50 protein-coding genes (2 of these 50 cut by a window edge) are annotated in these 57671 nt (G+C 46.5%); 23 read left to right on the top strand and 27 right to left on the bottom strand.

Annotated features, from left to right (window positions below):
• The 3 genes in view from ORJ00_RS07400 to ORJ00_RS07390 are tightly spaced (at most 10 nt apart) and all read right to left on the bottom strand, a layout consistent with a single transcriptional unit that may run on beyond the window.
• A protein-coding gene (locus tag ORJ00_RS07400) for an efflux transporter outer membrane subunit (RefSeq protein WP_306139421.1) crosses the window boundary here: on the bottom strand, positions 1-232 show its 5' end (the start). It extends 1154 nt beyond the left edge of the window; only the first 232 of its 1386 coding nucleotides appear in the window; its start codon is at positions 230-232; its stop codon lies off the left edge, out of view.
• Positions 225-3401, bottom strand: coding sequence for an efflux RND transporter permease subunit (locus tag ORJ00_RS07395; RefSeq protein ID WP_306139420.1), 3177 nt, complete (start codon positions 3399-3401; stop codon positions 225-227). The genes ORJ00_RS07400 and ORJ00_RS07395 overlap by 8 nt, the downstream gene beginning before the upstream one ends.
• 10 nt (positions 3402-3411) lie before the next feature.
• Positions 3412-4680, bottom strand: a complete 1269-nt coding sequence (locus ORJ00_RS07390) for an efflux RND transporter periplasmic adaptor subunit (protein ID WP_306139419.1) — start codon at positions 4678-4680, stop codon at positions 3412-3414.
• A 465-nt stretch (positions 4681-5145) separates the two neighbouring features.
• Here ORJ00_RS07390 and ORJ00_RS07385 point away from each other — a divergent pair, with 465 nt between their 5' ends.
• The 3 genes from ORJ00_RS07385 (at position 5146) to ORJ00_RS07375 (ending at position 7779) form a co-directional block, all read left to right on the top strand.
• Positions 5146-5754: a TetR/AcrR family transcriptional regulator gene (locus tag ORJ00_RS07385; RefSeq protein ID WP_027669877.1), complete on the top strand. Its 609-nt coding sequence runs from the start codon at positions 5146-5148 to the stop codon at positions 5752-5754.
• Between the two features lie 116 nt (positions 5755-5870).
• Positions 5871-6770 (top strand): AraC family transcriptional regulator, encoded by a 900-nt coding sequence (locus ORJ00_RS07380; protein ID WP_027669878.1) that lies wholly within the window; start codon positions 5871-5873, stop codon positions 6768-6770.
• 91 nt (positions 6771-6861) lie between these two features.
• On the top strand, positions 6862-7779 hold the full coding sequence (locus ORJ00_RS07375) for a DMT family transporter (protein WP_027669879.1): 918 nt from the start codon (positions 6862-6864) through the stop codon (positions 7777-7779).
• A gap of 72 nt (positions 7780-7851) precedes the next feature.
• Here ORJ00_RS07375 and ORJ00_RS07370 read toward each other — a convergent pair whose 3' ends face one another.
• Positions 7852-9639 (bottom strand): hypothetical protein, encoded by a 1788-nt coding sequence (locus tag ORJ00_RS07370; protein WP_306139418.1) that lies wholly within the window; start codon positions 9637-9639, stop codon positions 7852-7854.
• Between the two features lie 341 nt (positions 9640-9980).
• Between ORJ00_RS07370 and ORJ00_RS07365 the strand changes: the two genes are divergently transcribed.
• The gene (locus ORJ00_RS07365; protein WP_306139417.1) at positions 9981-12098 is read left to right on the top strand and encodes a tetratricopeptide repeat-containing diguanylate cyclase; all 2118 of its coding nucleotides are present in this window, start codon (positions 9981-9983) and stop codon (positions 12096-12098) included.
• 23 nt (positions 12099-12121) lie between these two features.
• Here the strand turns inward: ORJ00_RS07365 and ORJ00_RS07360 are convergent, their stop codons facing one another.
• The 4 genes from ORJ00_RS07360 to ORJ00_RS07345 all read right to left on the bottom strand — a co-directional run bounded on the left by ORJ00_RS07360 (position 12122) and on the right by ORJ00_RS07345 (position 16065).
• A complete protein-coding gene (locus ORJ00_RS07360; protein WP_306139416.1) occupies positions 12122-13372 on the bottom strand; it encodes a serine hydrolase domain-containing protein in 1251 nt (416 codons plus the stop codon).
• 52 nt (positions 13373-13424) lie between these two features.
• Positions 13425-14258, bottom strand: coding sequence for a DNA ligase (locus ORJ00_RS07355; protein ID WP_306139415.1), 834 nt, complete (start codon positions 14256-14258; stop codon positions 13425-13427).
• A gap of 70 nt (positions 14259-14328) precedes the next feature.
• Positions 14329-15018 (bottom strand): monofunctional biosynthetic peptidoglycan transglycosylase, encoded by a 690-nt coding sequence (mtgA, locus tag ORJ00_RS07350; protein WP_306139414.1) that lies wholly within the window; start codon positions 15016-15018, stop codon positions 14329-14331.
• 108 nt (positions 15019-15126) lie between these two features.
• Positions 15127-16065, bottom strand: coding sequence for a YihY/virulence factor BrkB family protein (locus tag ORJ00_RS07345; protein ID WP_306139412.1), 939 nt, complete (start codon positions 16063-16065; stop codon positions 15127-15129).
• Between the two features lie 169 nt (positions 16066-16234).
• Between ORJ00_RS07345 and ORJ00_RS07340 the strand changes: the two genes are divergently transcribed.
• Positions 16235-16384, top strand: coding sequence for a hypothetical protein (locus tag ORJ00_RS07340; protein WP_306126250.1), 150 nt, complete (start codon positions 16235-16237; stop codon positions 16382-16384).
• 293 nt (positions 16385-16677) lie between these two features.
• Positions 16678-19725, top strand: a complete 3048-nt coding sequence (locus tag ORJ00_RS07335) for a M6 family metalloprotease domain-containing protein (RefSeq protein ID WP_306139411.1) — start codon at positions 16678-16680, stop codon at positions 19723-19725.
• Positions 19726-19783: 58 nt separating this feature from the next.
• Here the strand turns inward: ORJ00_RS07335 and ORJ00_RS07330 are convergent, their stop codons facing one another.
• The 10 genes from ORJ00_RS07330 to ORJ00_RS07285 all read right to left on the bottom strand — a co-directional run bounded on the left by ORJ00_RS07330 (position 19784) and on the right by ORJ00_RS07285 (position 29063).
• Complete coding sequence (locus tag ORJ00_RS07330) at positions 19784-20155, bottom strand: hypothetical protein (protein ID WP_306139410.1); 372 nt, start codon at positions 20153-20155, stop codon at positions 19784-19786.
• 380 nt (positions 20156-20535) lie between these two features.
• Positions 20536-21144 (bottom strand): hypothetical protein, encoded by a 609-nt coding sequence (locus ORJ00_RS07325; RefSeq protein WP_305977832.1) that lies wholly within the window; start codon positions 21142-21144, stop codon positions 20536-20538.
• A gap of 142 nt (positions 21145-21286) precedes the next feature.
• On the bottom strand, positions 21287-21712 hold the full coding sequence (locus tag ORJ00_RS07320; protein WP_305977831.1) for a hypothetical protein: 426 nt from the start codon (positions 21710-21712) through the stop codon (positions 21287-21289).
• A gap of 29 nt (positions 21713-21741) precedes the next feature.
• Positions 21742-23223, bottom strand: coding sequence for an amidohydrolase family protein (locus ORJ00_RS07315; RefSeq protein ID WP_306139409.1), 1482 nt, complete (start codon positions 23221-23223; stop codon positions 21742-21744).
• A 108-nt stretch (positions 23224-23331) separates the two neighbouring features.
• Positions 23332-23754 (bottom strand): GNAT family N-acetyltransferase, encoded by a 423-nt coding sequence (locus tag ORJ00_RS07310; protein ID WP_306139408.1) that lies wholly within the window; start codon positions 23752-23754, stop codon positions 23332-23334.
• 91 nt (positions 23755-23845) lie between these two features.
• Positions 23846-24604: a hypothetical protein gene (locus ORJ00_RS07305; protein WP_306139407.1), complete on the bottom strand. Its 759-nt coding sequence runs from the start codon at positions 24602-24604 to the stop codon at positions 23846-23848.
• Positions 24605-24633: 29 nt separating this feature from the next.
• Positions 24634-25098, bottom strand: a complete 465-nt coding sequence (locus tag ORJ00_RS07300; RefSeq protein ID WP_306136523.1) for a hypothetical protein — start codon at positions 25096-25098, stop codon at positions 24634-24636.
• A gap of 100 nt (positions 25099-25198) precedes the next feature.
• Entirely contained in the window at positions 25199-25579 is a 381-nt protein-coding gene (locus ORJ00_RS07295) for a hypothetical protein (RefSeq protein WP_306139405.1), read from the bottom strand.
• A gap of 258 nt (positions 25580-25837) precedes the next feature.
• On the bottom strand, positions 25838-28072 hold the full coding sequence (locus ORJ00_RS07290) for an exonuclease domain-containing protein (RefSeq protein WP_306139404.1): 2235 nt from the start codon (positions 28070-28072) through the stop codon (positions 25838-25840).
• Positions 28073-28091: 19 nt separating this feature from the next.
• Positions 28092-29063, bottom strand: coding sequence for a calcium/sodium antiporter (locus tag ORJ00_RS07285; RefSeq protein ID WP_305976579.1), 972 nt, complete (start codon positions 29061-29063; stop codon positions 28092-28094).
• 135 nt (positions 29064-29198) lie between these two features.
• On the opposite strand from ORJ00_RS07285, the gene ORJ00_RS07280 reads away from it, so the two are divergent.
• A complete protein-coding gene (locus tag ORJ00_RS07280) occupies positions 29199-29387 on the top strand; it encodes a hypothetical protein (protein WP_027669890.1) in 189 nt (62 codons plus the stop codon).
• Here ORJ00_RS07280 and ORJ00_RS07275 read toward each other — a convergent pair.
• Positions 29384-30205, bottom strand: coding sequence for a M90 family metallopeptidase (locus tag ORJ00_RS07275; protein ID WP_306126245.1), 822 nt, complete (start codon positions 30203-30205; stop codon positions 29384-29386). The two genes, ORJ00_RS07280 and ORJ00_RS07275, sit on opposite strands and share 4 nt — an antisense overlap.
• Before the next feature lie 175 nt (positions 30206-30380).
• Here ORJ00_RS07275 and ORJ00_RS07270 point away from each other — a divergent pair, with 175 nt between their 5' ends.
• Positions 30381-30842, top strand: a complete 462-nt coding sequence (locus ORJ00_RS07270) for a tellurite resistance TerB family protein (RefSeq protein WP_306139403.1) — start codon at positions 30381-30383, stop codon at positions 30840-30842.
• A gap of 57 nt (positions 30843-30899) precedes the next feature.
• Here the strand turns inward: ORJ00_RS07270 and ORJ00_RS07265 are convergent, their stop codons facing one another.
• The 3 genes from ORJ00_RS07265 to ORJ00_RS07255 all read right to left on the bottom strand — a co-directional run bounded on the left by ORJ00_RS07265 (position 30900) and on the right by ORJ00_RS07255 (position 33658).
• On the bottom strand, positions 30900-31205 hold the full coding sequence (locus tag ORJ00_RS07265; RefSeq protein WP_305976581.1) for a hypothetical protein: 306 nt from the start codon (positions 31203-31205) through the stop codon (positions 30900-30902).
• A gap of 348 nt (positions 31206-31553) precedes the next feature.
• Complete coding sequence (locus ORJ00_RS07260) at positions 31554-32732, bottom strand: ABC transporter permease (protein WP_306139402.1); 1179 nt, start codon at positions 32730-32732, stop codon at positions 31554-31556.
• Positions 32729-33658 (bottom strand): ABC transporter ATP-binding protein, encoded by a 930-nt coding sequence (locus tag ORJ00_RS07255; RefSeq protein ID WP_027669895.1) that lies wholly within the window; start codon positions 33656-33658, stop codon positions 32729-32731. Before ORJ00_RS07255 ends, ORJ00_RS07260 begins: the two co-directional genes overlap by 4 nt.
• Before the next feature lie 360 nt (positions 33659-34018).
• Between ORJ00_RS07255 and ORJ00_RS07250 the strand changes: the two genes are divergently transcribed.
• The 3 genes from ORJ00_RS07250 to ORJ00_RS07240 are packed head-to-tail and all read left to right on the top strand — an operon-like array spanning position 34019 to position 37595.
• Positions 34019-36355: a putative bifunctional diguanylate cyclase/phosphodiesterase gene (locus ORJ00_RS07250; protein WP_306139401.1), complete on the top strand. Its 2337-nt coding sequence runs from the start codon at positions 34019-34021 to the stop codon at positions 36353-36355.
• Positions 36352-37185, top strand: a complete 834-nt coding sequence (locus ORJ00_RS07245) for a DUF3034 family protein (protein WP_306139400.1) — start codon at positions 36352-36354, stop codon at positions 37183-37185. Before ORJ00_RS07250 ends, ORJ00_RS07245 begins: the two co-directional genes overlap by 4 nt.
• Entirely contained in the window at positions 37185-37595 is a 411-nt protein-coding gene (locus ORJ00_RS07240; RefSeq protein WP_306126239.1) for a group I truncated hemoglobin, read from the top strand. The genes ORJ00_RS07245 and ORJ00_RS07240 overlap by 1 nt, the downstream gene beginning before the upstream one ends.
• Before the next feature lie 10 nt (positions 37596-37605).
• Here ORJ00_RS07240 and ORJ00_RS07235 read toward each other — a convergent pair whose 3' ends face one another.
• Positions 37606-37830, bottom strand: coding sequence for a DUF2798 domain-containing protein (locus ORJ00_RS07235; RefSeq protein WP_027669898.1), 225 nt, complete (start codon positions 37828-37830; stop codon positions 37606-37608).
• 140 nt (positions 37831-37970) lie between these two features.
• Here ORJ00_RS07235 and ORJ00_RS07230 point away from each other — a divergent pair, with 140 nt between their 5' ends.
• Together ORJ00_RS07230 and ORJ00_RS07225 are read left to right on the top strand one after the other, a co-directional pair.
• Positions 37971-38933 (top strand): D-2-hydroxyacid dehydrogenase, encoded by a 963-nt coding sequence (locus ORJ00_RS07230; RefSeq protein ID WP_306139399.1) that lies wholly within the window; start codon positions 37971-37973, stop codon positions 38931-38933.
• A 103-nt stretch (positions 38934-39036) separates the two neighbouring features.
• A complete protein-coding gene (locus ORJ00_RS07225; protein ID WP_306139398.1) occupies positions 39037-41019 on the top strand; it encodes a tetratricopeptide repeat protein in 1983 nt (660 codons plus the stop codon).
• 1 nt (position 41020) lies between these two features.
• Here ORJ00_RS07225 and ORJ00_RS07220 read toward each other — a convergent pair whose 3' ends face one another.
• On the bottom strand, positions 41021-41866 hold the full coding sequence (locus tag ORJ00_RS07220; RefSeq protein WP_027669900.1) for an RluA family pseudouridine synthase: 846 nt from the start codon (positions 41864-41866) through the stop codon (positions 41021-41023).
• Between the two features lie 85 nt (positions 41867-41951).
• Here ORJ00_RS07220 and ORJ00_RS07215 point away from each other — a divergent pair, with 85 nt between their 5' ends.
• Together ORJ00_RS07215 and ORJ00_RS07210 are read left to right on the top strand one after the other, a co-directional pair.
• Positions 41952-42605, top strand: coding sequence for a choice-of-anchor H family protein (locus tag ORJ00_RS07215; protein ID WP_305976588.1), 654 nt, complete (start codon positions 41952-41954; stop codon positions 42603-42605).
• Positions 42602-43525 carry a hypothetical protein gene (locus ORJ00_RS07210; RefSeq protein WP_306139396.1) on the top strand — a complete coding sequence of 308 codons (924 nt, stop codon included), beginning with the start codon at positions 42602-42604 and terminating at the stop codon, positions 43523-43525. The genes ORJ00_RS07215 and ORJ00_RS07210 overlap by 4 nt, the downstream gene beginning before the upstream one ends.
• Here ORJ00_RS07210 and ORJ00_RS07205 read toward each other — a convergent pair.
• Together ORJ00_RS07205 and ORJ00_RS07200 are read right to left on the bottom strand one after the other, a co-directional pair.
• Positions 43517-44572 (bottom strand): cache domain-containing protein, encoded by a 1056-nt coding sequence (locus tag ORJ00_RS07205; RefSeq protein WP_306139395.1) that lies wholly within the window; start codon positions 44570-44572, stop codon positions 43517-43519. The two genes, ORJ00_RS07210 and ORJ00_RS07205, sit on opposite strands and share 9 nt — an antisense overlap.
• Positions 44573-44676: 104 nt before the next feature.
• Entirely contained in the window at positions 44677-46068 is a 1392-nt protein-coding gene (locus ORJ00_RS07200) for a PhoH family protein (protein ID WP_306126233.1), read from the bottom strand.
• Between the two features lie 242 nt (positions 46069-46310).
• Between ORJ00_RS07200 and rapA the strand changes: the two genes are divergently transcribed.
• The 5 genes from rapA to ORJ00_RS07175 all read left to right on the top strand — a co-directional run bounded on the left by rapA (position 46311) and on the right by ORJ00_RS07175 (position 52523).
• Positions 46311-49223 (top strand): RNA polymerase-associated protein RapA, encoded by a 2913-nt coding sequence (rapA, locus tag ORJ00_RS07195; protein WP_306126232.1) that lies wholly within the window; start codon positions 46311-46313, stop codon positions 49221-49223.
• 2 nt (positions 49224-49225) lie between these two features.
• The gene (locus ORJ00_RS07190) at positions 49226-49879 is read left to right on the top strand and encodes a pseudouridine synthase (RefSeq protein ID WP_306126231.1); all 654 of its coding nucleotides are present in this window, start codon (positions 49226-49228) and stop codon (positions 49877-49879) included.
• Positions 49880-50044: 165 nt separating this feature from the next.
• On the top strand, positions 50045-51133 hold the full coding sequence (locus ORJ00_RS07185) for an OmpA family protein (protein WP_306126230.1): 1089 nt from the start codon (positions 50045-50047) through the stop codon (positions 51131-51133).
• Between the two features lie 186 nt (positions 51134-51319).
• Positions 51320-51691 (top strand): hypothetical protein, encoded by a 372-nt coding sequence (locus ORJ00_RS07180; protein WP_306126229.1) that lies wholly within the window; start codon positions 51320-51322, stop codon positions 51689-51691.
• Positions 51692-51743: 52 nt separating this feature from the next.
• Complete coding sequence (locus ORJ00_RS07175) at positions 51744-52523, top strand: DUF3530 family protein (protein ID WP_305976593.1); 780 nt, start codon at positions 51744-51746, stop codon at positions 52521-52523.
• A gap of 1 nt (position 52524) precedes the next feature.
• Here the strand turns inward: ORJ00_RS07175 and djlA are convergent, their stop codons facing one another.
• On the bottom strand, positions 52525-53328 hold the full coding sequence (gene djlA / locus ORJ00_RS07170) for a co-chaperone DjlA (protein ID WP_306126228.1): 804 nt from the start codon (positions 53326-53328) through the stop codon (positions 52525-52527).
• A gap of 170 nt (positions 53329-53498) precedes the next feature.
• On the opposite strand from djlA, the gene ORJ00_RS07165 reads away from it, so the two are divergent.
• The 3 genes in view from ORJ00_RS07165 to pdxA are tightly spaced (at most 11 nt apart) and all read left to right on the top strand, a layout consistent with a single transcriptional unit that may run on beyond the window.
• Positions 53499-55760, top strand: a complete 2262-nt coding sequence (locus ORJ00_RS07165; protein ID WP_306139394.1) for an LPS-assembly protein LptD — start codon at positions 53499-53501, stop codon at positions 55758-55760.
• Positions 55761-55771: 11 nt separating this feature from the next.
• Positions 55772-57061, top strand: a complete 1290-nt coding sequence (surA, locus tag ORJ00_RS07160) for a peptidylprolyl isomerase SurA (protein WP_027669912.1) — start codon at positions 55772-55774, stop codon at positions 57059-57061.
• Positions 57062-57671 carry the 5' portion of a 4-hydroxythreonine-4-phosphate dehydrogenase PdxA gene (pdxA, locus tag ORJ00_RS07155; protein ID WP_027669913.1) on the top strand. The gene runs 386 nt beyond the window's last position, so the window shows 610 of its 996 coding nt (coding positions 1-610); it begins with the start codon at positions 57062-57064; the stop codon falls past the right edge of the window.

Raw genomic sequence — 57671 nt, 5'->3', positions numbered from 1 at the left:
GGGCCTGCGCCAGAGTGCGGTTTTCGGCCAATGCCCTACTTATAAGCTGGTTTAGCGTGGCATCGTCAAACGCCTGCCACCAGCTTTGTGCCTGCTGTGCCTGTTGGTACGGGCTGCTAAAGCTGATATCCGCCACGTTGGCCGGGGTTTGGTAATCCGGCCCGACGGCACAAGCACTTAATGACGCTGCTACTATTAACGCCAGCGCAGAATGGTTTAGCAATTTACGCATGATGTGCTCCTTTGGCTTCAGTATCGTGCTCGTCAGTTACTGCTTTGTGCTCACCACGCTTGGCCAGCATGTAATAAAACAGCGGGGTTAAAATTAAGCCGAAAATGGTTACGCCTATCATGCCGGCAAATACCGCCACCCCCATCGCCTGGCGCATTTCAGCACCGGCGCCGCTGGAGAACACCATTGGCACCACGCCCATAATAAAGGCGATAGACGTCATCAGGATTGGCCGTAAGCGCAGGCGGCCGGCTTCCAATATGGCGTCCAGTGCGCTCATGCCCTGGTCTTGCAGCTCTTTGGCAAACTCGACGATAAGAATGGCGTTCTTGGTTGCCAGCCCCACCAACACAATTAAACCAATTTGGGTGAAGATATTATTATCACCACCGTACAGCAGCACGCCACTCAGTGCTGATAACAGCGTCATCGGAATAATCAGAATAATCGCCAGCGGTAAGCTTAAGCTTTCGTACTGCGCGGCCAGTACCATAAACACCAGCAGAATAATCAACGGGTAGATAAATAACCCGGCATTACCGGCCAGAATTTGCTGGTAGGTCAGCTCAGTCCACTCGTACGTCATGCCGTTTGGCAGGGTTTCGGCCAGAATTTTCTCAATCGCCGCCTGGGCTTCACCGGTGCTGTACCCCGGTGCCGGGCCACCGTTAATTTCGGCGGTGGTAAAGCCGTTATAGTGCATTACGCGGTCTGGCCCGGCGCTATTGGTCACGTTAATAAAAGAACCCAACGGGATCATCTCGCCGCTGTTATTACGCACTTTTAACTGGCCAATTTGCTCGGGCGTTTGGCGAAACTGCTCGTCAGCCTGCATATTTACCTGATAGGTGCGGCCAAACTGGTTAAAGTCATTCACATACACCGAGCCCATATAAGCCTGCAGCGTTTGAAACACTTCATCCAGTGCCACCCCCTGCTGTTTGGCTTTGGTGCGGTCGATATCCAGATCCAGCTGCGGCACATTCACCTGGTAGCTGGAGAACACGCCCGCCAGCTGTGGCGTCTGCCAGGCTTTCATCATCACCTGCATAGTCACCTTGTACAGCTCGTCATAACCGTGGTTAGCGCGGTCCTGTATTTGCAGCCGGAAGCCACCTATAGTACCCAACCCCTGCACCGGTGGCGGTGGGAATATCGCGATAAAGGCATCTTCAATACCGGCAAATTTTTGGTTTAATGCCGCGGCTATTGCACCGGCAGACATCGACGGATCGGTGCGCTCGCTAAAGTCGGTAAGCGGCGTAAACACAATGCCGCTGTTCGGGCTATTGGTAAAACCGTTAATGCTCAGGCCCGGGAAAGCCACAGAGTTAGCCACGCCCGGTTGTTCCAGCGCGATACGCGACATTTCTTTAATTACCGCTTCGGTGCGTTCCAGTGACGCCGCATCCGGTAACTGCGCAAAGGCAACTAAATACTGCTTATCCTGGCCCGGTACATAGCCGGTTGGCGTAGTAGCAAACTGCAGACCGGTTAAGCCCACTAATACGACATACATTACGCCGACAATAGCGCCAAAACGGATCACCTTTTTTACCAGCCAGCCGTAACCGTTGGATAAGCGGGCAAAGAAGCGGTTAAACGGGCCAAATAACCAGCCACCAAACAGCTTATCCATGCCGCGGGTTAAGGCATCTTTTTTCTCACCATGGCCTTTTAACAGCAGTGCCGACAGCGCCGGGCTTAGCGTTAACGAGTTAATAGCTGAGATAAAGGTAGAAATGGTAATGGTTAAGGCAAACTGCTTATAAAACTGCCCGGTTAAGCCCGACATAAAGGCGGTAGGAATAAACACCGCGGCCAGCACCAGCGTAGTGGCGACAATGGGGCCTGTTACTTCTTTCATCGCCTTTTGCGTTGCGGCAACCGGCGATAAGCCTTCGCTGATGTTACGCTCTACGTTTTCTACTACGACGATGGCGTCATCCACTACGATACCGATAGCCAGTACCAGACCGAATAACGATAACGCGTTCAGCGAAAAGCCCAACAGCTGCATAAAGGCAAAGGTACCCACCAGAGACACCGGCACTGCCACCAACGGAATTATAGAGGCGCGCCAGGTTTGTAAAAACAGCACTACCACTAACACCACCAGCAACACCGCTTCAAGCAGGGTTTTTACTACCGCTTCAATTGAACCACGCACAAATACGGTTGGGTCGTACACGATGTCGTAGGCTAAACCATCCGGAAAGCCTTTTGACAATTCAGCCATTTTGGCCCGTACATCATCCGAGATTTGAATAGCGTTTGAACCTGATGCCTGAAATATCGGAATGGCCACGGCGTCTTTATTATCCAGCAAAGACCTTAGCGCGTAAGTAGAGGCGCCAAGCTCCAGCCGCGCGACATCTTTTAACCGGCTTATTTCACCATTAGCGCCCACCTTGATAATAATATCTGCAAACTCTTCTACTGCCGCTAAGCGGCCTTTAACGTTAATAAGCAGCTGAAATTCGGCATCACCACTAGGCTGTGCGCCCAAACTACCCGCGGCGGCCTGCTGGTTTTGCTCACGAATGGCAGCAGTAATTTGTGCCGGTGATAAACCCAGCGCCGCCACTTTATTCGGGTCTAACCAAATGCGCATGCTGTAGTCGCCAGCGCCAAACAAGCGCACTGCGCCAACACCTTCTATCCGTGCCAGCTCGTCTTTTACATTCAGCGCCGCATAGTTAGACAGATACAGCATGTCATAGCGGTTATCCGGTGAGGTTAAATGCACCACCATGGTTAAATCAGGTGATGATTTTTCAGTAACCACGCCTAAACGTTGTACTTCTTGCGGCAGCCGTGGCTTGGCGCGCTCTACCCGGCTTTGCACCTGGGTTTGCGCTAAATCAACGTTGGTACCGATAGCAAAAGTAACGGTTAATGTCATGCGGCCATCCGAGGTGGCCTGGGATGACATATACAGCATGTCTTCCACGCCGTTAATTTCCTGCTCCAATGGCGAGGCCACCGTTTCAGCAATCACCTTTGGGTTAGCGCCCGGATAGTTTGCGGTAACCACTACTGTTGGTGGCACCACTTCAGGATATTCAGTAATGGGCAACTGCCATACTGCTATCGCACCGGTAATAAAAAACAGCAGTGAGATAACAGCGGCGAATATCGGCCGGCGGATAAAAAATTGCGATAACATTTTTGGCTCCTTAGCCGCGATTTGCTGCAGTGTCAGTGTTTACTTTCTGGACACTGTTTACTTCAGCGGTTAGTGCGCTGCTGGTTTGGTCCAGCAGTTTTTGTGTATTACGAAGGGCGGCTAATTGCTCGTTGCTGGCCATTTCAACCAATTTAGGCGCTACTTGCATACTGGGGCGTACGCGCTGCAGGCCATTAACCACTATGCGGTCACCTGCGTTTAGCCCGCTACTGACAATACGCAGGCCATTAACTTTTTCACCCAAGGTAACAGCGCGGTATTCCAACTGATTACTGGCATTAACCAGCAGGACAAACTTGTTGTTTAAGTCGGTGCCTATAGCTTTTTCGTCAATTAGCACGCCATCATATGAATTACTGCCGACCAGTTTTATGCGGGCAAATAGTCCGGGTAACAAATCGTTTTCGCTATTGTTGAAACTGGCGCGAATACGGATAGTGCCGGTTTGCGGGTCAATGCGGTTATCGACAAAGTCGATGTTGCCAATATGGCCATAATCGGTATCTGACGCCAATGCCATGGTTACCGGATTCGCCGTTTCGTCGCGGGTGTCAGCGCGCTTACCGTCAGCCGACAACCTGGCGTATTTCAAATAGGTTTGTTCATCCACGTCAAAGTAGGCATACATTTTATCTACCGATACCAGGCTGGTAAGCTGGCTTTGTCCTGCATTAACATAGTTACCGGCCGTAACTTGAGCGTACGATACCCGCCCACTAATTGGCGCGCGCACGGTGGTATAGCTTAAGTCGAGCTCGGCCCTATCAAGCGCCGCCTTTACTGAGGCAACACTGGCCGCAGTTTGCTGCTTGCGCGCCTGGCGGCTGTCCAACACTTCGGCCGATATTGCGCGCTGGCTGCTAAGTTTTTCTGCCCTTGCGTAATCGTTCTGCGCTAATACGGCCGCGCTTTGTGCGCTTTGCCATTCGGCTTTTAAGCGCGCAACCTCTGCAGCAAACGGGCGCGGGTCAATTTGTACCAGTAAGTCGCCTTTCTTAACCAAGGCGCCTTCATTAAAATGGACTTGTTCAATATATCCTGACACGCGCGGCATCAGGTTTACCGTTTGCGGTGCCTGCAAGCGGCCAGTAAATTCATCCCATTCGGTGATACGCTCATACACCACTTGCGCCACGCTTACCTGCGGTGCAGCCGGTGCTTGAGGCTGGTTCGCCGCCTCCGGATTACCACAAGCAGCCAACACCAGGGCAGCAACGCTTGCTAACATAAAAGTTCTAATAGTGTTTTTCCTGCTCATGACGCTGTTCTCCACACTCTTGTTAACGGTTGCAAAAAATTGCATAAAATAAAACTTGTTAATTCTGTACTGGTCGGTAAATATATAGAACACATAAAAACTGTCAATATAATTTTGTACCAATCGGTAAATTAATTTAATTCTACGGTAAAAAAATTGGTTCTAAGGCTGAAACAGCACTATTGCAGTGCCGACGATTTCACTAAGCCAACGGAGGCTACTGTCAGGCTATGTCAGTATTGTAAGGCGCCACCATACCGGGTTTAATGCCGGATACCGGCGCATTATTGCCTGAAACTCCTGCGCTGCGGCGTGACCACAGCTTTACTGAACGATCGTAAGCGCCTGGGAGGCTTAGCTGATGTCAGTGGCAAGATATCTGTACTCAACGGTAAGTAACCCTTGCTGGACATGGGGTCTTTTGCTGTTTACTATATCAGCATGTTTTAATGTAGGAGCAGAGCCATGCCAGAAGTAAATTGCACGCCGCATGTCGGCCGGCCACGCGCCTTCGATACCAACACTGCGCTGGAAAAAGCGTTAGAAGTATTCTGGCGTAAAGGCTATGACGGCACGTCATTAACCGATCTGACTGACGCTATGGGCATAAATAAACCCAGCTTATATGCTGCTTTTGGCAACAAAGAACAGCTGTTTTTAAAAGCTATTGAGCTATACGAAAGCCGCCCTTGTTCGTTCTTTCTGCCAGCGCTGGAAAAAACCACTGCCTATGAAGTTGCAGAACATATGCTGTTTGGTGCTGCGATGAATATGGCTGATACCGGCAAACCGCAGGGCTGTGTGGTGGTACAAGGTGCACTGTCGTGCAGCGAAGCGGCAGCTACAGTAAAAGAAGCACTGATGAACCGCCGTGTAGAGGGCGAGCAAAAAATGCGCGAACGCTTTGAGCGCGCGAAGCAAGAAGGCGATTTACCCGCCAATGCCGATGCTGAAACCTTAGCCCGTTACCTGGGTACCGTATTACAAGGTATGGCTGTGCAGGCTAACAACGGCGCCAGCGCCGAGCAATTGCGCGAAGTTGCAAAACTAACACTAATGGCATTTCCGCGCTAATTCGCCTGCCTTAAACTCCACTGTTATTGCCTATTCCTGCAAACCGGCACTGCGGCAATAGGCAAAGCCCCGGCGGCTGCTTATACTGCGTTTATCAATACCGTGGAGAAGCCGCTATGACTGACGAACGTGAACGCTTGCGCCAGCAAATGCTTCAGCCGCTGTTGCAAACAATACAGTCCAACGGCCTGAGTGAAACCAACATCCCGGGCGTAAAGCTATACCATAGTGACGGCCCTACCTCTGCAACGCCAACTATTTACCAACCTGCGTTGTGTTTGCTGGTGCAAGGTTCAAAGCGGGTATGGTTGGGTGATGAACAACTGCAGTACCACGAACTGCAATATCTTATTGCGCCGGTAACCTTGCCGGTAAGCGGTAAAATTATTACCGCCAGCACCGACAGGCCCTACATTGCTCTTCTGATAAACCTGGATTTGCGTGAACTGACAGATCTGATAATTGATATAGCTCACAAGGTAACACCATCGGCTATGCCTGCCCGCGGTATTGCTGTTGGCGATGCGGACCTGTGTCTTTTGTCAGTATTTCAGCGTCTGACACAGTTGCTGCAATCACCACAAGATATTCCAATACTGTTGCCGTTGCTGAAGCGTGAAATGCTGTACCGCTTATTGCTTGGGCCGGTTGGCAGTCAACTGCGCGAATTCACGCAAATAGACAGTCAGGCACACCGCATCAGCAAAGTCATAGAAATGCTGAATCAGCGCTACAACCAGCCGCTGCGTATTAAAGAGCTGGCTGATGCTGCGCATTTAAGCGAATCAGCATTGTTTCAAAGCTTTAAAGCCGTGACCTCAATGTCGCCGCTGCAGTTTCAAAAACAGCTGCGTTTAAACGAAGCGCGGCGCATTATGCTTTATGAAGGCTTAGAGGCCGCGACAGCAAGCTACAAGGTGGGTTATGAAAGCCCGTCACAGTTTAGTCGCGAATACAGCCGCTTATTTGGTGCGCCACCGAAAGCCGATGTCGCGCGTTTTCGCCAAACGCTGTAAATTTTCTGCTGTGGCTACTGTTTAAACTGCACGCAAGGCTTTATGATCACCGCCTCTGTTGCTGCCAACTGCGCCCACTATGTCATCCACTATGAAAAACATGCTGTTGTACCTGGTTACTGTATTAATCTGGGGCTCTACCTGGTTTGCCATTGAGTTTCAGCTCGGTGAAGTGGCGATAGAGGTATCACTGGCGTATCGTTTTATTTTATCAGCCATTTTGATGTGGCTGTTTTGTGTATGGCGCCGCCTGCCAATGCGCTTTAGCGCCAAAGATCATGGCTTTATTGCGTTGTTGGCGCTGTTTAACTTTGCGCTGAATTACATTTTAATTTACCAGGCGCAGCAGTATTTAACCTCGGCCATGACCGCCATTGCCTTTACCACCATGTTGCTAATGAACATTGTTAATACCCGGCTGTTTTTCGGCAAACCGGTGGCCAAACGCATTTATTTTGGCGCCTTAATGGGCATTGCCGGCATAATAGTACTGTTTTATCCGGATTTAGACGGGTTGGATTTTACCAACGCCAGCTTAATAGGCTTAGTGCTGGTGCTGGGCAGTGCGCTTAGCGCATCGCTTGGCAACATGGCCAGTGTACGTAACTCGCGCGCCGGTTTACCTATTACTCAGGTTAACGCCTGGGGCATGCTCTATGGCGCCATCGGCCTGACAGCACTGGTGCTGTTCAGCGGCACACCGTTTACTTTCAGTACCTCGCCGGCCTTTATTATTTCGTTGCTGTACCTGGCGGTATTTGGCTCGGTAATCGCCTTTGCTACTTACTTTGCGCTGTTAAAAGGTATGGGGCCGGAAAAAGCCAGCTACACCATAGTGCTGTTTCCGCTGGTCGCCGTAGTGCTAAGCACCCTGTTTGAAGACTTTGCCTGGAGTGGCTACACCTTTGCCGGCTTTGCTTTGGTGCTGCTGGGTAATGCGCTGGTACTAACGCCGTTTGCCAAAATTAAGGCCTTATTGCTAACACGCCAACCGCAACTAGCCCCCTAAACAGCATACATCTTTAATACGGCATTTAAAGCAAACCAATTAGCTTTAAATGCCGCCGTTACATGGCTTAAGCTACTTTTTCTCAGTAACCACGGGTTGAGCATTTAAAAAGCCCCAGATAAAGTCAGCCTGCATTACTTCCATTTCTGGTGAAGAATTGTTGTCGCGGTAGTACCAGTCCGGATTAGGAATACCGTTATGACTACGGAAATAGCCAAAGTCAGACAAACTGGTTTCAAACACCGAAAGCGCTAAAAAATGTTTAAAGCTGCTGGCCGGATCTAGCTTATCACCCGGTTTAGTCCCTAACGCTGCAACGCCGGCTCTGGAGTGACAACCTATGCAGCTAGAGCCATCCATAAAGCCTGCCTCGGTGACTGAATTACCCAAAAATGTGGGTTGGCCTATGGCGTTGACATATTCAACCTGTGAGCCTTTAAGGCGATAATTCAACCAGGCCTTATTTGCCGCGGCCGGTTCAAACGCATTGGTACTGGTTTTAGTGCCAATATTCATTGCACTAAGCAACTTTTGCCATTCTGGCCGAATGGTTTCAATTGGATATCCAGCGTCATGGTGCAGCACTATGCTACTTTGATTCAGGTTGTCTGATTGCTGGTTAGGCACAACATAATTGTCTGCCGTATTGGCCGGTCTTGCGTCTGCACTACTGTAGCCATAGGCGTCGTTACACCCCGTTACGTCGCAACGACCGGGCAGCGCAATGTGCTCAAACGTTGTCCAAACCCAATTTGGGATGTCTTTGGAGGAAATATGAAACGCGACTAAATAATGCACGCCCTCAAGATTACAGCTTGCTGTAGGGTCTTCCGACAACCCCAGTGCGTTTAGGTTTATTTGCGTCGCCAGGTATTTACTGGCGTAAGCATTAGCGTCGGTATCCATGCCAAGCTGTGCCGCCAGATCCTTATGCAGCCAGTTACTTTTTATCATTACCGCATCGGAGGGTAAGTCAATTCTCACCAAGGACGCCGGTTGACCGTCATGCGCCGACTGGTTAGTTTTACGATAAGGTGCATCTTGCTGCATATTTTTCTGATTAGCAAAAAACACATCCAGCGCACCATTCGCGTTATATAAATTGTTTTCAAACAAATAGTTGTGAAAAACCTGATTACGCACTGTCAGCTCAGCATTGGTCTGTCGAATAACCCTGCCAATACTTTGCGGATCTGCCGGTTTAAACGCTTTAGAGATAGCCGGAACCATATTTTTTGTCTGGCTATTCACCGTCACGGCTTCACAGTTTGCCGGTTCTGTACTGGCAGAATGCGCCTTAAGCATGGCAGCCGTATTAACTTTAGTTAACGGGTTAAGCTGGCTATGAAAGGGTAAGCGAGTGTGGCGCTTTAGCTCACTGCTTTTAGCATGTTCAACGGCTTTATCCGGCTTGGCTTTAGCCAATGCAGTTAACTGCGATGTAAACTGCTCCCCCGGGAACACCGGGCAATGTTCTTTGCTGTTATTTTTGTCGCCAGGCAGGCAACAATTCTCGCTGGCACCCGGTTTCTGCCCCGCCTGGCAAAGCGGGTAGGGTTCTGCCGGCCAGTTCTGTCGCTCGTCAGCCCAGTTTGACCAAAACTTATCGGTAATAACCTCGGCAAACAGTTTCCAGGAAAACATATCCGGGCACGTCATCGCCGGGTTACTGATTAATTTGCCGCTAATTTTGTTCACTGCCTGCAACTGGCCAGACACCAGTTTCATTGAGCAGTATTCACTATCTTTAATAGCTGATTGAAAATACATCGCATAATCTACAGCGCTGGGTTTAGCATCATCTGCCAGCACAGGTAAAGAACATAACAGACACGTAGCAGTAAAAGTTATCAGCTTCATATTAAGGCTCCATTTACAATATCCTGAGGTAACAAGCGGTACAGTTGCTGTAAACACGCTTTAAGGCCTGGCCGCACTTGTAACACTTGCGTTGCAGGTGGATAAAATTTAGATCAGGAAATGCACCGCGTAATGATATTCAATGGAGAAAAAACTGATATTACGTTAAGCGTCGTAACAGCCAACTGCAACCCAATATACAGGTAAACAATATCTCGAAGCACAAACTGAAACTTTGCCGTTAATCATATTTTGTACCCACCTTTTGCGGTGAATGGTGCTCGACTCTCTTTTATGCTAGATTCGATATCTGTTTAAAAATTAAACAGGAAAGCCCCACTGTGTTGCGTGTTCTGCGCCTCCAATTATTATTCTTACTGTGCTGCCTCGGTATACCCACTTTAGCCGAACAGGTCGATTTTTCTCATTTGTATAAACAAATAGACACTGCCCGCCAGCAAGGTGATATGGATAAGGCTGACCAACTAGCCCTGAGTTATAGTGAGTTAGCGAACCAGCAAAAAGATCTTGTTGAACAGGGCAAAGCCTATTACGCCCTGGGCAGAAATGCCATGGAGCGCAATAACTACCCTGAAGCAAAAAAGCAGCTGCAACAAGCTGTTAGTTTGTTTCAGCAAAGCGAGCAGTCAATACTTTTGGCCAACGCCTTACGCCAACTAGGCCTGACTTTTCGCTACCAAAGTGACTACAGTACAGCGCTAAATTATGCTTATCAGGCGATGCACATTTATCAAACAGAGCAAGATACCAGCGCCATAGCATCGGCCTATAACACTATTGGTACTATTCTTGAGAAAATGGGCCAATATGAAGAGGCATTACAGGCTCACCAAAACGCACTAAAGTTGCATAATGAGCTGGGCAATCAAAGTGGCATTGCCAGCGCTATTTACAACGTCGGCGATTTATTCAGAGTGATGGGCGACAACGACAAAGCCCTGAGTTATTTTTTGCAGTCACTCGAACTTGATATGGCCAGCGGTGATCCACGGGACATCGCTTATAGCCATAACAAACTGGGCTATTTGTATAGTGAGTCAGGTAATTTTGCCCAAGCTGAACAGCATCTAAACCAAGCTCTGGCACTCTTTAAGCAAATTCATGCCCCCCGGGACGCTGACTGGGCGCGAACAAATTTGGCGAAGCTCGCCATGGAGCAAGCCGATTATGCCAAAGCTCAACAGCTGCTAGACGGCGTGATCGGCCGTGCTATTGAGCAACACTATAAAAGTTTATTAGTAGATGCATATAAGCTTGGTGCCGAGTTAGCCATTAACAAAGGTGACAATAATGCAGCGCTGGCTTATATAGATGCCGGCGTAACGCAAGCTCGCCTGAACAATGAACGCGCCGATGAAGCCCAACTGGAAAAATTTCGAGTCGAGGTTTTAATTAAACAGGATGCTGTTAGGGAGGCGCTAGCGGCATTGCAGCGACAAAAGCAACTGGACGATGACATTTTCAATACCAAACGGGTGACAGCCATAGCCAGTATTCAGGCTCAGGTAGACTTTACCCGCCAGCAAAATCAAATTGAGCTGCTAAAAAAGGAACAAGCTTTACAACAAGTGAAAACGGAACAGCAAAAGTCAGCCCGCAATTTATGGATCCTTAGCCTGATAGCAGGCTTCGTAATATTGTTGATGCTGTACCGCCGGCACATTCAAAAAAGGCTAAATAGGCTTTTAGTTCAACAAGTAGATGCCAGAACGTTGGAGCTTAACCAAAAAAATCAGGAGCTGCAGCTCGCCTATCAAAAGCTAGAGACCATTAGCCTGACAGACAAGCTTACCGGTTTGCACAACCGTCATTTCCTTGAGAGCCATATAGAAAATGATTTAGACCATTGCCAACGTTTATATCAAGACTGGCGGGCCGGTAAAACTGCCAAACCCGAAAACGCAGATCTCGTCGTGTTTCTTATCGATCTGGATAATTTCAAAGCGCTGAATGACACCTACGGTCATAATATCGGTGACGAAGTCCTTAAAAGACTAAAACACAGAATGCAACAGGTGTTTCGTCAAACCGATTATCTGGTGCGCTGGGGCGGTGAAGAATTTGTTGCCGTGGCCCGCTTTATACACCGAGAAGATGCAAAAACCCTTGCCCAGCGTTTTATCGAGACGATACAGCAAAGCCCTTTTATCATTGAAGGGCTAGCACCGTTGCAGGTTAGCTGCTCTCTGGGTTATGCCTGTTATCCGTTGGATATGAACCAACAAAACAGTCACTGGCCCACCCTGCTAAGGCTGGCAGATTTAAGCCTGTACGCCGCTAAATACTCTGGCCGAAACGGCTGGGTGGGTATAGAAGACTGCAAAACACAGCTAACATCTGCCAATATTAGCGATGCGCAGTTACAACATTGGCTAGATCAAAACAAAGTAATAGTACATCACTCGTTTCCTGGCTCACTCTACTGGCAGCAGCCCTAACCAACTTAAACGCTTTGAGAAAATCATATCTTAGGCAAAAACTCAGACAATGCTTTAAAAAAAGCATATTCATCCAACCCGGCGCGGTTAAGAGGTTTAGCCTGCGCACTCCACATCGCTACCACCAGTTGTTTATCGGGGTCAACAAACACATACTGACCAAAAATGCCCTCGGCGGCATAGCTTTTGCCGTGCATCGGCCAGAGCATATAGCCATAATCAACTGTTTTGCCGCCAATGTTCTGCCTGCTGCTGGCCGCTTTCATCCACCCCTCTGGCAGCACCCGCTGTGTGTTACCATCTAATTCGATAACACCGTCATTAAGCCAAAATAAGCCCAAACGTGCATAGTCACGCAACGTAGCCGACAAACCGCTACCACCTATTTCCAGCCCATCGGGAGATTGCAGCCACCAGTTAGCGTCGGCCTGCATACCCAGCTTCGACCAGATTTTCTCTGACAAATACTGCGCCACCAGCTTGCCGGTAGCCGCTTGCACCAAAGCACCGGCAAGCTGGTTTTCGCCGGTACTGTAGTTCCATACTGTACCGGGTTTGGCTGCACGTGGTAGCGCCGCCATTAAATCTAAAATAGCGCCGGGTTGCTGGTTTAGTTGCGCCTCCAGCATACGCCGTCTGTCGGATGCAGGATCGGTGTAGGTTTCGTTCCACGCCACGCCGGAACTCATTTGTAGCAGGTGTTTCACCGTTACGCCATCGTAGGCGGTACCCTTAAAACGTGGCAAATAGTTAACGATAGGGTCATTAATACTATTGATATGGCCGTCGTGTATTGCAGCGCCAATTAAGGTTGCAGTAACCGACTTAACCACCGACATCGACATCCAGCGCGTATCCGGGTTATTGCCCAGCAGGTACTTTTCAAATAAAATTTCACCGTTGTGGATAATCAGGAGGCCGCTGACACGGTTCATCGACAACACATCATAAAGATCAAACGTTTTGCCATCTACCCGATAAGAAAAATCCTGCAGCGGCTGCTCACTCAACGGCAAAGTGCTTACTGCCCCGCCACGCGCTACGGTGCGGGTTGGGAACAGCCGGTCGATATTGCGAAAAGTATTAACCTGAATATCCGGATACAGCTTGCCGTCGTAAATCTGCCGCACAGTGCCGATAGGCTCATGCATATGGCGATAGGCTAACGGCGCCACCGCATCTGCTGAGCGCGTTTTTTCTGCGGCGTTAGCAAGGCCGCTTAGGTTGAGCAATATGGCTAAGGTAGCAATGGTGGTAGTTTGTATGACGTACATTGGGTACCTATCCTTTTTTATTGGTGACATCAGTGCTTAAACGTACTACTCATTATAGCGCTTGTCGCAGCCGCACAAATCGCGCAAAGCGCGGCAAGCCATGTTTGGTCAGGCCGTTATAGCGGTAGGTAATTACGCTGCCAATTGGCGGTGGTGCAAGGCGTAGTGCATCGGTTAAACCACTGCCAATAGCAAACTCTTTACCTTCAGCAGTTTTAACCACCAAAGCCCCCACCATGCCTTGATATTTTCCCTTGCCCGGCCGGTAACCAATTACCTGCGCTTCAGTGTCTTGATAGGTTTTCAGCTTTAGTAAATCGCTGCTTCTGCCAGTTTTATATAAGGCATCCTGATGATGTAACATTAAACCCTCGGCACCGCAGGCTTCCAACTCATTTAGTTTGGCCATAAGCTGCGCGTTATCAGCCAGCCGAAACTGTGGCACTACGGTTAAGAAAGGAGTGTTATGTTGCCGAGCAATATTGTGCATTGCATCAATACGCTGGCTAAATGTCCCCCCGGCATTGGGCAATTCGAAGATGTAATAGCGAATTTGCTGCCATTCATTATCAACAGCCTGATGTTTACTGACAATACTGAGTGTCTGTGCAAATTGATTGCGCCCCAGCCACAGTTCACCATCTAATTCATGACCAGGAAAATCAGCTACAAACCAGCCAGGTGCAGCAATCACATTGCCGCCACGGGAGATTAACTGTTCACCATTCCAAAATGCGCGCACACCATCAAGCTTTTCACTCACCCAATATTGCTGAACATCGATGTTGTCACTATAGACTTCAGCGAGCAATAGGTCCGGTTTCGTTGCAGCTGCCAGCTGAAAGCAGCAGAGTAACAAAACAATAATTAACTTATTAGTCACCATTTAGCATCTTTTAATTTAAAAGCATAAGTATAGTGACACACGCTGTTTCAGCAAGTTGAAGCTGACTGCGTTAATTAATAATTGGTTTTAGGTAATCATTACCAAGTTGCCGCATTTGCCGTTCAACCCAGTTCACGCGCTGCAGCAAATAAGGCGTTAACTGGCGCGGTTCACGCTTACGCGGGCTGGGCAATACCACGGCAAGCCGCGCGGCCTCGTTAATGGTTAGCTTGCTGGCCGACTTACCATAATAATGCAGGCTGGCCGCTTCCACGCCATAAATGCCTTTGCCAAATTCGGCGATATTTAAATACACCTCTAGTATACGTTTTTTACCCCAAATCACTTCCAGACTTACGGCAAACATCGCTTCCAAGCCTTTGCGGACCAGACTGCGGCATGGCCACAGTAACAAGTTTTTCGCCGTTTGCTGGCTAATGGTACTGGCGCCGCGCAAGCCATTGCCATCGTCGTACTGATCAAGCGCCTTACTAATGGCGCTGAAATCAACACCAAAGTGCTGTGGAAAACCTTGGTCTTCAGAGGCAACCATGGCCAGCGGCACATGCGCGGGCAGCTTATCAATGCTTATCCAATGCTGACTAACAGGATAAGGACTTTGCAGCATAAAAGCAGATGTTGGTGGCGGTACAAAGCGAAGCACCAGTAGAGATATCAGTAACAACAGCACCAACGCCAGCAATAAACGCCAGGCAACAAACCAGGCCCAACCGAAAAAACCGCGCTCACCTTGTGTCATTTATCCTCTCTTGTCAGGTTAGGCCAGCCTTTAAGGCGTAGTCGCCTGCAACAGGCAACAGTATAGGAAATTGCGCGGCAATAACAATTGGATCTGCTTCGCACCGCCTCAGCTTTGCGGCACGTCTTCGATCAATTGCCGATGCACGCACACCGCGGTACTCTTCGGACGGATAGTTTCGCCTCTGCCCTCAAGGTGGGCCCGCGTAAAGGCGGCCCCGAACAGCAGGATCATGGAGGAATAGTTGACCCACAGCAGCAACAGTGCCAGAGAACCAGCAGCGCCATAGGCCGATGCTGTCGCAGTATAAGCCAGATAAGTGGCAATCAAAGAACGACCCGCCGTAAACAACACTGCGGTGATAAAGGCACCTGGCAGCACGTCGCGCCAGGACAGCCGAACATCGGGCAGGATTTTAAACATAGCCGCGAACAACAAAGTGATCACCAGCAGCGACAGCAATAATTCCATGCCTACCATTGTCCAACCCGGAACCGGCAGCCATTCCTCAGCGAACACCATTATGCTGCGCAAGGCCACAGACAATAACAGCGAAACCAACATAATAAAGCCGATGGCCAGAATGATGGTCAGCGACAGCAAACGGCTCTTGATAAAGATCCACAGGTTGCTTCTGGCTGGACGAGGCGCAACATCCCAAATCTGATTCAGCGACTGCTGCATCTGTGCGAAAACCGTGGTGGCACCCACTATGGTGGCCACGATGCCGATTAACGCCGGCCAGACGCCACTTTGGTCAATCTGCGAATTGCTCACCGCCGTCTGCACCACCCCGGCGGCTTCCGTACCCAGTGTTGCTTCGAGCTGCGCGAAGAGTTGCCCCTGAACAGCGCTCTCACCGATAATAAGCCCAACCAGAGCCACCACCACGACCAAAATAGGCGCAATAGAAAAAACAGTGAAAAACGCCAAAGCGGCGGCGTAAATAAAAGCCTGGCTAGCCAGCCAGTGCCGCAGCGCAGCGCCAAAAATACCCAGCCAGTGCCGCACCACAGCAGGGAGTTTGTTGTAAAACCGGAAAACCATAGTGAAAAATTCCTCCGTATAGTAGCCAATGTCGCGCTATTACAATTAATTCACTTAAAAGCCCACTTAAATTCACACCATATAGCTAGTGTGGCCTCTGTATTGAGTCAGCCTGTAGCACACACTGTGCGCCCTTTGTTTTCAACTTTAAACCATTAAGGAGAACTTTATGCATCATTTAACGATTTATGCAGCCGGGGCATGCACGCCAGAATTAAAATCGGCAGAACTGCCCCGGGCAAAAGATCTGCACGGTTACGCCGCAGAAGGCATCACTATCGTTGCACCACCAATGTGGGCCCAATTGAACTTGAATTAATAATTGGAAAAGGTGTCTTTCTCCAACTAAAATCAAAACTTTCCTAATACAATAAGTAGTTAGCATTGAACATCGACATTTTATGTGAAAATTTTCTACATAATTATTCAATTCATTTTGGCAATTGTTCTTCAGATACAGCTTTAAAGGAATACTTAAGTATTGTTAGATTCGTTAGATTGGGATACCTTCTAAATGATAGCGTTGTTCCTTAAGCAGAACCGGCTTAAATAGTGAAAACTAGCTTGAAAAACGCAGGGATTTAAAGTGATGTTATATTTTGAGGATGAATAATGTTTAATAAAACTTTTTTGCCGTTGATTCTTGCTATGTTGGCACCAGCACTATACGCAACACAACCTCCAACCAAAGAGCAAATTAGCAAGTACAAACAAGACGGAACCTATGAGCAAAGAGTTGAGGCGGTTAAGTCGCTTAATAATCACCATTTCAACCCTGCTTTAGTCAGAACTTTTGCTAAGAATCACTTTACCGGAAAAGAGAAAGCCCTAAACACCTTAGATGAAGGACCAACGCCCATTGATGGCGCTTTCCCCAGTATTGGCTCACCAAAAATGCTGGTATTGCTGGTTGAGTTTCCAGATTATCCGAAAAATGGCACTAACACCCGCGAGTCAGTTCACGAGCGAATTTTTGGCGCTGGCAATCCAGAAGAGTTTCCTTATGACAGTCAACGCAACTTCTATTTGCGATCTTCTTACAACAAACTTGATATTCAGGGTAACGTTTTAGACTGGTATAAAACTGACTACAATAGACCTTTGGAGGATAGTAACAATTCCTGGTGGCAAGTGTGGCAACGCATTATCAAAGATGCAATAAATTACCATGAAGCTCAGGGCCACGACTTTAGTCAGTATGACAATGACAATGATGGTGACATAGACTACGCGGCAGTAATTTGGACAGGCCCAACCGGAGAGTGGGCAAGTTTGTGGTGGGGAACTTTCTCTGGGTTTGGTGACGATTCCTTTACTGTAGACGGCAAAACTTTAAGTAACATATCTTGGCAACAAATTTCATATCAGGAAGACGAAGGGCCATTTTCACCATCAACGCTAATTCATGAAACCGGACATGCTTTAGGTCTGCCAGATTATTACGACTACAACGATGATATCGGCCCCAAAGGTGGTTTAGGTGGTATGGACCAGATGGCGGGCAATCATGATCACAACAGCTTCAGCAAATATGTGTTGGGATGGTTAACACCAACAGTAATTGGCAGCGGCGCTCAGAATGTATCTTTATTACCATTTAGCGAAAAGCCAAGCGCTTTTCTGCTAAACAAAGATGCTACGGCAGATAGTAAATGGGAAGAGTTTTATATTGTTGAATATCGAAACAGAAACGCGAATGATCAAAATCTACCTAATGACGGCATGGTTGTATGGCATGTAGATGCAACAATTAATGAATGGGGCTGGTTTGAAAATAATAACAGCTTTAGTGATGATAAGTTAATTCGATTAGTGCAAGCAGATGGACTCAATGAAATTGAGTTATATGGCCATGGAGCTGACGCAGAAGATTTTTTTACCACAGGTGATGAGTTTTCGCCAAATAGCCGGCCTCAAAGCCATTTAAATAATGGTGAGCACAGTGGTGTAGCGCTAACAAATATAAATCATTCAGAGGCAAATATTGCTCTGAATGCCGAGGTATATCCTTCGGTTCCCCGGTTTACTATTGAAAATATCAGCGATAAATCAGTAATACGAGTAGGGCAAAGCATAAGCATTAATGTTGATACACCAACTGAGTTGGACAAACTGGAACTATATTCCAATGACCAACTTGTTTACAGCTTTGCCGCCACCTCTCCTTTTGAATTAGATTTAACTAATGACCTGCTCAATAAAGGTTCACAAGAGCTCAAAATAGTAGCAACTAATCAACAGGGCTACAAAAGCACTGAATTTAGAGACATTGTTTATCTAGATGGCCAGCCAAGTAATTTGCTCATTAATCTTGACGCAGAGTTAGATGAACCACTTAACGATATGATGGCTAAAGCTGGAATGAGTGTTGTTCACTCTGAGTATTTTCTGCCACTTTCAGTGCAGGATTTTCCTGTTGTTCACTTAAATTTTGGTGCAGTTAACAGCCCATGGACAGATGTTGGTGGCGGTGTGTCTTCATCAACATTCATCGGCAGAGCAGCATCAACCGATGAAATTGCAATTATTGAAAATTACCTGACGCAAGGCGGTAATTTGATTTTAGAAGGAGAAGGTGTTTTTGGCTTAACCTCTGCCTTGCAGAGCCTCTTTGATATTGGCATTGCGCAATCAGGAATTAATTTAAACAGAGTTAGCGGTGACAGCTTGTTTGATAATAAAACGGTTGATACAGATTTAAGTTCTAATCCCCGACTGATTTCCGCTGACTTGTTTGAGTCTGGGAGTGAGCAAGAAACCACAGATTTACTGACTGGCACGGGCAGTTATTACGACAGTGACGCAGCTCAATGGTTAGACGTTTCTGGCTCGTGCGCACAAAGCAAAACAGTTGGTGCTGCAAATGCTAAGGTCGTTATAGCCAGTTGTTTAACACGTTATCTGGCAAACAAAGATAAAGCTGCAGTATACAATACCTATTTGGCACATTTTGGCGTTGAGCAGAAACTATCCGGTAATACAGTTCCTCAAATTAATGGCGGTAACGATATTGCAGCAGACGAACGTAGTGTTGTGAATTTGTCGGGTGTTGCAAATGATGCCGACGGTGATAGTTTATCGGTCAATTGGGCACAATTAAGTGGCGCTGTCGTGTCATTAAACAATAACACGACATTAACCCCGTCATTTACTGCACCTGAAGTCACTGAAGACCAAGTGTTAGAGTTTAAGCTAACCGTTTCTGATGGTGAGGCAACAGTCACAGATACGGTTCGGGTCACGGTGAAGCACGTAAACAGAATACCGACAGTATCTGCAGGCACGGCTCAAACAATTAACGAAGGCACTTCCGTCACTATCAGTGCAACCGCAGATGATGCAGATGGAGATGCTTTAACAATCACCTGGACACAAACGGCAGGTACAACAGTTTCTTTATCTGGCGGTGATTCTCTGACTGCCTCATTTGTTGCTCCTCAGGTCTCATCAGATATGACTCTAACTTTCCAGGTCAACGTTTCAGATGGTGAGGAAGAAGCAGTCGATAGTGTCTCAATTACCGTCCGAAACACAAGCACTGACAATGGCGGATCCAATGGTGATTCTTCTGGCAGCTCAGGTGGCGGCACCAGTGGATTCCTATTACTATTGATATCTGCGCTAGTACTATGGCGAAGGGAACAAAGTATAAGTAAGTAATCATAAAAGTAGAGAAGCAAAATGCGTTGTCGTTTTGCTTCTTTTTTAGACTGTATCGCTAATTTTTATTTATTCGTAAATTAACTTGCTTAACATCAAATGGCGAGCCCCAATTGACGGACGTAATGACATTGGGAGCCTTGTGGCCGAAGACATTGATGACAATTCCGTCTATTCTGAAATTATCGGGCAGATTCAATGGCAGCAACTTTTCCCCTTTCTCTGTGACCAGCCCATAAAAGCCACCTGAATGAGGAATAAAAACAACCGTAGCTTTTTGCCAGATTAAGGCCTTTTTCGCAATCGGGTTTATGGTCTCGTTTGCACCAATAACTTCGTTTGCATTTTCTTTGGCCGGATCTTGTGGGCTTTGAGGATGCTGACAAGCAGCAAATAACATCATAACCAAGATTGCACTAATCAGGCGCATAGTGTGCTCCCTATTTTTTATTGCCTAATAATATTATGGGTCAGAAAAACTTAAACCTGCCCACGTCGTAACCACTGAGCATTGCGCAGACCATTTTAGAAAAACAGTGTATCGAAGATAACCATTCCCTTGCGCAAAAAAAAGCCATTAGGCTAACGCATTAATTGTTCGATATGGTTAGATTAATCGGGTCAAGCGCGTTGATATTCCAGCTAAAAATACTTCGCTGCTGCAAATCAATGACGCTGACCCTTTTGATTAAATTCGTGGGGCTCCCTCAGACAATGCCCCTTTTGATTCGAATTAGGCTCAACGTCTATATTTGCATTTCATTACGAGTGCGCGAGTAATGAATCCACAACATTTTCCGGTAATGACACTCAAAACTCGACGGAGTATTCTTCATTCATCTCGTTTACGATTAACTCAGGGAGATAAAATATAGGGATTTCTTCTTCGGTTGGATTAATGAATAGTTTTCCGTTTTTAAGATATTTATCAGAGAAGCTTTTAAGCTCAAAAACTAACTCATCCACGATTGGTGATTCAAGTTCCCATTCATGTTTTTCACCAAAAGAACTAAAAGATACTCGGAGAGATTCTTCATCTTCATCAAACTCCACGTCAAGATTATCAAGTTTCCATTCTCCGTTTGTGGAGCCCGCTATCTCATTAAGTAAATCTTCAGTAATCTCCTCCTCACTTCCATCGTCATAGCTTTCAAACCATAATCTATTAGAATTTTCTGGCAAAACTATACACATTAAAAGAGTTAAACCAAGATTGCCTTCTATCTCCCAGTCCATACCATCAAAGTGTTCTTGAATATCCTCTTTACAATTTTTCTCAATGTAACTTTTGAGAGAAGATATATTTTCAAACGCTTCAGACAATTCAGGTTTTGTCTTAATACCTTTACTATTCAGAAGTGTTACTAGTTTTTTACTAGCTTCCAATGTGCTCTCTATTTGTTCAATTTCTCTAAACATTATTTTCTCCAATTATTCTGAGGTTGTCCGAATATTTCATAACGCCTTTGTCACTGGCTTGATTGTAGTGAAACCTTTTGCCGTACAATTGCGTAGCAATGGCAAAAGGTGTAACGAAAAGCAAGACCTGTGCACAAACTTGTTATAAACCGTTTTCTTTAGTGCTAATTAAATAGTTTTTAAACCTAGTGATATTTGATGTTTCAGGTCTCTGCAACATCAAATACTCTGCTACAGCTTCAGAGATTGCCATGAATGAGTCCATCTGAGGTTGAAGGTCTGTGAAGCGATCTGACTTATTATCCATATGTTTGATTGAGTTCTTAGAGCGCTTATCTTCTTTCTTGACAGATTTTCTATTTATAGGCTCGTCAAATATCTTTTCTGCTTGATTTAGCATCATTGTGGAGAAGTCTTGCCCGCCATTTATTCGCAACCATTTGCCATATATTTCTTGTGCTGCTCCAGCTAAATGCAAAGATGAAAAATACTTCTCGTTATCTAAATATGACTCGATTGCGCTTTCAAGCATTTCATCTGCAATATCTAATTTGTCGAATCTTTCCATGAAACTCTCGAAGGTTTATAAAGCCGCATTCACCGGCTTGTCCGCTGCAATGCTTTGTTAGCCATAGTATCTGCAGCAAAATCTGCTCGATCAAAAACTTCCCCATGTAAGATGACTTGGTGGATATTGCTCCAAGCGTCCACGGTAGTTAAAGGGTTTTGTTTTAGCAAAAGTAAATTTGCAACCTTGCCAACTTCAACCGTTCCGTAATCTTTATCAATATTAAATTGTCGCGCATTATTACTGGTCGCAGCTGCAAGTATTGCAACTAAAGATACTCCGGCGTCTGCCATTGCTTTCATCTCAAAGAAAGTTGTTAAACCAGGCTGGTTGGAAAAACTAGGACTTCCCGGAAAATCAGAACCTAATAACAGCGGATAGCCTGCCTCGGTTAGGGTTTGTAGAATTTTGTTACCTTTCCCCACCCGATCTTTTAAAAAGATTCGCGCAATAACCTCGTCGGGTAGTCCGTCAAATCCTGCGCGTAATTCTTCTTTAAACCATTGTGCCGAAGGTTGCTTATACCACTCAAGTAATTCTTTGGGCGTTACCTTACTAAATTCAGGAACACCATGTGAGTTATGCAACATGAGTTCACCTAGTCCGGCAATTACCCTTTGGGTTGGCATGTAACCAATGCTTTTGCTCATTAACTGGTTAAGCACGCCATGCATTGGTTTGGTTACTTCAGTCTCACGCGAAAACTCCCCCCAATTCCAAAGCCCGTGCGCAATGACATCCACCTCTGCATCAATAGCTCTTTGATACATATCCAATGCATTGGCATGCGCTACGAGAGGTAATTTATGTTGTAATGCAGATTTTCGAATACGTTTCAGGGTATCGTCAGACAACAACGGCCACTGACTTTCATCACCATAGCCATCTTCAAAGTATACTTTTATGCAAGATGCGTCGGATTCAGCAATACGTTTAACAATTTGTTCAGGAGAGTTCAGTGCTGTTTCAGCAACGTCCTGTTCAACAATATAGGAAAACATGGATTTCGACAGCTCATCATTTTTCTCTACCAAAGGAAACGTTGAGCGTGAGGTGATGACTTCGCAACGATAGTAATCAGGATGTACTTTAGAAGAAGTAAATTTCGTCCATTCAAGCCCAGGATTTGGGTCGACCACCTGAGTAACACCGTAATACAAAAAGCTATACGGTTGCTGTTTATAGTATTTTTCAGCAAGTGCGACATTCTTTTGCGCCACAGGCTCCACGCCAAACCCCATACCAGGAATAGATGAAACATGAACATGGCTATCCATGATTCCAGGTGCTAGATATAAAGCAGTCCCGTCTATGACCTGAGTATCAACTGTTTTTTTAATCTTAGATGACGATACCGTTTTTATCCGTCCATCAGAAATAAGAACATGCGCCTTTTGTAATGGCCCCTGAAGGTGCGATGATACGACGGTCACATTTTCAATCAGCACACTCTCTTTTGCGAAAGTAGGATAATGTAGAAACAGAATCGCAATGAGGATATGTTTACGCATAACTTCCCTTGTTGTTGTGATTTGACTAACGCCCAAATTTAGCGCGGAAAGCCGCGCAGCGGGTTGACGTCGCAGCCAGCGCTTTTTGCTGGCGATAAAATTTGCTTGTTAGGAGACGGCACGACTCATGTAGCAAATTTTGTCATCTTCACTTGTTAAAACAAACCCTTGCCGCTTATACAAATGAATGGCAGGGCTATTTTTAAACACTCTAAGTTTCAAAATGTGAGAACAGTGATTTTTAGCCAGACGTTCCGCCTCAGCAAGAGCAATTGAGCCAATCCCTCGGTTCTGATAACTCTGATCCACTTGCAAATCACGTACCCAGCACTCTTCAGTGTCGAAAGATAATCTAATGACACCAACAAGCTTTTCTTCAAACAAAATATCAAAGTTCACAAGCTCTTGTGTCATTTGCTCAATTTGAGCTTCATCCCAATCTACAGAGTATTGTTCGTAATATGGGCGCATATTCGTCAAAGTAAAGTTTGCTGCTTTTGCTAAGTCCTTAGCTGGTCTAAATGTAACCATCGTTCTAGTTTCCTAACGCCGTGCGCATGCGCGCGAACTTGTGAGCGTCGCAGCGGCCGCAGGCCGCGAATGACGCACCTTGTTAGAGTTCCTAGACGAGAATGTCAAGGATCTCACCATCGATCTTGAATTTCATTTTGGGCTTTTTAATAACCAATTTTGCAATCTGATCAGCATCAGCATCAACATTCAGACATAGCGGTTTTAACTCTGATTTATCGCACTCACCAAACGCAAAGCGGTACTCTCTTTGGTAACTGAATTCTGGTCTTTTTTTAAAAAGACCTCTGGTTAAATCATCATCCGTATATTTTACTGGCCCAGTTCTCATTTTATGTTCAGTTTTCGACAGCAAATTGTGAAAAGGAATAAATGACTCAGATGGCAAAAGCACATAATCATCTCCAAACTCTTCCAAGACTCTGTTCAAATCCTTTTTAAGTGAAATTAACTCTGGCTCGGACTCCGGAACTTCTAGAATAAACCAGCAATTCAACCAAGAATCATAGTAGTCCTGGTCTAGGAAGGTAAACACCTCAGTTGCTTTAGAAAGATCGAGTGATTTACCATCCAAAATTATTGTTGGCTCTCTCTGGCCAAGTGATTTATTAAAGTAGCCAATGCACGCCTCAAACCGATCAGATACGCCCGGCTCAGGACAATTCCGGTAATAATGCGGCGTATTGCAGAATAAATTACCGTGTAAAAAATCATTTAGGTAATCCTGTTTAGAAAAAAACTTCAGCAATCCAGCAATGGCAGGTGTCTCTTTCATATCATCGAAAACTCTAACGCCGAGTGAAGGGGCTGCGTTGTTGCGAAGCCACGCTTTTAGCAGTCCCGCTTGCACGTTTTGTTAGGGCCGCGGAACTAGACGACCTACATGATAATGGGTATAACAGCTGAACCACCACTGATTCTTGCTCCTACTAGGACAGGGGTGACTTTCTCTCCTTTGCTATTTTCTACCCAACTTCGTACGTTCTCTAAATCAAGAACCTCCGTTTTTGCGATATATTTTTCCTTGCTTTCAATTTCTATATTGAAGGCAACATTTGCCATTAGAGTTCCTTGTTTATTTGCAATCTGAACTGTGTGCATTCCGGGTGATATGTAAACAGGTTTATCAAAGTTCCCTCTTGATGCCTTAACTGGTAGACCATCAATAGCCAGAACAAATGTTGTTTCATCGTCGTGGAAAATATTATCTGGTTTTACACGTGTACCAACTATTGAAGCCGCAGTTTCGAGTAACTCAGCAGGTGGTGGTTCGTAGTAAATTGGAGGTACGGTTTGACATGCAGTAAGTACAAAGCCAATCAATAGAAAAACTAATTTATTCATGATGCTCCTGATTATTTATGTGCCCTAACGCAAAGCTTTGGGGCGGCTGGAGCGCAGCGTAAGCCGTCCCAGCCACGACAGTGGCGACAATAGCGCCTTGTTAGTAATCAAGTTTATCCCATGCGATAACAATGTTTGGAACAACTTTCCGCACTCTATTACTGATATCTAGTACTATGTCATGGTTTATATCTGATGCCGCCAAAACATTAATACGTTGGATTTCACAATCGTTGTGAGCTTGAGATAAGTGTTTAGCAAACTCATCAGGAGATAACAGAACACCTTGAAAGCGCAAGTTTTGCGCATCAACCACTTCAATTTTATGAGTCTCGCAACGAGTTAGACAACACGTGCCCGGGCATTCTGTACTTGTAGATATCTCCAAGCCTAAATCATCTTCCTGGAAGCTGAGGATTGCAAAGTACATAACTAGCGCTAGTAGAACTGACATAAAACCTAGTTGCATAGAGTTGTTCATCGGTCTTCGCCTTGATTACTAACAGCTTATTCAAAGGACCAAAACCCGCGAGTTGCATGTTTCTGATCCCGCAAGTTCCAAAATTGAATCCAGTCTATTCTGCTAGCCAAATGTAAATCAAGCATTTTTATATTGTAGCAATTTATGTTGCAGCAGAATACGGGTTTTAAACCCGCAAGTTGCAGATAAAAAACTCAGACGAGAAAACTGCATGGTTATACAGTGCTTTTTGTCGCGGAAACACGTCAGCTACCAGCCTTATTCTGTGACGGTGCGCCTGGCATTAATCAGCTTTAACAATTCTGCGGTGGCGGTGGCGTCGGCTAACGCGCGGTGGTGGTTGGTGAGTGTAATCTCAAACTCTTCGCACAGTTTGCCCAGGCTGTATGATTGCAGCCCCGGATAGTAGCGGCGCATATTAACGACGGTGCATAGCTGCGGCATGTCCAGCGTAATGTCGCAGCGGGCCAGTTCGGCGCGGATAAAACCGTAATCGAACTTGGCGTTGTGGGCAACAAACACCGCACCTTGTAAAAACTCATTGAGCTGGTTGGCGATATCGGCAAACTTAGGTGCAACTGCTACCATGGCGTCGCTAATGCCGGTTAAACGGCGGATAAACGACGGAATGTGGCGTTCAGGGTTAATGAGGGTGTTAAAGGTGCCCAGCACTTCGCCGGCCTGCATTTTTACCGCGCCAATTTCGGTTACCCTATCTGTACCGGCTTTACCGCCGGTAGTTTCTACGTCCAGCACCACATAGATACGGTTTGGGTCGACTATCCACTGCAGTTTTTCAATGCGGGCATTAAAACCGGCGTTTTTCAGCGACAGCAAGCGGGCTAACTGATGGCGCTGTATTTTATCGCCGGGGGCTTTTACTTCAATAAACTCAAGCTGATTATCTTTAATTAGCAATAAATCCGGGTAGCCACTGCTGTGGCGGAAGAAGTCCTGCGCCATGGCGCGCAGTATTGGCGCTAATGCGCTTTCGTCACCAGCCTTGGGCGCATGTTGCAATAGTGGCAATAGCTGCTGGGCTAAATCGCTATGCCAGTAAAACAGGCTGTTAGCTTTGCCATAGTGTGCGGTTAAAGCGCTAAGCAGTGTAGTGGCTGCGCCTGGCTGTGCCAGCTGGTTTAGCTTTTGCTCTATCACCTGTTCAAACTGCTGATAAAAGCCACCGGCGGTTAAATTGCGTGGCCGGCGTTCAAACGGGTTATGCAGTGCGCTGTCGCTGTGCTCAAATAGTTCATGCCAAAACCACAGGCCAAACAGCGCCAGCCAGAGGTTATTTTCGCCATGAAATACGCTGTAGCCTTTATCGCGGTAATACGCCATTAAGCCCTGCTCGGCTTTGCCTAAATACAGCTCGTCTACACCCACCAGCGGTGCGTCTTGCAATAATTGGGTTAATTGCGAGCGGCGCTTATTCGTCATATCCTGGCTAAACTTACGCCGGTAAAAGTCTTCAGCAAACAGCCATTCTTCGTCGCAACTGGGGTCGTCTAGTAGCTGCTGCAAATACTGTTGGCATGCTACCAGATGGCCATCAACCTGCCCCGCTTGTGAATAGTACAACCGCACCAAACGCTCGCTCGCCGGGAAACCATTACTGTGCTGGTAAAAGGCAATAGCCAGCGTGTTGAGTTTATATTGCTCGGCCAGTTTACCCAGCTGATAACAGCGTTCGCTACGTTTTAATAGTAGCGCGTTATCGTCAGGCAGCGGCCAGGCTGTCACTTCAACCAGCCAGTGGCTTAACAATGCTTCGGCGTTGTCGGGCTGTTTTTTTAACTGCTTGCCAAGCTCAATAATGGCGGGCTTGGCTTTGGCTAGCTGATACGCCAGTTGTGCCTGATTAGCATCAGTAAAACGCGGCCTAAACTGCTGTTTAAACTGGCCGGTTTGACGAATACCTAAGTCACGCAGGGTAAACAACGATAAATTGGCCTCAATACGGCCAAAATAGAGAAAATATAGGTAGTTCAATGCATCCTGGCGCTGCAACGCGACATAACGCTGCGGCAACTGGTGAATCAATGCTAACCAATCAACGGGTAGCTTTAACGCTGTGCCCAATAACTGTGGCTTGGTCTGGCTTTTTTTCGCACCTGTGGACTCAGCCAATTCGCTTTGCGCCAGCTGCAGTAATTGCCATAGCGTGTCTTTTGTTAACCGCAGCCAAAAGTCGGCCAGGTTGTCCGTCGCTAACGGCGCAACAAAAGCAGCGGCAATCAGCTCATCTAATAACGGCGCTGTTGCGCCAATTTCAGCATAGCTAAGCTCAGTATCACTAAACACGGTGCCTTTGCGGTTAAGCATACGCACCAGCAATTGCCGTGCGGGTTCCGTTAAGCTATTAAAATCATGGATAAAGGCGCTACTGTTGGCGCTTAACACGGGCTGGTAATGTTCTGCGACAAACTTCAGCAATTCATTAAAGTGCTGCAGGTAATAACCGCTGTCGAGCTCTTTGCGTAATTCCGCCATCAGGCAACGCCTATCAGTATCATGCGATAACCGTACTCACCAGATAACCGGTATAGCCCACAAATACGGCTAATAGCGCAGCACCTTCGAGCCGGTTGATGCGTCCTTGTTTTTTATAGCCATACCCCATTATAAATACCGCTGCGGTTAACACCGCCATAAGAGTCCAGTCGCGGGTTAATACCACTGCATCTACTGCCATAGGTTCTATTGCCGCCGCAATGCCCACTACCGCCAGCGTATTGAACAGGTTAGAACCAATAACATTACCCAGTGCAATATCGTGCTCACCCTTTTTAATGGCAATTAACGACGATGCCAGCTCGGGTAAGGAGGTACCAATAGCCACTACTGTTAAGCCGATAACTAAGTCGCTAACCCCTAAGCTTTGAGCAATAAATACAGCGCCATAAACCAAAAAGCGTGAAGCAACAATTAACAACACTAACCCCACCAACAACCAGATAATGGCCTGTTTTAACGTCATGGCGTTAGTGTCTTGCAGCTCGTTGTTTACCCCGCTGGCCATGGCGTCTTGCGGGTTGCGCATACCCTGCCACACCGACCAGCTCATCAGCACCACAAAAACTGCAAATAAACACCAGGCATCAAGCCGGCTTAGCTGATGGTCGAATAACTGCCAGCCAGCAAATAAAGTGACCAACATTAAAATAGGTAGCTCTTTGCGTAACACTTGTGAGTTCACTGCAATGGGGCTAATTAAAGCCACTAACCCCAGAATAAGGGCGATATTGGTAATGTTTGAACCGTAGGCATTACCCAGTGCCAGCGCCGGGTTACCATCGGCAGACGCCATGGCTGACACCACCATTTCTGGTGCTGAGGTACCAAAACCGACAATTAGCATACCAATTAATAGCGGCGGCATACCCGCATACCGGGCTGTTGCGGCTGCGCCATCCACAAACTTGTCTGCACTCCATACCAGCAGGGCTAAACCTGCGACTACAGCCAACACTGCCAATAACATTTTGGGGTTCCTTAACGGGATTAAATTGCAAGCAGCATAGCATGCAGCCGTAATAGCGCACAGCTAAGCAAAGTGCTTTTTGAAACTAAAGTTAAAACACGTTAAGCTGCGCCAATATTGCTATCGGAGCACCTTATGACCACCCTAATTACCATTTTGGCCTTGCTGTTTGCTGCGTTGTTTATTTTAGTCACGCTGGCAGAAAAATATGGCAGCCGTGACACAGAAAAAACGGCCAAACTCAGCCGCTATATTATTCCGCTAATGATTGCCCTGGTAGCCGCACAAGTCATAAAGTTTGTGTTTTTTCCTGACGGATTTTAAGCCCAACTTAACGGGTTAAGCCGGTAGAACTGGCTTAATTGTTGATACAGCTTTGGGTGTAAACTCGATAATTGCTGCGGCTGTTCAAAAAATACCTCACTGATCACCGCAAAAAACTCAGCAGGATTAGTCGCCCCATAGTGATCAAATAAGCTGTGCTGGCGGCCTTGTGCCTGCAGTTGCAAGCGATTAAATTCTTCTGCCATCACGCCAGACCATTGCTTATAATCGCTGCTTCGCTCCAGCAAGGGTGCGCCATTGGCAACCCCTTTTTCCTGATCCAGCTGATGAGCAAATTCATGGATCACCACATTGCGGCCATCATCCGGGGTAGCGGCACCATCCAGCGTATCAGCCCAACTTAAAATTACTTTGCCCAAGCCCCAGGACTCACCCGACAACACCCTACGCTGCTCGTGCATTACACCGGCAGCATCTGCTTGCTGACCGCTAACAACAAACGCCGACGGATACAGCAAAATTTGTTTTAACTTTGGGTAATAATAATTAGGCCGGTTTAACAGTAGCAAGCACGCCTGCGCTGCTATGGTGACACGCATTTCATCGGTTACCGTTAAGCCGTCGCAGCCAATAAACTGTTTTTCGGCCATAAACACTTGAATATGCTTTTTCAGTTGCAGCTGTAAATCGGCCGGTAGTACGCGAAAGTAAGGCAGGCGCCGTTTTAGCGTATCTCGCCATGCTGCTGGAAACGGCTTAGCCATGACCTTTTTTCGGTTGTAGCGCTGTAAATAGGGAGCAGATAACACCCAAGCGATGATCGCTGCGCCCAGTAACAGGGTAATAAAGATAGCCAAGCTTCACCTCGTGCCTTAACAACAGTATGCTGCAAACAATATGCTACAAACTCAATGCGGTGTGCCCGGCGTTTTTTCAAGCAAGCCGCAAACAAGATTGAATAACACCAGAGAACAGCTCAGAACTTTGCTGCCCTACCGTGCTCTAACACGGGTAATCAATAAAGGATGTTTAATGTTTCAATTATTTAAAACGCTACTGGATAAAGTAAACGACGGTTTGGCCGCTGCGCCAGCCAGTAAACTAAGCTATGGCCTGAGCGAACCCGAGCTGGCCTGTGTATCATTAATGCTGATGGTGGCGCATGCCGATTTTAGCCGCGACGATGAAGAGCAAGCGTTAGCGCAAGAGTATGTAAAACGAGAATTCTTATTATCAGACACTGACGCCAAAGCGGTGGTGGCTTTGGCCGATAAGCAGGCATCAGATGCCATTTCGCTGCACCAGTTTACCGCCCAGTTAAAGCAGCTAAGCTACGAAGCAAGGTTGGCATTGCTGGATAGCTTATGGCAACAGGCTTATGCCGACGGTGTACTGGACCCGAACGAAGAAGCCATGCTGCGTAAAATTGCCGATTTATTGTTTATTCGCCATGGTGATTATATTCAAGCCAAACTGGCGGTTTGCGGTAGCTGATAATAACTCAGCCACAAGCTCAACTATCCAACAGCGAACAAGGGGTTCGCTGCGGAGTTAATCTTCACGCTTATGCAGCACTTCACCTTCAATAGTTTGCTGCTCAGACGCAGACTCACGGTACTGCCCCTGCGCACCTTGCTGACGTTGCTGCCAGGCTTTAATTTTGCTGCGATGACGAAACAGTAAAATAGGAATTAAAATCCAACTAAGCAGCAACATAAACACCAGTATTGCTGCGCCAGCTAATAGCATTAAGCCCAAAATTAACCACGCCAGCAATCGCTGCAACGGGCCAGCGCTTTGACGTCTGGCAAAATGTTGCTGCCATTGGCTACTTTGCTGTTTAAAAGATGAAAACATATCGACCTCAAGTTAGGTTACCGTCGGGGCGTTGCCTATCGCACGGCAATCGCAAACTCACGTCTGATAACAAAGCATATACTAATGACGCTGAGTACAGGCTGAACCCGACGCTAACTGCCGGGCGGTACAGCATTAGTATGGGCGACAGGCAACAAGTTCAATATTTACCGGGTAAATTAGGCGTAATGCTAAACCGTCAAACAGCACCGGTTTGCCTTAAACTAACCGCTGAAGCCCTGGATGGGCTGAAACGAGCCCCCAGGGATGGGTTTACGGCGTGTTAGTGTAGACAAACCGATGACAAGTTAAACCTTAACTGACTGGTATTAGCTAAGTTGCCGCGCTTTACTCCGTTTTATTACTCAGCGCCCAGCGCACTATTTCACCCCACGATGGCTCTTTGCCATACATTTGCATGCCACGCAAAAACACCCGGCCAGCCACCCGGCGCATCCAATATACGGTTGCCAGTAATAACAGTACCGACAGCACTGGCTGCCACCAGGGTACCGTAACCATCGCCATTTTTACCGGCATAGCGGCGAACGATGTTAGTGGAATAAAGCTAAGCAGTGTCATGCCCCAACCCGCTGGGCTGTCTATCACTAAAAACGTAAACACCATAGGTAACCAGGTAATCATCATTACGGCACTTTTACCGCTGTTGTTTGGGTCGTCAATAGAGGCGGCTATCGCGCCCATAAAACTGGCGCACAGCACAATGCCTAACAAAGCAAAAGGAATTAACCATAGCACCACACTGATAGTAAGCCAGCTTAAATCTACCGCTTTTTTGGCAAAAACACTGACCACAGTATAAACCAATAACATAACCAAACCCGATGTCAGCATAGCTTTTAACGCACTAAAACTGTGCCCCAACACTTTGCCATCCATCCACTGCTGCGGGGTAACAATGGCGGTTAACTGCTCGGTGACACGCTGCTGCTTCTCGCCGGTAATGCTCGTTAGTACCTGGCCAAAAGCGGTCGTTAAGCCAACAAACAGCAGTATCAATGCGCCCATTGCTATCATTTTTTCTGGCGTATCTTTACCTTTATAACTTTCATCCAGATAGCGTGTACTTATGGTTACCGGTTGCTCAAGCTGGTTTAGTTGCTCAGCATTTAGTCCCATTTTTTCCGCTGTTTGCTGTCGGTAATGTTGCTGCAATACACTCTCTAGTTGTGTCAGCCACTTTTTGCCGGTAAGGGTATGAACGATTAATTGGCCCTGATCTTCAGTGACGACTGCATGCCAGGAATCGTCAGTACGCATTTGCGCCAACTGGTCGGCAACGTTAATGCTGGGGCGCTGAAACTGGAATTGCTCTGTGTTGGCCAGCGTCAGCTCAACCGGCACAGCGATACGGTAGGTTTGCCGGCTTTCATCAGTAAAATAACTCCACAACGCGATGGCGCCCATCACGCAAATCATCAGCAAATACGATATCAGCTGCTGCTTCCACTTAAAAAAGCGTAAAAACTCCCAGTGCGCCACAATTAAACTTTGACGAGAAATCATGCCGCTACCTCCGGTTGCTGTTTTGTCATGGCCGCCAAATACAATTGATGTAAATCAGCGGTTTGCATTTCTACTTGCGTTAACTCGGCTAATGGCATCAATTGTTTTAAACAATCCGCTACCCCTACTTCATCAGCTAACGTCAACATAAAGTGGTTTGCCTGCAACGGCTCTACGCCATTAATGGCTGGAAGTTGCTGCAATTGCGACACGGTAACACTGCTGTTAAAGCCCACTTTCATCTGCCGCAACGGCTGACTTTGTTGTTGAATTTGTTGCAAGGTACCGGCTAACACCACCTGCCCTTGTGCCATTAACAACATATGGTCTGCCAGTTTTTCTACCATCGCCATCTGATGCGCGCTTAGAATAACGGTCATACCTTTGGCTTTAAGTTGTTGTAAAAACAACACCACTTTTTCCTGGTTTATGGGGTCCAGTCCGGAAAAAGGCTCATCAAGAATTACCAGCGCCGGTTGGTGCAATACCGCAGCAATGAGCTGTACCTTTTGCTGATTACCTTTAGACAGTTGTTTGAGTTCGTCATGCCGCCGTTCGGTTAAGTCAAAAACCGCCAGCCAATGTGCCATCTCTTGCATCGCACTGGCTTTACTTAAGCCATGCAACCGCGCCAGATACAGCAGGTTTTTCTCAATACTTTTATCCGGATACAAACCTCGATCTTCTGGCAAATACCCTAATAGCCTTCTGGGAACATGATCGAAGTGTTGCTGCTGATAGCTCACCATAATGCTGCCACTATCCGGCTGTGTCATGCCCACCAGCATACGAATAATGGAACTTTTACCTGCTCCATTTGGGCCCAGCAGGGCAAATATTTCACCACTGTTTATTTGAAAGCTAACGTGTTTCACCGCCTGCACAGACGCATAAGCTTTACTGATGGCGGTTACGATAAGTTGCATAGTCAATCCTGTTGTCAGGCAGCGAAAACGCCACCAGTATCCCTATGTAAAGACTAGAAGCTTATCATTGCCGAAGACTCTGGGGCTAACAGCAATTTGTTAGTAAATATGTAAAAAGCCTAGTTAAATTGATCTAGATACAGAGCAAGTAATAAAGCGAATTGATATCTGCGGCGTTAATGGAAATCGCCTTGTCTCATCGTGTACGGTGTATAACGGTTTGCATTTGAGCCAACTCTGAGTTATTGCTATTGTTAAGAAAATTGCCGAAGCGGTCTTTTGCATTATGCCTCGTTTTTTAAGTAAGGCGCCATTCTCCAACGCTCAGCTAGGGTGTTATAAGCCTGGCGTTAGCAACCTATGATGATATTCCGGTCTCTGCGCACCAAACTCATCCTCGTTATGTTGCTTCTACTGAGTTTACTGGCTACGGCTACCGGCCTTGCCACACTTAGCACAATGAAGCGTGACAGCGAAGCCCAGGCCAGGCAAATTCTTAGCGTCGCCAGCAAGGTGTTAAAAGAAGCGTTAAACAACCGGGCCCAACAACTTAGCAGCAGTGTGCGTATATTGGCTGCAGACTTTGGTTTTCGCCGCGCTGTTGCTACTGCTGAGCAAGAAACTATCGAATCTGTTCTTGCTAACCATGGTAGCCGCATTAACGCCAAACTCATGCTATTACTGGATACCGATGGTAGTTTACTCGCCAGTTCAGCTGCGGGCATAGTCGCAACCGATATTGCGCCGCTGTTTAGTCAAACTCTGGGCAACAGCACTGTACCGGTAGCCGATATCATTCATTTAGCGGACCAGCCTTACCAACTTGTATTAGCGCCGGTTAACGCGCCAGCTCTTATTGCCTGGGTTGGCATGGCATTTCCATTGGACACGCCGCTGGCAGAGCAAATCCAGGGAGTTACCGGGCTTGATATCAGCTTTGTCGGCGCTCAGCAACAACACTACACCTTGTTTACGTCCACACTCGACTTAGCTCATCAGCAAAGCTTACCTAACTTACTTCCAACGTTAATGGCGCATACCGGCACCGTGCAGGACGACTTGGAGCAAGACTATATTTCCATGGCAATACCGCTGGATATGCAGCGACAACTTTGGGCAGTGCAACACTTGCCTAATCAACGTTGGCTTAGTAGTTATCAGGAATTTCGCCAACAATTATTAATGATCTTCGGCGCCGCGTTAACGCTATCGTTAATAGTAGGAATTTTATTTGCCAGAAGTATTACCCGACCATTAAATGCACTTAGTCATTTTGCCCAGCGCATCGGCCAGGGTTTTGATGCTGCAGCACCACTAGGTGGCAGTGATGAAGTCGGCTTACTTAGCCGCACCCTAACCACCATGCAGCAAGATATTCGGCAGCGGGAACAACAACTCATTTTTAATACCGAGCACGATACACTTACCGGCTGCTTTAACCGGGCTGCGGTTGAGCGCTTATTGCAACCCTGGCTAGAGCAGCGAGATGGCTGCTTAGTACAGCTTAATATCCAACAATTCAAAAACATTAACGATGTGCTTGGCTTTAGTAATGGCGATAAATTATTGCAGCAACTTGCACAACGTCTACAGCACCTTAGCTCCGCACCAGCCTTACTCGCCCGACTGGGCGGCGACGAGTTTTTACTACTTTATACCGATAATCTGCTGCTTGAGCAGGTGCAAGAGCTGCTGCAACCCTTACTAAACGGCTACTTACTGCAACGTTCAACCATTAATTTAAAACTCACGGCAGGCATTTACAACTTTAGTTGCGGCCAACTTAACGTGAACGACGCATTACGCCGGGTTGATATTGCGCTAGACAATGGCCGCCACACTCCGGACAGTGTTGCCTTTTACCAACAAGGCCAGGATGAAAGCCATCAACGAGAACTGACGTTGATACGCGACTTGCCCAACGCCTTGCAAAGCGGCCAATTTTACGCCGTGTATCAGCCCAAAGTCGACATTAAGCTAAAACAATGCCGCAGTGCCGAAGCGCTTATTCGTTGGCAGCATCCGGAATTTGGCTTTGTGCCACCGGATCAATTTATCAAGTTAGCGGAACACTCTGGCAATATCGGTTTAATTAGTAACTGGATGTTGGAAAAGGTCATTTCGCAAGCAGCTATCTGGTGGCGGGAGAGCATGCCATTGCAATTAGCAGTAAATTTATCGGTGTCCGACTTACTCAACCCGTTACTGGCTGATCAAATATCTCTACTGCTAAAGCAACACCAACTACCAGCAGCTGCTTTAGCGCTTGAGGTTACCGAAAGCGCTGTGATGGAAGATACCGCTTCGGTGATATCACAATTACAACGTTTGCGTTCACTCGGTATTACATTGTCTATTGATGACTTTGGCACGGGTCAGTCATCGTTAGCCTACTTAAAGCAATTACCTGTGCATGAAGTTAAAATTGACCGCGCCTTCGTTAAAGACATTGAACACAATGCCAATGATGCATTAATTGTTAGTGCAACCACGCAGCTGGCGCATAGCCTTGGGCTTACGGTTACGGCTGAAGGGCTGGAAAATCAGGCTGGACTGGCGTATCTGGTAGACTGTGGCTGCGATAAAGTTCAGGGGTACTTTTTTGCCCGACCGCTTAAGCCGGAACAATTTGAACCCTGGCTACAACAATTACCGCAGCAATTGGCTGAAAGCCTTAGTATACAGAGCGTAAAATGAGAGTGACGTTACTTAGCACCTTAGTCGCCTTGTTGTTTAGCGCAGCAAGTAGCGCAGGGAGCAAAATTATTGCCACCGGCGGAGCAACCTCGATTGAAGGCAGTGCTGGCGGCGGTATAGTGCCATGGGCTGTTATAAATGGTTACGCCAGTAGCGGTGAATGGGCAACCAACGTCTTCGCAAGCCAGGTTGGCGTGGATGATTTTACGTTAAATACTTATGGCGCCAGCCTAAGCTACGATAATAACTGGGAATGGTCGGTTGCCAGACAAACATTTAAACTTGATACGCTTGGCGGCGAACTTCGCCAGGACATTTTTGGCGTTAAATATCATATTGCCGGGGAACTGCTATACACTGCACTGCCGCAAATTAGCATAGGCGCGCAATACAAAATTCACCGCGACTTTGCCCTACCCCATGCCGTTGGGGCTCGCAGTGACAGCGGGCTAGACCTTTATTTGGCGGCCAGTAAGGTATTTTTTGATCAAATAGCAGGCCGCAATCTGCTTCTTAATGCCACGCTCCGTGCCACTAAAGCCAACCAAACCGGTTTACTGGGTTTTGGCAGCGCTGACAATAATAACTACCAACTGATGTTTGAAGGCTCAGCCGCCGTGCTACTTAATTACAATGTTGCACTGGGCGCTGAATTTAAACAAAAGCCGAATAAGCTTGGTTTTGCCGCAGAACAGCACTGGCGCGATATTTTTATTGCCTGGTTTATTAACAAACAGCTGTCACTCACCGCCGGCTATGTCGATCTGGGTAAAGTGGCAGGATTTAACAGCCAGCAAGGCTATTACATGTCACTGGAGGGAACCTGGTAATGAAGTGGATATTTATCTTTGTCCTATTAATTTCAGGTTGCAGCCAGCAAATCACTCCCAGCCTGTATCAGCAGCTTGGTGCCGAAGCAGGAATTGAAGCTATTGTGGATGGCTTACTGTACGAAATTGAGCATGATAAACGCATAGTGCATCATTTTGCCGACACGGATATTGCACGATTTCGCCGTTTATTAGCAGAGCAACTGTGTCAGTTAAGCGGTGGACCCTGTGTTTATACTGGCGGTACTATGCAAGAAAGCCATACTGGCTTTAATATCTCATTGGCTGATTATGACGCTTTGGTAGAAGGCTTAATTAGTGTGATGCAACGGCAGAACATCAGTATTGCGGCACAAAACCAGTTGTTGGCATTACTGGCACCAATGTATAAAGATGTTAGTTACCGCTAAATGTTTTTGCTTACTGCCCGGTTAAACGGAAACTCAATTTACGACTAAGTGGGGCAAAGATAAATACCAGCGGAAATGCACAAGCGTGCGCGTAGGCATAGGCTCGAAACCAGGCATAAAAAAATTCTGTAAACCAGCCTAAATTAATAAATGTAAGAATACCCGACATTAAAAAAGCCATAAAACCAGACATAATAAATGCGAATAAAATTGGCTGAAAACGCGCAGGAAACATAATTAAAACTCCGAAGCGATAAGTGTACAAAACCAAATAGCCTAAAACGATGCGACTTTAGCATAAATTACCTGGTACGGTGTTTACGACACGCCAAAGCGCTGTTATAACGCGGCGTTATTCTATTTGCAGGAGCTGTTATGCATAGTATGGTTTTCCTTGATACCGCCTCGATGGGCGACACTGATTTGTCTGCCCTATCTAATACGGCAATTCCCCTTACCTGTTATGACCATACGACAGAACAGCAGGTGGTGCCGCGCTTAGCACAAGCCAGTATCGCCATCGTAAACAAGGTACAGCTTACAGCCGACATGCTATTGCAGCTACCACAACTAAAACTGATCTGTGTAGCGGCAACCGGGGTGAATAATGTTGACCTTGTTGCAGCACAACAGCAGGGGGTTGTCGTTTGTAATGTGCGAGGCTATGCCGACACTGCCGTACCGCAACATGTATTTGCTTTATTGTTACAGCTAAGCAATAAAGTGCAGCAATATCATCAGGCTGTGCGCGTTGGCCATTGGAGCCAAAGCCGTCATTTTTGTTTACTGGATTACCCAATAACAGAGCTGGCCGGCAAAACCTTCGTTGTTATTGGCTACGGCGCTTTAGGCCAAGCCAGTAGTAAGTTAGCCCTGGCTTTTGGCATGAAGGTTATTATTGCAGAGCAACAAAATGCGCCATATTGCCGTGAGGGTCGCGTGCCGTTTGCCGCAGCGTTAGCACAAGCCGATGTTATTTCGCTACACTGCCCGTTGACTCCACTCACCGAGCGCCTGTTCAACCAACAAACCTTTGCCGCCATTAAACCTGGGGCCTTGCTCATCAATACCGCACGTGGCGGCCTGATTGATGAACTGGCATTACATGACGCCCTACAGCATGGAACATTAGGCGGAGCGGCATTAGATGTGCTGACTCAAGAGCCGCCTTTAGCTGACAATCTACTTATTCAGGCCAATCTGCCTAACTTACTGCTTACGCCACATGTCGCCTGGGCAAGCGCGGAGGCACGCCTGCGCATGGTGCAGCAGTTAGCCGACAACATTACGGCGTACACAGAGGGCAATACACAGAACCAAATATGGCCGACAGGTTAAATTCAGGCTACACTGCCGAAAAAAGTACACAGTAAATACTATGCCCTTACCGCTGCTCCTGCTTTTGTTCATTTTGCTTCCTACCGCTAAGGCGGCTGAGCCTTTGCAGGACCGACTAAGTGATGCTTCAGTTAATCCAGAACGGGTTATAAATAAGCTATTAGCCCAACAAGCAAACGAGACATTAACTGCTGAAGATTGGTTGGTCATTAGTGAAGCGCAACTTCGTCTGCGTAATAAAGACGCCGCGATGGATGCGATAACACAAGCATTGAATAAGACAGATGATCCCTATTTACAAGCGCAGGCGTTTTTATTAAAAGCGCAGGTATATGGTATTTTGTACCGAGATACGGTTATCGCAATTACTCAGCTTGAACGTGCTGAAATACTGCTGCGTAACGCAGAGGATCGAGCAAGTTTAGCCCTTTATAGCGACGTGTTGCAAAATTTTGCCCAAGCCTATAATCAGCTAGGTAATATTCCCAAAGCCATACCTTATGCCGAGCAAAGTTTAGCGCTGGCTACAAAGCAACAACAACCCCATGCTGAGTTAAAGGCCCATATCACACTTGGCCGCCTGATGTTGCAGAACAATGCCTTTAGCCAGGCTTACCAACATCTTAACCTGGCGCTAGTGTTGGCGACTCAATTACAAGATAACGACGCGCTAGCGTCTATTCACCTGCGCCTGGGTATGGCTTATCGTAAAATTGAATACCACACTCAGGCATTAGAGCATTTACTTCAAGCTAAAACGCGCTATCAACAGTTAAATAGGCCCTCAAGCTACACCTATACCCTAATTTATATTGCCGAAACCTACCTGGAAGACGACAAAACCGCAGGGGAAGCAGCGAGCTACCTTAACGAAGCGCTGTCATTGGCGCGAGAACAAGAAGATTTATTACGCGTTGGCATAGCTACTCTGGGTTTAGGGCGACTTGCCGTATTACAACAGAATGAAGAGCTTGCTTTAACCCGCTTTAATGATGCACTGCAATTATTCCGACAACAACAAGTACAAACCTATTTTCAGGAAACCGCCATCGCACTAGCTGAATTGCTGTTAAAGCGCCAACAACTTGAGCCGGCGAGCTTGCTGCTATCAGACGCCATGCCGCACATCGAGCAATCAGCAACCTACTTACGCTACAGGTTTCATGATCTCATGGCTAAATTGCTGGCCGCTAAAGGAGAATGGGCAAGCGCATACAGCAACATGCAACAAGCTAATGTCTTGCGCTTTGAACAACAGGCAGAAAAAAGTAAGTTGCAGTTAGATGTGCTTAACCAAGGCTTGCAGCAAGCCCTATCCAGTAGCCAACTGCAGACAGAGCGAGATCGGACAGACCTGATTAATCGTCAACAGCAGCATAATATGTACTGGTTAGTCAGCGCGGTTATATCAATGTTACTAGTCGCACTTGTATTAGCGCTTTGGCTTACTCGACGCGCACTGCAGATTGCAAAGACACAACATCTCTATGAACCGGACTGGCAAAGTTTTTGTCAGCGTGTACAGCCACATGCAAACAAAGCGGCAATAAGCTTGGTGTGCCTAACGCCGCGCAACAGCCAACTAATGAAGTTTCATTTTGGCGAGCAACAACTGCAGCAGAAAGTCCGGCAATTTTTACAGCAACAACCGCCTGGCATTATTTTAACCAGTGGCGTTTATGATGATGTGCTTTGGCTGGCAGTAACTGAAACTGACAAGGTTGTTAAAAGCTTACTGCCCGTATTATTGGCTCAGTTTGGCCAGCTTTTGCCACCAAGCATTACAAATATGGGCATTATTAGCCTGCAGTTGCCGCTACTGCAGCTGCAACACAAACCCTGGTCGACAGCTGAGTTGATGTCGCTACGCGAAGCATTTTGGCTAAGCGCAGCGTTATGTAACCATAAAAACGATAAAAACAGTCTCCATTATATTATGGAGCTACACAGCACTCAGCATGACGCATGCGAGTGGCGCAGTAGCATGTTAAGACAAGATTTACTCAATGCGATTCGGCTTGGCAGTATTGAACTGACATGCAACGACGTCCTGTTAGATTCTACTGCTGCAGATGACCTGCCCTAACTCAAGGCCTGTTTGCTCCTTGTAGCCATAAAGCATTCGGTAATACATAGCTCACGGGTTTGCCCGTTTTAGGGCAAACAAACGCTAAGCTAACAGCCTGAAGCGCAAGACCGGTGAGGTCTTTATTGTCTTTTCCATATTGCGGATCACCCATAACCGGATGCCCTGCCAGCGCAAAGTGACGCCGGATTTGGTGTTTACGCCCACTAATTAAGTCGACATCTAACCAACTCTGTTGGGCTTCGCTGTCAACGAGACGCAGAGAAAAACGGGTTAAGCAGGGTTTGTCATCCAGCGCAAAACGTAACTCGCCTTGTTGCAATAAGCTGGGCGGTAATTGCCCTTTTACCTTGATCAGGTATGTTTTACTGATCTGCCTTGCCGCAATGAGTTTACTAAATGCTGCCGCCGTATGTTTGGTATGCGCGATGATCACAAGTCCACTGGCCTCTCGATCCAGTCGGTGTAATAAAAATACCTGTCGCTTCGAGGAGTAATGCTGTTCAACTGCGCGTAACAGGGACATATGATCACCCCATTCATTACCCTGCGACAGCATACCGGCCGGCTTAAACCAAACACTGTATTGCTGCTGATCACTTATCAATATTGCAGGCTCGCAGCTACGCTGTAGTAAGTCTGCATCATAATGCAGTTGCAACTGCTGCCCCGCTTTTAATGCAGTTTGCGCCCGGCGTAAGCGCTTTTGTGGCTTACCACTTAACAATACCGCGCCTTTGGCCATGGCGTCTTTTAGCCTTCCTTTAGACAGTTCAGGCAATTGCTGGCTGAGTAAGTCAATTGCATTAATGTTGCTCTGTGCCACCACAGTGCGGACCAGTTTCATTGCTTTACACATCCTTTACATTGAAGTTCAGTTAAAATTCATCGCGCCAGTCTGTAATAGTAACAAAGCAAACGGAGATCCTGTTATGAAAAACATCTACCTGGCACTATTAAGTTTCGCATTGTTACTGATGGTTCAAACCGCAAACGCGAACAACAGCGTGACTACTGAGCGGCACAACAGCGCAAAAAAAATCAGCCGTACTGTGGCGAAGCAAACAGAAGCTGCGAATCAGGCGTATCAAAGTCATGTCTGGTTTCACAGTATTGATATCTTTCTCAGTGGCGACATCAATGCCAATGGCTACTACCATAGACTGGAAGTTGAATTTGATGCCGATACCTCGCAGCCCTATCAGCAAGTCTTTGCTGAATTTACCTTGCTACCCACTTATGGTGGAGAACGCGTGTTTTACACCAGCAGTGTATTTGAACTATACCGCGATAGCCCAGATGACTGGCTGGCTATTGATACCGTATTGGAAAATCAATTTAACCCAGACGATTATTTACTTACGGTACGCTTATTCGATGCCAGTACAGGCTATCTGTTGACTGAGATATCTGGCTTTGATAACGCAAACCTGGACTATATTCCATTGGAGGATTACAACCATGACAGCTACCTGCCCCCGCCAACAGTAGAAGTCTCGGCGGGTACAACTGGCATATCAGTGCTGCTGGCATTATGCTTAGTGTTGATTAATCGTTCACGCCAAACGGCTAGCGGAGCAAAATGAGACCCGTGTTGCTATGCTTGTTACTGATTGCGCCGCTATGTATAGCGGCGCCGTTACGTTTGAGTTTACAATCAGAAGCAGAACAGCTGCAGTTCCATTACCGCTTCGACGATAGCGAACGATCTGAAGAACTTATGTTCAGCATCGACAACAGCAGCTTGAATAACCATTTTCGTCAATTTCGGGCATTAAAACCTGCGTTGATGCAGCAGTATCTTTGGCGGGACTTACGTGAGCATGTCGCTAAATATCCCGGCGTTCGTTTGCGACGATTAGCAAGTAAAAACGCATTACGCTATGAGTTAGAAAGCCGCGATAATAGTACATTACTTAAACTGGACACCGAGTTAGCGCAATTGTTAGTTGAGCGCAGAGCCTATTATTTACACCAATACTACTACACAGAGCTAACATTGCCTTGGGGCACAAAGGTGATTATTCCGGATCACCAGCGGCTGATGCAAGATAGCCTGACTGATTTACTGCCAGTAGCAACAGCTTGGCATAAGAAACTCGTAAACATTACCACCCGCCAATCGTTAGCTATGCTAACAAATTGGGTGCAACAAATTCCTTATCAGGATTTAACTGATCGTAATAATTCTGCCGGCGCAAGTTTCAGCCCTCCCCTGCGGCTATTGCAAGAGAATCGAGGTGATTGTGATAGCAAAGCCGTTTTATTGGCCGCAATATTGCGCATGCTCTTACCTGATGTAAAACTCGCGATAATATATCTGCCAAAGCATGCAATGCTGGCAATTCAGTTACCCACTGCGGCAGAAGATATGACGGTCACCATCGAGAACAAGCCCTATTTGTTGGTTGATGCCACAGGCCCGGCTTCATTGGCACCCGGACAAATCAGCACACAATATCGAATGTATACCGAAAGTGGTCAGTTCGGCTATCAGTTACTCTGATGTCTTTCTAACATCGCTTACCCGATCAAACACTTCGTTCCAGCCATACGGGACACGACGCACTCCCTGAGCGCGCCCCTGCGCAAGCCTCTCAATATGCACAAATAACCGGCTTGAAGGAGATAGCGTACGTCGCCGATAACGATATTGCATCACCAGCAAAAACACCCCAAGCAGTAGCGCGTAACTTAACCAATGCCACAGCAATTCTTTTAAACCGGAAGTAAATACATTGGTTTTTTGCTCTAACTGGCCTATTGACCAAGGCATGCTGCTCAAACGCTGAATTTGTAACAGATGTTCATCAATACTTTTCATGGGCTGCTGTAATGAGCTGTTAATCAACTGACCCGATTGATCCAGTAACATAAATACCGCGTCTTGGTGTTGCTGATACAGTGGTGCTAGAAGAGATTCAAGTGAAAGCGCAAAAATAAACCGACCTACTCTATTGTCGTCAACGTATAACGGCAACACAACGGCAACCTGCTGAGGTAAAAACTCAGGGTAAAATACCTGGCCGCGTTCATAGTTTGGCTCAGACATATTATCACGGCGCCATTGCAGCAAATGGTCGGCAACATAATCTGACCACTTCGGCAAACCGTTGTATGCAAACCCCTGTTCTGACACATAATACATACCAACCAGATGCGGCTGTGTTTCCTGCGCCAGTTCAAAATAAGGCTGTAGCCGCAACAGCAACAGCATTTCAGTATTGGTATTACCGGCAGAGTCCATGATAACGCCGACATCCGCTAAGCCATCTTTGAGCTGCAGTATAGGTAAGGTGGTATCGGTTTCCAATGGTGGAATATTGAGCTTTAATAATGCAGCACGTCTTACCGCTTCCATAAAAGCCAGTACCGGGCCAAATTCACTATCAAGTTGATTTCCCACCGCAGCTAATCGCACTTTATTTTGTAATACTGTCGCATCAATACTACGAATATAATGCACTACAGCACCAAAACCAGACAACACTAACAGTAGTAAGATACCTATAACCATGCTTCGGCGGTATTCAATATAGACCGGATTTTTCATGCAACTCCTTTGCACATCTAAACAAAATTGAAGCTAAAACACACTGAAATAGCCTAGTTGAATCGCATCATTAGTCAATAAGGCTATTTATTCAACCTATTTTGTCATAAATTTGTTTCAGCAAAAGAAGCCAGCCTGCTGCGAACCACTCCGTTTAGGTTAATAGTGGTGCTGCCTTCAAAATTTTTAAAACGCTCGACAATATAAGTTAAACCCGACGTCACGGCAGTAAGGTAATTACTGTCAATTTGTGACAAGTTGCCAGAACAAATAAGCTTAGTACCTTCACCACAACGGGTAATAATGGTTTTCAGTTGCGCTGCACTTAAGTTTTGACACTCATCCAATATCACTATGGCATTTTGAATACTGCGCCCGCGCATAAAATTGACTGACTTAAACTGAATATTCGCTTTCTCCATAATGTAGTTAACACTGGCATGCGGATGTTCGTCTGTTTTGTGTAGTACTTCGAGTGAGTCTGTAATAGCAGCAAGCCATGGCGCCATTTTCTCTTCTTCAGTACCGGGTAAAAAACCAATTGATTCGGCAATCTCAGGTGTATTTCGGGTGACAATAACTTTGTCGTACATACCTTTTTCGATCACCAATTCTAACGCGGCCGCTAACGCTATTAGTGTTTTGCCACAACCAGCAGGGCCGGTCAGTACAACTAAATCCATATTGGGGTCGAGTAATGCTTGCATGGCCATCGCTTGGTAAATGTTTTTTGGGTGGATACCCCAGGCATGCCGGTGCATAAGACGTTCATAGCCAAAATCTAAGATTTTGATTTCTTTTTCAGAAATGGCGACGACTTTGCCAGCAAACCCTTCAATCTCGTCTATCAGGTATTCATTAATATAAGCGTTGGGTAGCACACTGCGGTTGACGTAATGATAGGTTTCTCTGTTTTCATTTTCACTGCGGCATTCACCCACCTGGCTCCAAAAGTCGCCCGGAAACTTGTGGTACCCTTTGTATAAAAACCGTACGTCATCAATGAGCTGATCGGTGCGGTAATCTTCAACCAGTTTTAACCCTGCGCCTTTGGCTTTAAGGCGCATATTAATGTCCTTTGTTACCAAAATAACCTTGGTTGGGCTTTTTTCACGCTGCAAATACAGAGCAGTATTAATAATAAGATGGTCATTTTCGCCACCGGGTAAGCCAGGAATTTCATCGGTAATATGGTGGTCGTTAACAATAAACAGATGTCCACCTTGCTTCTGTTCACCTTGTCTGGGCATGGCAACGCCTTGCAGCATTTGTTCAGGAGAGGCATCTTTCAACACATCCTCTAATGCGCGAATAGCAACTCGGGCATCACGGCTGACATCTTTATTGCGATCTTTTATATGATCAAGTTCTTCCAACACCGTCATTGGGATAACAACGTCATGTTCCTGGAAGTTGAGAAAGGCAAAAGGTTCGTGTAGCAGGATATTGGTGTCGAGAACGTAGATTTTCTTGTCTTTAATTTTTCTTCGTGCCATACGGCTCTCCTCTTCGCCCGGCGCAGGTCACTGTACCTGTGCCGTAACATAAGCATAGTGCAACAAGCCAAATTTGCCTGAGTCAACTGTCAAATTCACTGTAACTTCAGGTACTCACACTGTGTCTGGTAGTTATGTCAGCTTAATGACAAAACCCAGCCTGCGATTAAGTGCAAATTGAGATGCAGCCGGCGGTGATTCCTAGTACCATAGCGCCCCCGTTTTAGCTGATAGGGTACACAATGAATTTTGCTCTGGGACAACGCTGGATTAGCGATACAGAATCCGATTTAGGTTTAGGCACGATAGTTGCGCTGGAAGGTCGCCATTTAACCCTTCTCTTTCCGGCCAGTGGCGAAACGCGCCTTTACGCTCAGGCAGAAGCACCATTAACCCGAGTGCAATTTAATATTGGCGACGAAGTTGCCAGTGCTGATGGTTATACCTTGCAAATTAGTGCAATTAAAACGCTGCACGATACCCTGGTGTATTGTGGTACCCGGTTGGATGACCAGAGCTATGTTGAGCTACGCGAAACCTTCCTTGATCACTTTATCAGCTTCAATCAGCCGCAGGACAGGCTGTTTGCCGGCCAAATTGACCGCTTTGATTGGTTTACCTTGCGCTATCAAGCTTGGCAGCACCTGCATCAGCAACAACAAAACCCGCTGCGAGGCCTCTCTGGCCCACGGGTTAGTTTAATACCACATCAATTACACATTGCGAATGAAGTGGCGCAACGGCATGCCCCACGTGTTTTGCTGGCAGATGAAGTAGGCTTGGGTAAAACCATTGAAGCAGGCTTTATTATTCACCAGCAACTGATCAGCGGTCTGGCTAGTCGGGTACTCATTATTGTACCTGACTCGTTGCAACATCAGTGGCTGGTAGAAATGCTGCGACGCTTTAATTTGCATTTTTCTGTATTTGACCAAGAGCGTTGTGAACAATCATTGTTGGATAACCCCAACCCCTTTGACACTGAACAACTGATATTATGCAGTTTGTCCTTTTTGAAAAACCAGCCTCGCTGGCATCAGATGGCGGTTGAAAGTCAGTGGGACTTACTGGTTGTTGATGAAGCACACCACTTACAATGGAGCGAAACGGCACCAAGCGAAGAGTATCAGCGCGTGAGCGCTTTAGCAGCGAATACCGCAGGTTTAATTTTACTAACCGCGACACCGGATCAACTGGGTCACGAAAGCCACTTTGCCCGCTTAAAACTGCTCGACCCAGCACGTTTTCATAGCTACGACGTGTTCCTGAAAGAAGAGCAAGATTACCAACATATTGCTAAGGTCGCAAAACCCCTGTTGGAGCAACGTAGCCTCACAGCAGAAGAGGCCGGGGCGCTTCGTTCAGTGCTGGCTGAAACGGATATTTCTCAGTTGTTGGCGTTAGTAACCAAAGCACAAACAGAACCAGAGCAACATGCTCAAGCCTGCCAGCAATTACTTTCGCAGTTACTTGATCGTCACGGCACTGGACGTATTCTGTTTCGCAATAGTCGCGCCAGCGTTAAAGGCTTCCCACAGCGTTGTGCGAATATGATACCGCTTGCTTTACCTGATCAATATCAAAATGCCTTAAAAGTGCATTTTAGCCTTAACCCGGGTCTTAGCGAGCTTGAGCGTGTAACAGCCAACTTATTTCCAGAGCAAGTATTGCAACAATTAGATGCTAGCAGTACGTGGTGGCAATTTGATCCGCGTGTGGACGAATTACTGGCGTTATTAAAAGCACATAAACACGATAAATTTTTATTAATATGTGCCCGCGCCGAAACCGCTATCGCATTGGAAGAGGCCGTCAGATTGCGTGAGGGTATTCGTGCTGCTGTATTCCATGAGGGTATGACTATCGTGGAACGTGATAAAGCGGCGGCTTATTTTGCACAAGAAGAATATAGCGCTCAATTATTATTGTGTTCAGAAATTGGTAGTGAAGGCCGTAACTTCCAGTTTGCGCATCACCTTGTGCTATTTGATTTACCGCTAAATCCTGATCTATTGGAGCAGCGTATCGGCCGGTTGGACCGCATAGGTCAACGCGAGGATATTCAACTACACCTACCTTTCTTTGCTGACCATAGCCAACAAATACTGCTCGATTGGTATCAACAAGGACTGAATGCCTTGGAGCAAACCTGCCAGACGGGCCGCAGCGCTTACGAGCATTTTGCCAATCAATTGTTACCATTACTTGCAGAGCCAAAGGTAGATAGCCTTGCAGTAACAGCACTGATATCCCAAACGCAACAATGGAATTTAGCGTTAAAACAGACGTTGGAACAAGGTCGGGATCAGTTATTAGAGATCAACTCCGGCGGCGGTTTAGCGGCTCATACCCTGGCAGAAAGCCTCGCCGCGCAAGACGACGATACCGCGCTGCCAATGTTTATGTTTAAAGCGTGGGATATGTTGGGTATTAATCAGGAAGACCGCAGCGATACCAGTATTATACTAACCCATTCCGAACATATGCACTGCGCCAGCTATCCCGGATTGGGGGACGATGGCGTCACCGTCACGTTCGATCGAAGCACCGCGCTAGCTGAAGAAGATGTGCAGCTGCTAAGCTGGGATCACCCAATGGTACGCGGCACCTTAGATATTCTCACTACAGAGCCTCATGGCAGTAGCTCAGTCGCCATCCTGGCCAATAAAGCCTTACCTGTAGGGAGCTATTTGTTAGAGTTTAATTTCATTGTAGAAGCCAGTGCACCGCCGGCTTTACAACTTAACCGCTACTTACCTGCAACACCATTACGGTTGTTAATGGATAAAAATGGTAACAACTTGTCGGGCAACGTTAGTTTCGAACAATTAAATAAACAATTAAAACCCATCGGTAGACAAACGGCTAGCAAGCTGGCGGGAGCTCTGCAGACTCTGGTACACCCGCTGATTGCAAAAGCCACCAGTATCGCTGAAGCTCAGGTAGACGCCATACGGTTAAGTGCCGATCAGCGGGCGCAGCAGGTGCTGCAAGAGCAGCAGCAACGTTTAGTCGCCTTGCGCCAATATAATCCGTCGGTACGCGAGGATGAAATTACCTTATTAGAGAGTCAACAACAGCAACTAACGCACTATATTGCTAAGGCTCGACTGAAACTTGACGCCCTTCGCCTTATTGTTGTGAGCCACGACTAACCATGTTGCTGCATTATGCACCGCCAATGTCGCCTTACCTGGATATCCTGTATCAGGATGATGCCTTGGTGGTGTTTAATAAGCCTAGCGGCTTACTAACTGTTCCGGGTAAAGCGCCGGAGCACAAAGACAGCTTAGAGTTTCGCGCCCGTCTGGTCTGGCCTGGTGTTCGTATAGTACACCGACTGGATATGGCCACCTCTGGTGTTGTTGTGATGGCGCTTACGGCAGATAGCCAGCGAGAGTTAAATCGCCAGTTTCAGCAACGTGAAACGCAAAAACATTATATCGCCTGTGTATCAGGGATAGTGCCAGCAGATTACGGAAGTATTGATTTGCCGTTAATATGTGACTGGCCTAACCGGCCAAAACAAAAAGTATGTTATGAATACGGCAAAGCATCACTCACACACTATGTCGTATTAAATCGTAACACCACCTCAAGTCGTTTAATGTTGATACCAGTAACCGGACGTTCTCATCAATTGCGTGTGCATTTACAATGGTTAGGGCATGCGATCCTGGGCGATAAATTTTATGCCGATTCAGAGGGGTATCTTGGAACGGAACGCTTGCAACTGCATGCCGAAAAACTCACATTCCGCCACCCCAGTACCGCAGAGCTCATCGTCTGCGTTTCACCCTGCCCATTTTAATCACAAATAAATCATACCCATATTAACGCAAGGTTCATGTAATTCGTGTATCATGTGTGCAATATGTTGTTAGCATGCTCAAATCTACTATATATTTAAAATGAAGCGCAGGAGCCACATTGAATAATGTGTTTGCAATGCGAGTATGAGTCTAAGGAGAAATGGATGAAACTTAATAAAACGTTTTTAGCAGTTGCAGCTGCCTTCCCACTGTTTAGTGGCGCAGTTGTAGCCGATGATGTTGCTAGCGCCGCTCAATTAAAAGAGCGCGTATTCGGCTCATTGTTCACCGAATACTACCGGCCAGATGTTGACAAAACATCTTCTTCTGCTTGGAACTATATGGATAATGACTGGGGATATGGCGTAGAAGTAGGCTATTATCTGACAGAACAGTGGGCTTTACGCGCTGAATTTGCCAAACTGAATTTGCAATCTAAATTAGACGGCTCAGACTCTGATGGCAACCGCATTGGTTTTGATGCGATGTTTCATTTAACCCGTTACCCATCAGTCTATTTGGTGGGCGGTTTGATGCGTATGGATGCGGTGCAAAATACTACTGCTGCTAATATTGGTATTGGTTACAAGCATTTCTTTAATCAAAACCTTGCCGTGTACGCTGAAGGTAACCGTTATCAGGGCATCGATGAAACCTATGCTGATGCCGGCTTCAAGTTAGGCCTGACATACCTGTTTGGTACACCTGCCGCAACGCCTACACCAGCGCCTGCGCCTGCGCCAGTAGTAGCACCGGTAGTTAAAGCTGCACCAACTGATGCAGATGCAGACGGCGTAATGGATAGCGCGGATAAGTGTGCAAACACGCCAGCCAACCACAAAGTAGACGCTACGGGTTGTACTATTTATCAGGAAAAAATGGCTTCTGTCGGTGATATTGATATCGAAATCCTTTTCCCATTCGACTCAGCTGTTGTAACAGAAAGCCAGCGTTCTGATGTAGAAAACTTGGGTGCATTTATGCAACGCTTCCCTGAATCGACTGTAATGATTGAAGGTCATGCATCAAATATCGGTAATGCCGCTTACAACATGCGCTTATCTGAACGTCGTGCTAACGCGGTTGCTGAGATGCTGAAGCAAAACTTCAGCATTGCTGAATCACGGATCAGTGCGGTAGGTTATGGTGTTACACGTCCTCGTGTTGAGGGTAGTACTCGTGCTGCTCATAAAGCTAACCAGCGCATTGAAGCTAAAGTAACAGCGAAAATTAAAGAACCCGTATTACGCTAATTACGCGTTTTAGTAAAAAAGCCGCTGTATATCAGCGGCTTTTTGTTTTTTGCTAATAATTGCCAACATTTTGGCTAACCAGATGTAAAGTAGCTGTGCTAGCATAAACGTAGATATGTAGTCGCTGCTGTCTGACGATGGCGGTTTATCGGTTGTGTCGGGCTGCTCTGCAATTCAGCTGAGGAAATGCAGTTAGCGCTAGAACGGTTGGGGTTTATCGTGCTTAAATATCATCATCTGCTTTATGGCGCATTGTTGTTTTCTAGTCTTGCTGTTTCAGCGCAGCAAACCACTTTAGTTTCGCTAAGTGCCAATTCGCACGTGTGCAATGCAGAGAGCGAAATTGCCCGCTTGGCTGAGAATGAACAGTTACAGGAAATGGCGCGGGCCTTGGTCGAGTTTAAAGCGACCAAATATTGTTTCATTTTGCCAGATGCCGCCAATGTCACCATGCTGGATCAGCAGACTGGGTATATTAAATTCGACTACAAGTCCCAAGTTCTGTTTACCTTTAGCAAATACGTCATTGCAACCACCATGGCAGCCAACACTAACTAAAGATAAATACCCGCCGGCCGATAACACTTCATCGGGGTTTAAGGCAGCAATTATGTCCAATAGTATTGTTTACAGCTTGGTTATTGCAGTGTTTATCTACATTACGACTGGCAATGCATACGCTGCATCCACTACAGAGCAAAATTTCACTGCAGATTTACTGCGGCAATTACCTAGTGATGAAATTCTGGAACTTTCTGCATCGCAACAAATCTTTATATCATTGCAGCGGGAAAGAATGACAAGCTACACCAAAGGCACGATAATTTTTCTGCCCGATGCCAGCGAGCATGCCGCAAGCCCTAAACATATAGATATGTTGCGCCAACAACTGACTTATTACGGTTGGTATACCCTTGCATTAATGCCTCCAGCGCTACCTTTGACACTAGAGCAAGACACGCTAACAGATTATCAGCAAATCATTGCCGAACGAATGAGTGCTGCACAACAGCAAGCACAACAACACAGCGGTGCTACCATTGTTATTGCACAAGGCAGCAGTGCTGCCATACTTAATCAACTCTTTGCCACAGCGCGACTGACAGAACCTGCTGCCTTCATTATGCTAGGAGCCTTTCTACCAGACCAAAAACTCAACCAGGACATGGCCAAAGCATTGGCAACACATCATGTGCCTACGTTGGATATCAGCCATGAGCAAGATAACAGTTGGGTTACCAGCCAACTACCTTTGCGTCGTCAACTGGCAAACAAGTATATGAAAGCGGTTTACCGGCAGCGCCTGATTAATGGCTCCGGCTATAGCGACACTTCGCAGCAATGGGTGCTGCAAGAAATCTATGGCTGGCTAAGCTCGGTGGGTTTATAACTCAACGTCGACTGCGCTGCTGCTTTATCAATTCATATGCCGCCTGAATATCCTGAGTTCTGCGCTTAGCAACATCCAACATTTCGGCAGGCACGCCTTGTGCCATCAACTTATCAGGATGATGTTGCGACATGAGCTTTCTATAAGACTTTTTCAATAAAGCATCGTTTATATCTGGGGTTACTCCCAGTAATTGATAAGCGTCAGCCAGCGTATCACGAGGCACCTGTCGGCTGTCGGCGCGGGATGAAAAACGATTTTGTGCCTGATAGGCCTGCAACATTTTATCCAGTTGCAGGGTACTAAAATTAAGGTAACCAGCAACTTGTTGTAATAAACTATATTGTACTGATGTTGATTTCCCATTCACGCAAGCAATGCTCAGCTGAATTTCCAAAAACAACTGCAAGACATCCTTGCGCCGACGGTATAGCTGATAAAATTGCTGCAACTGTTGGCGCAACGGGAAGTTTACAGCTTTACCATCACGAAATGCAGCCTGGGCTTCTTTTTGCTGTTGAGCGCTTAATCCCAACTGCGCCATAAATAGTGACGCTTGTTGAATATGAGCTGAGGTGACAACACCTGTCGCTTTAGCCAGGTGCCCCATAGTGGCAAAAGTGGTATAGCGAAATACGCCCTGCTCATCTACATTGTCGTTAAACAATCCATAAAAACCACCATTTTGCTCAAATTTCTGTTTAAACGCACGGTCAAACCAATGGCCTATTAGTACCCCTAGTAGCAAACCAGGCAGCTTTAATAGCGCCAAACCAAACAAGGCACCAAGAATTTTACCCCACACAGTGTTACCATTTCCCTATTAAATTGCTGTCTGGCCGTGTGACAACACTAGAATGCAATAAAGCCATTACCACTATATCGGATTAGCAGGAATACTAAAATTGATTTATCATACCCAGTCCGCTGCAATCATTACGTTTTTAACATATTAAGTAAGGCAAGAGTAACTGCATGAAGCATGGGTTAGCTGTGGGTTTTTTATTATGTTTTTTTGCTACCAGCTCACTGGTACACGCAGAAACTTTGCCAGCGGCGATATGCTATATCCCTGCGCAACCGCCGCCGGCATTAGCAAGATTAGATGCCAACGATACAACGGTCAGTATCACCTCGGATATGGTTTCTCTTAGTGAGAATCAACGCGCGCAATTTAATGGCAACGTTGAAATTACTTATCGGGATACGCTTTTACTTGCGCCTCGTGCCAACTTTAGCAGCACAACCAACACGATGAATGCCGATGGTGGGTTAGATTATTTTAACAGCACATTACAAGTTAGCAGCAGCCGATTCAGTGCAAACCTGCAACAAAACAACGCCAGGTTAGATGATGCCAGTTATCAGTTTTTAACACAGGCCGGGCGCGGCTTTGCCAAACAGCTAACCGCTAGCGAACAACAAGTTTTATTAAGCGAAGCATTATTTACCACCTGCCCAAACAATGACAGTAGCTGGGCGCTGCATGCCAGCGAGATTAATATCGAAGCGGAAGAAGGTTGGGGTGAAGCACGCCACGCCGTGTTTAAAATTAAAGATGTGCCGGTATTATATTTGCCTTACATCACGTTTCCGGTAAACGAACAGCGGCGCAGCGGTGTACTTCTGCCCAAAGTAGGAAGTTCGCAAAAGTTAGGTTTAGATGTCGAGCTACCTTATTATTTTAACTTGGCGCCCAACTATGACATGACCCTCACACCACGCTACATGAGTAAACGTGGCGCACAGTTAAAATCAGAATTTCGTTACCTGTCAGCAGAGGATCAAGGTAACTTGCAACTGGAATACCTGCATTCTGACAATGAAAAACCAGACAACTTTGGCGCACGTTATTTGGCTCATTTAAGCCACCTAAGCGACTTTACCCCAGAACTTCGTGCCTATGTTGATTATACCGATGTTAGTGATGATGCTTACCTTAGTGAACTTGGGTCAGACTACACTAACCAAAGCGACACTCAATTACTGCGCGAAGCAGCGTTAAGCTATTACGGAGAGCAGGTAAATTCCCAATTACGCGTGCAAGGCTTTGAGATTTTAGGCAATTATAATAAATCTTATAGCGCCTTACCTGAACTAGCGCTGTCGTCGGCAAAGCCATTGGCGCTATTACCCGGAGTAAATTTTTCCTGGCAAGCGCAATATGCACATTTTCGTAATCAACAAGCTGATATCAACTATGCAAACCGCGTGCACCTAGAGCCGTCTATTGCCTTTCCGTTTGTTACGCCTGCCGTTGAATTTACCGCAGAAGCGAGTTTACTTTATACTTACTATCAGCAAAATGCAGCCAATATTGACAATGATATCGCAACCTCGGTCAGTCGCACTGTGCCCAAATTAAGGCTACATTCCCGTTTAAACTTTGAACGAGAATACGACTGGTTTGGTGAACCTGCGCTGCAAACCTTTGAGCCGCAAATTCAATACTTGTACATACCTTATCGAGACCAAAGCGATATAGGGCTTTATGATACGACCAGGCTTCAGGATGACTATTATGGCCTGTTTCGCATTAATCGTTATTCAGGGATCGACCGGATCAATGAGGCGAATCAACTTACTGTAGGTTGGACCAGCCGATTTTATGACAATGTCGACAATGAACTATTTCGCTTCAGCCTTGGCCAGATATTTTTTCTTGAAGAACCTACCATTGCATCTGACGAAATCGATGATTTGAGTTCAACGGAATCAATGCTCGCAGCAGAGTTAATTTGGCACTGGTTCCATAAGTGGTATTTTAGCACTGCAGTGCAGTATGACGTAGACAGCGATGAAGTGATGAAAACCAGCGCATCTCTTGATTACCGTGCAAGTGACAAAAGTTTATTTCAATTGAACCATAGATACAGCCGCGCAGTCTCAGGCTTGGAAATCCAACAGTTGGGTATGGTTGGAACCACGCAAGTGGCTCAAAACTGGCAATTGGTTGCCAGTTACTATCGTGATTTAACAAATCATCGTATGATAGATGTTAGTTTTGGCGCGCAATATGAGTCATGCTGTTGGGCTTTACGCTTGATTGCAAAACGACAGGTGCTGACAGACCTTGAGCTACCCATTGACAATTTTACCCAAGCCAGTCAGCTAGATACCAGCATAGGGATACAGTTTGTTCTCAAAGGCTTTGGCGACAGCGCAGGATTTGGCGTTACAGATATGCTGTCAAACGGAATATTCAGTTACCGTCGACCATACTTACTAACTAATTGATGTAGGAATTTATGAAGTTATCACAATTATTCACCACAGCACTGCTGTGCTGTGCCAGTTTCAATAGCCTTGCTATAGAACGTGAAATTGACAGCGTTGCCGCTGTAGTGGATAACAGTGTTGTTTTAACCAGCGACATTGACGAGATTGTTGAACGGGTTAAACGCAATGCTGAAGCGCAAGGTCAAACTCTGCCATCCGATGCCGCATTGCGCACACAAGCGACCGAGCGTTTAATCTTGACCAGTTTGCAATTGCAAATGGCCCAACGTATGGGTATGCAGATTAGCGATGCTCAATTAGACGACACTATTCGTAACATTGCTCAAGAAGAAAAACTATCACTTGATGCTTTTCGCCAAAAAGTGACTGCAGAAGAAGGCAACTATGCGCGTTTTCGTGAACGTTTGCGAGATGAAATGATAACCGGAGAAGTGCTGCGCGCTAACGTACAACGTCGTATCTATATCAGCCCGCAAGAAGTAGAAAGCATGATCAAGCTGATGGAAGAACAAGGCGCAACCAGCGAGCAATATAATTTAGGCCATATACTCATTGCGATTCCGGCGCAGGCAACCACTGAAGACATTAGCTCAGCCAAAGATCGTGCCGACAAAGTCATGGAGCTACTGCGCTCTGGCAGTGACTTCAAGCGTATCGCAATTGCGTCATCGTCAGGCTCTAACGCCTTGGAAGGTGGGGAATTGGGGTGGATGAATATTAATGAAATGCCAACGCTGTTTTCTGAAGCTATCCGTGGTCGCAAGAAAAGTGATATTGTAGGACCTCTGCGCTCTGGAGCAGGCTTTCATATTTTAACTATTTTTGATATCCGTGGCGAAAACGTAGCAGCTATAAACGAGGTTAAATCTCGTCATATTCTCATTAAACCTTCCATTATTCTCAGTGAAGAGCGCGCACGCACCATGCTTACAGAATTCGTTAAAAAAATTCGTGCTGGTGATGCCGACTTTGCCGAGCTTGCCAAGCAACATTCTGAAGATCCGGGTTCAAAATTGAATGGCGGTGAGCTAGGCTGGAGTGAACCCACGGTGTTTGTTGGTGCATTCCGCGATACGTTGAATAGACTCGCAATTGACGAGATTAGTGAACCATTTCGCACTGAACATGGTTGGCACATTGCACAAGTTTTAGATAAGCGTACCGTTGACGCCACAGCGGACAAAAAGCGCGAGCAAGTGTACCGCATGATATTTAACCGCCGCTACAATGAAGAAAGCACTAACTTTTTACGTGAATTACGTTCTGAAGCGCACATCGAAGTGATGTCGGAGAATTAAATGACGCTGCGTATAGGGGTTACCCCCGGAGAGCCAGCGGGTATCGGTCCTGATCTGGTTATTAAGCTAGCTCAGCAAGACTGGCCGGTAGAGCTTGTTGTTTGCGCCAATGCCGAACTACTTACTGAGCGTGCGCGACAGTTGCAACTGCCGCTGCAGTTACGGCCATATAACGCAGCAGCAGTCCCTAAACCGCAACAGGCAGGAACCTTGACGATTGCTGACTTTGTATTGCATGAGCCAGTGGTAGCAGGTGAGCTTAATGCTGCTAACGGTCAGTATGTCGTTGACACGTTAAGCTTTGCGGGTGAAAAGTCTATTAACGGTGAGTTTGCCGCTATAGTTACGGGGCCTGTGCACAAAGGTATTATTAATAAAGCGGGAATTCCATTTAGCGGCCATACCGAATTTTTTGCTTTGCAGTCCAACACACCTTATGTAGTGATGATGCTGGCGACAAAGGGCCTGCGTGTGGCGTTAGCGACAACCCATATCCCACTAGCCTACGTCGCTAAAGCGATTACGACAGAGCGGCTAACCAAAGTAATTAGTATTTTGCATACTGACTTACAACAAAAATTTGCCATAGCATCACCCAGAATATATGTTT

Source organism: Rheinheimera baltica (assembly GCF_030731985.1).
In the GTDB taxonomy this organism is placed as follows: Bacteria; Pseudomonadota; Gammaproteobacteria; order Enterobacterales; family Alteromonadaceae; genus Alishewanella; species Alishewanella baltica.
This window is presented reverse-complemented; position numbering and strand designations above follow the sequence as displayed.

What these genes read in the sequence shown, in the direction of transcription:
- ORJ00_RS07355 (WP_306139415.1), bottom strand. Translation starts at nt 14,258, where the DNA reads ATGGTGACTAATAAGTTAATTATTGTTTTGTTACTCTGCTGCTTTCAG.
- ORJ00_RS07165 (WP_306139394.1), top strand. Translation starts at nt 53,499, where the DNA reads ATGAAGCATGGGTTAGCTGTGGGTTTTTTATTATGTTTTTTTGCTACC.
- ORJ00_RS07300 (WP_306136523.1), bottom strand. Translation starts at nt 25,098, where the DNA reads ATGAATAAATTAGTTTTTCTATTGATTGGCTTTGTACTTACTGCATGT.
- mtgA (WP_306139414.1), bottom strand. Translation starts at nt 15,018, where the DNA reads ATGACACAAGGTGAGCGCGGTTTTTTCGGTTGGGCCTGGTTTGTTGCC.
- ORJ00_RS07330 (WP_306139410.1), bottom strand. Translation starts at nt 20,155, where the DNA reads ATGCGCCTGATTAGTGCAATCTTGGTTATGATGTTATTTGCTGCTTGT.
- ORJ00_RS07255 (WP_027669895.1), bottom strand. Translation starts at nt 33,658, where the DNA reads ATGCAACTTATCGTAACCGCCATCAGTAAAGCTTATGCGTCTGTGCAG.
- ORJ00_RS07390 (WP_306139419.1), bottom strand. Translation starts at nt 4,680, where the DNA reads ATGAGCAGGAAAAACACTATTAGAACTTTTATGTTAGCAAGCGTTGCT.
- ORJ00_RS07240 (WP_306126239.1), top strand. Translation starts at nt 37,185, where the DNA reads ATGAAGTGGATATTTATCTTTGTCCTATTAATTTCAGGTTGCAGCCAG.
- ORJ00_RS07270 (WP_306139403.1), top strand. Translation starts at nt 30,381, where the DNA reads ATGTTTCAATTATTTAAAACGCTACTGGATAAAGTAAACGACGGTTTG.
- ORJ00_RS07295 (WP_306139405.1), bottom strand. Translation starts at nt 25,579, where the DNA reads ATGAACAACTCTATGCAACTAGGTTTTATGTCAGTTCTACTAGCGCTA.
- ORJ00_RS07210 (WP_306139396.1), top strand. Translation starts at nt 42,602, where the DNA reads ATGAGACCCGTGTTGCTATGCTTGTTACTGATTGCGCCGCTATGTATA.
- ORJ00_RS07245 (WP_306139400.1), top strand. Translation starts at nt 36,352, where the DNA reads ATGAGAGTGACGTTACTTAGCACCTTAGTCGCCTTGTTGTTTAGCGCA.
- ORJ00_RS07190 (WP_306126231.1), top strand. Translation starts at nt 49,226, where the DNA reads ATGTTGCTGCATTATGCACCGCCAATGTCGCCTTACCTGGATATCCTG.
- ORJ00_RS07345 (WP_306139412.1), bottom strand. Translation starts at nt 16,065, where the DNA reads ATGGTTTTCCGGTTTTACAACAAACTCCCTGCTGTGGTGCGGCACTGG.
- rapA (WP_306126232.1), top strand. Translation starts at nt 46,311, where the DNA reads ATGAATTTTGCTCTGGGACAACGCTGGATTAGCGATACAGAATCCGAT.
- surA (WP_027669912.1), top strand. Translation starts at nt 55,772, where the DNA reads ATGAAGTTATCACAATTATTCACCACAGCACTGCTGTGCTGTGCCAGT.
- ORJ00_RS07325 (WP_305977832.1), bottom strand. Translation starts at nt 21,144, where the DNA reads ATGTTTAGAGAAATTGAACAAATAGAGAGCACATTGGAAGCTAGTAAA.
- ORJ00_RS07385 (WP_027669877.1), top strand. Translation starts at nt 5,146, where the DNA reads ATGCCAGAAGTAAATTGCACGCCGCATGTCGGCCGGCCACGCGCCTTC.
- ORJ00_RS07380 (WP_027669878.1), top strand. Translation starts at nt 5,871, where the DNA reads ATGACTGACGAACGTGAACGCTTGCGCCAGCAAATGCTTCAGCCGCTG.
- ORJ00_RS07315 (WP_306139409.1), bottom strand. Translation starts at nt 23,223, where the DNA reads ATGCGTAAACATATCCTCATTGCGATTCTGTTTCTACATTATCCTACT.
- ORJ00_RS07375 (WP_027669879.1), top strand. Translation starts at nt 6,862, where the DNA reads ATGAAAAACATGCTGTTGTACCTGGTTACTGTATTAATCTGGGGCTCT.
- ORJ00_RS07185 (WP_306126230.1), top strand. Translation starts at nt 50,045, where the DNA reads ATGAAACTTAATAAAACGTTTTTAGCAGTTGCAGCTGCCTTCCCACTG.
- ORJ00_RS07290 (WP_306139404.1), bottom strand. Translation starts at nt 28,072, where the DNA reads ATGGCGGAATTACGCAAAGAGCTCGACAGCGGTTATTACCTGCAGCAC.
- ORJ00_RS07370 (WP_306139418.1), bottom strand. Translation starts at nt 9,639, where the DNA reads ATGAAGCTGATAACTTTTACTGCTACGTGTCTGTTATGTTCTTTACCT.
- ORJ00_RS07215 (WP_305976588.1), top strand. Translation starts at nt 41,952, where the DNA reads ATGAAAAACATCTACCTGGCACTATTAAGTTTCGCATTGTTACTGATG.
- ORJ00_RS07310 (WP_306139408.1), bottom strand. Translation starts at nt 23,754, where the DNA reads ATGGTTACATTTAGACCAGCTAAGGACTTAGCAAAAGCAGCAAACTTT.
- ORJ00_RS07280 (WP_027669890.1), top strand. Translation starts at nt 29,199, where the DNA reads ATGACCACCCTAATTACCATTTTGGCCTTGCTGTTTGCTGCGTTGTTT.
- ORJ00_RS07360 (WP_306139416.1), bottom strand. Translation starts at nt 13,372, where the DNA reads ATGTACGTCATACAAACTACCACCATTGCTACCTTAGCCATATTGCTC.
- ORJ00_RS07250 (WP_306139401.1), top strand. Translation starts at nt 34,019, where the DNA reads ATGATGATATTCCGGTCTCTGCGCACCAAACTCATCCTCGTTATGTTG.
- ORJ00_RS07235 (WP_027669898.1), bottom strand. Translation starts at nt 37,830, where the DNA reads ATGTTTCCTGCGCGTTTTCAGCCAATTTTATTCGCATTTATTATGTCT.
- ORJ00_RS07260 (WP_306139402.1), bottom strand. Translation starts at nt 32,732, where the DNA reads ATGATTTCTCGTCAAAGTTTAATTGTGGCGCACTGGGAGTTTTTACGC.
- ORJ00_RS07395 (WP_306139420.1), bottom strand. Translation starts at nt 3,401, where the DNA reads ATGTTATCGCAATTTTTTATCCGCCGGCCGATATTCGCCGCTGTTATC.
- ORJ00_RS07230 (WP_306139399.1), top strand. Translation starts at nt 37,971, where the DNA reads ATGCATAGTATGGTTTTCCTTGATACCGCCTCGATGGGCGACACTGAT.
- ORJ00_RS07180 (WP_306126229.1), top strand. Translation starts at nt 51,320, where the DNA reads ATGCAGTTAGCGCTAGAACGGTTGGGGTTTATCGTGCTTAAATATCAT.
- ORJ00_RS07285 (WP_305976579.1), bottom strand. Translation starts at nt 29,063, where the DNA reads ATGTTATTGGCAGTGTTGGCTGTAGTCGCAGGTTTAGCCCTGCTGGTA.
- ORJ00_RS07220 (WP_027669900.1), bottom strand. Translation starts at nt 41,866, where the DNA reads ATGAAACTGGTCCGCACTGTGGTGGCACAGAGCAACATTAATGCAATT.
- ORJ00_RS07200 (WP_306126233.1), bottom strand. Translation starts at nt 46,068, where the DNA reads ATGGCACGAAGAAAAATTAAAGACAAGAAAATCTACGTTCTCGACACC.
- ORJ00_RS07175 (WP_305976593.1), top strand. Translation starts at nt 51,744, where the DNA reads ATGTCCAATAGTATTGTTTACAGCTTGGTTATTGCAGTGTTTATCTAC.
- ORJ00_RS07335 (WP_306139411.1), top strand. Translation starts at nt 16,678, where the DNA reads ATGTTTAATAAAACTTTTTTGCCGTTGATTCTTGCTATGTTGGCACCA.
- ORJ00_RS07320 (WP_305977831.1), bottom strand. Translation starts at nt 21,712, where the DNA reads ATGGAAAGATTCGACAAATTAGATATTGCAGATGAAATGCTTGAAAGC.
- ORJ00_RS07340 (WP_306126250.1), top strand. Translation starts at nt 16,235, where the DNA reads ATGCATCATTTAACGATTTATGCAGCCGGGGCATGCACGCCAGAATTA.
- ORJ00_RS07265 (WP_305976581.1), bottom strand. Translation starts at nt 31,205, where the DNA reads ATGTTTTCATCTTTTAAACAGCAAAGTAGCCAATGGCAGCAACATTTT.
- ORJ00_RS07205 (WP_306139395.1), bottom strand. Translation starts at nt 44,572, where the DNA reads ATGAAAAATCCGGTCTATATTGAATACCGCCGAAGCATGGTTATAGGT.